Source organism: Flavobacterium sp. N502540 (genome assembly GCF_025947365.1).
Lineage (GTDB): Bacteria > Bacteroidota > Bacteroidia > Flavobacteriales > Flavobacteriaceae > Flavobacterium.
In genome coordinates, this window is record NZ_CP110012.1 from 3,171,527 (window position 1) to 3,229,197 (window position 57,671).

At 34.1% G+C, this 57,671-nt stretch carries 47 protein-coding genes and 2 pseudogenes (2 of these 49 running past the window's edge); 21 read left to right on the plus strand and 28 right to left on the minus strand.

The window, feature by feature from the left end; all coding sequences use genetic code 11:
• From OLM58_RS13375 to OLM58_RS13385, 3 genes are all read left to right on the plus strand, one after another.
• Positions 1–716: the 3' portion of an anthranilate synthase component I family protein gene (locus OLM58_RS13375; RefSeq protein WP_264529299.1), read on the plus strand. Its footprint begins 571 nt before the window's first position; 716 of the gene's 1,287 nt are visible here — the last part of the coding sequence; the start codon falls outside the window, past its left edge; it ends in the stop codon at positions 714–716.
• A 158-nt stretch (positions 717–874) separates the two neighbouring features.
• A complete protein-coding gene (gene tilS, locus OLM58_RS13380) occupies positions 875–2,185 on the plus strand; it encodes a tRNA lysidine(34) synthetase TilS (protein WP_264529300.1) in 1,311 nt (436 codons plus the stop codon).
• Positions 2,185–4,287: a protein-disulfide reductase DsbD family protein gene (locus tag OLM58_RS13385; RefSeq protein ID WP_264529301.1), complete on the plus strand. Its 2,103-nt coding sequence runs from the start codon at positions 2,185–2,187 to the stop codon at positions 4,285–4,287. Before tilS ends, OLM58_RS13385 begins: the two co-directional genes overlap by 1 nt.
• Positions 4,288–4,528: 241 nt before the next feature.
• Here OLM58_RS13385 and OLM58_RS13390 read toward each other — a convergent pair whose 3' ends face one another.
• The 4 genes from OLM58_RS13390 to OLM58_RS13405 form a co-directional block, all read right to left on the minus strand.
• The gene (locus tag OLM58_RS13390; RefSeq protein WP_264529302.1) at positions 4,529–5,845 is read right to left on the minus strand and encodes an ammonium transporter; all 1,317 of its coding nucleotides are present in this window, start codon (positions 5,843–5,845) and stop codon (positions 4,529–4,531) included.
• A 329-nt stretch (positions 5,846–6,174) separates the two neighbouring features.
• The gene (locus tag OLM58_RS13395) at positions 6,175–7,482 is read right to left on the minus strand and encodes an amidohydrolase family protein (protein ID WP_264529303.1); all 1,308 of its coding nucleotides are present in this window, start codon (positions 7,480–7,482) and stop codon (positions 6,175–6,177) included.
• Positions 7,483–7,522: 40 nt separating this feature from the next.
• Positions 7,523–10,519, minus strand: coding sequence for an amidohydrolase family protein (locus OLM58_RS13400; protein ID WP_264529304.1), 2,997 nt, complete (start codon positions 10,517–10,519; stop codon positions 7,523–7,525).
• A gap of 168 nt (positions 10,520–10,687) precedes the next feature.
• On the minus strand, positions 10,688–12,115 hold the full coding sequence (locus OLM58_RS13405; protein ID WP_264529305.1) for a S41 family peptidase: 1,428 nt from the start codon (positions 12,113–12,115) through the stop codon (positions 10,688–10,690).
• Between the two features lie 254 nt (positions 12,116–12,369).
• Between OLM58_RS13405 and OLM58_RS13410 the strand changes: the two are divergent.
• The 11 genes and pseudogenes from OLM58_RS13410 to OLM58_RS13460 all read left to right on the plus strand — a co-directional run.
• Positions 12,370–13,794, plus strand: a pseudogene (locus OLM58_RS13410) (YifB family Mg chelatase-like AAA ATPase); the annotation flags it as partial.
• Positions 13,795–13,969: 175 nt separating this feature from the next.
• The gene (locus OLM58_RS13415) at positions 13,970–15,100 is read left to right on the plus strand and encodes an IS3 family transposase (RefSeq protein WP_264529306.1); all 1,131 of its coding nucleotides are present in this window, start codon (positions 13,970–13,972) and stop codon (positions 15,098–15,100) included.
• Positions 15,101–15,110: 10 nt separating this feature from the next.
• Positions 15,111–16,271 (plus strand): IS3 family transposase, encoded by a 1,161-nt coding sequence (locus OLM58_RS13420; RefSeq protein ID WP_264529307.1) that lies wholly within the window; start codon positions 15,111–15,113, stop codon positions 16,269–16,271.
• A gap of 590 nt (positions 16,272–16,861) precedes the next feature.
• Complete coding sequence (locus OLM58_RS13425) at positions 16,862–18,190, plus strand: hypothetical protein (RefSeq protein WP_264529308.1); 1,329 nt, start codon at positions 16,862–16,864, stop codon at positions 18,188–18,190.
• 346 nt (positions 18,191–18,536) lie between these two features.
• Positions 18,537–22,736 carry a DUF6531 domain-containing protein gene (locus OLM58_RS13430; protein ID WP_264529309.1) on the plus strand — a complete coding sequence of 1,400 codons (4,200 nt, stop codon included), beginning with the start codon at positions 18,537–18,539 and terminating at the stop codon, positions 22,734–22,736.
• A gap of 13 nt (positions 22,737–22,749) precedes the next feature.
• Positions 22,750–23,130, plus strand: coding sequence for an immunity 22 family protein (locus OLM58_RS13435; RefSeq protein ID WP_264529310.1), 381 nt, complete (start codon positions 22,750–22,752; stop codon positions 23,128–23,130).
• A 572-nt stretch (positions 23,131–23,702) separates the two neighbouring features.
• Complete coding sequence (locus OLM58_RS13440; protein ID WP_264529311.1) at positions 23,703–24,293, plus strand: recombinase family protein; 591 nt, start codon at positions 23,703–23,705, stop codon at positions 24,291–24,293.
• 210 nt (positions 24,294–24,503) lie between these two features.
• Complete coding sequence (locus OLM58_RS13445; RefSeq protein ID WP_264532439.1) at positions 24,504–25,253, plus strand: AbiJ-NTD4 domain-containing protein; 750 nt, start codon at positions 24,504–24,506, stop codon at positions 25,251–25,253.
• 61 nt (positions 25,254–25,314) lie between these two features.
• A complete protein-coding gene (locus OLM58_RS13450; protein ID WP_264529312.1) occupies positions 25,315–25,833 on the plus strand; it encodes a hypothetical protein in 519 nt (172 codons plus the stop codon).
• Positions 25,826–26,182 (plus strand): hypothetical protein, encoded by a 357-nt coding sequence (locus OLM58_RS13455; protein ID WP_264529313.1) that lies wholly within the window; start codon positions 25,826–25,828, stop codon positions 26,180–26,182. The genes OLM58_RS13450 and OLM58_RS13455 overlap by 8 nt, the downstream gene beginning before the upstream one ends.
• A 42-nt stretch (positions 26,183–26,224) precedes the next feature.
• Entirely contained in the window at positions 26,225–26,575 is a 351-nt protein-coding gene (locus tag OLM58_RS13460; protein WP_264529314.1) for a hypothetical protein, read from the plus strand.
• 320 nt (positions 26,576–26,895) lie between these two features.
• Here OLM58_RS13460 and OLM58_RS13465 read toward each other — a convergent pair whose 3' ends face one another.
• Positions 26,896–27,354, minus strand: a complete 459-nt coding sequence (locus OLM58_RS13465) for a hypothetical protein (RefSeq protein ID WP_264529315.1) — start codon at positions 27,352–27,354, stop codon at positions 26,896–26,898.
• 128 nt (positions 27,355–27,482) lie between these two features.
• On the opposite strand from OLM58_RS13465, the gene OLM58_RS13470 reads away from it, so the two are divergent.
• Positions 27,483–27,743, plus strand: a complete 261-nt coding sequence (locus tag OLM58_RS13470; RefSeq protein ID WP_264529316.1) for a helix-turn-helix domain-containing protein — start codon at positions 27,483–27,485, stop codon at positions 27,741–27,743.
• Between the two features lie 106 nt (positions 27,744–27,849).
• On the opposite strand, the gene OLM58_RS13475 is transcribed toward OLM58_RS13470, so the two are convergent.
• On the minus strand, positions 27,850–29,358 hold the full coding sequence (locus OLM58_RS13475; protein WP_264529317.1) for a recombinase family protein: 1,509 nt from the start codon (positions 29,356–29,358) through the stop codon (positions 27,850–27,852).
• A gap of 56 nt (positions 29,359–29,414) precedes the next feature.
• On the opposite strand from OLM58_RS13475, the pseudogene OLM58_RS13480 reads away from it, so the two are divergent.
• Positions 29,415–29,531 (plus strand): annotated as a pseudogene (locus OLM58_RS13480) (ATP-binding protein); the annotation flags it as partial.
• 49 nt (positions 29,532–29,580) lie between these two features.
• Here the strand turns inward: OLM58_RS13480 and OLM58_RS13485 are convergent.
• The 19 genes from OLM58_RS13485 to lysA all read right to left on the minus strand — a co-directional run bounded on the left by OLM58_RS13485 (position 29,581) and on the right by lysA (position 43,925).
• Positions 29,581–29,949 carry a nuclear transport factor 2 family protein gene (locus tag OLM58_RS13485; RefSeq protein ID WP_264529318.1) on the minus strand — a complete coding sequence of 123 codons (369 nt, stop codon included), beginning with the start codon at positions 29,947–29,949 and terminating at the stop codon, positions 29,581–29,583.
• Positions 29,950–30,038: 89 nt separating this feature from the next.
• On the minus strand, positions 30,039–30,476 hold the full coding sequence (locus OLM58_RS13490; protein ID WP_264529319.1) for a hypothetical protein: 438 nt from the start codon (positions 30,474–30,476) through the stop codon (positions 30,039–30,041).
• 45 nt (positions 30,477–30,521) lie between these two features.
• Positions 30,522–31,208: a GNAT family N-acetyltransferase gene (locus OLM58_RS13495; RefSeq protein ID WP_264529320.1), complete on the minus strand. Its 687-nt coding sequence runs from the start codon at positions 31,206–31,208 to the stop codon at positions 30,522–30,524.
• 42 nt (positions 31,209–31,250) lie between these two features.
• Complete coding sequence (locus tag OLM58_RS13500; RefSeq protein ID WP_264529321.1) at positions 31,251–32,123, minus strand: alpha/beta hydrolase; 873 nt, start codon at positions 32,121–32,123, stop codon at positions 31,251–31,253.
• Positions 32,124–32,321: 198 nt separating this feature from the next.
• Entirely contained in the window at positions 32,322–33,551 is a 1,230-nt protein-coding gene (locus OLM58_RS13505; protein ID WP_264529322.1) for a PorT family protein, read from the minus strand.
• A 293-nt stretch (positions 33,552–33,844) separates the two neighbouring features.
• Positions 33,845–34,441: a rhodanese-like domain-containing protein gene (locus OLM58_RS13510; RefSeq protein ID WP_264529323.1), complete on the minus strand. Its 597-nt coding sequence runs from the start codon at positions 34,439–34,441 to the stop codon at positions 33,845–33,847.
• Positions 34,442–34,509: 68 nt separating this feature from the next.
• A complete protein-coding gene (locus OLM58_RS13515) occupies positions 34,510–35,697 on the minus strand; it encodes a hypothetical protein (protein ID WP_264529324.1) in 1,188 nt (395 codons plus the stop codon).
• Between the two features lie 111 nt (positions 35,698–35,808).
• On the minus strand, positions 35,809–36,366 hold the full coding sequence (locus tag OLM58_RS13520; protein ID WP_264529325.1) for a hypothetical protein: 558 nt from the start codon (positions 36,364–36,366) through the stop codon (positions 35,809–35,811).
• A 62-nt stretch (positions 36,367–36,428) separates the two neighbouring features.
• Entirely contained in the window at positions 36,429–36,914 is a 486-nt protein-coding gene (locus OLM58_RS13525; RefSeq protein WP_264529326.1) for a hypothetical protein, read from the minus strand.
• A 165-nt stretch (positions 36,915–37,079) separates the two neighbouring features.
• Positions 37,080–37,442 (minus strand): hypothetical protein, encoded by a 363-nt coding sequence (locus tag OLM58_RS13530; RefSeq protein WP_263363035.1) that lies wholly within the window; start codon positions 37,440–37,442, stop codon positions 37,080–37,082.
• A 65-nt stretch (positions 37,443–37,507) separates the two neighbouring features.
• Positions 37,508–37,891 (minus strand): VOC family protein, encoded by a 384-nt coding sequence (locus OLM58_RS13535; RefSeq protein WP_017495465.1) that lies wholly within the window; start codon positions 37,889–37,891, stop codon positions 37,508–37,510.
• Between the two features lie 45 nt (positions 37,892–37,936).
• Positions 37,937–38,413, minus strand: a complete 477-nt coding sequence (locus tag OLM58_RS13540; RefSeq protein ID WP_264529327.1) for a DinB family protein — start codon at positions 38,411–38,413, stop codon at positions 37,937–37,939.
• A 22-nt stretch (positions 38,414–38,435) separates the two neighbouring features.
• Complete coding sequence (locus tag OLM58_RS13545; protein WP_264529328.1) at positions 38,436–38,885, minus strand: hypothetical protein; 450 nt, start codon at positions 38,883–38,885, stop codon at positions 38,436–38,438.
• Between the two features lie 38 nt (positions 38,886–38,923).
• On the minus strand, positions 38,924–39,259 hold the full coding sequence (locus tag OLM58_RS13550; protein WP_264529329.1) for a hypothetical protein: 336 nt from the start codon (positions 39,257–39,259) through the stop codon (positions 38,924–38,926).
• A 71-nt stretch (positions 39,260–39,330) separates the two neighbouring features.
• A complete protein-coding gene (locus OLM58_RS13555) occupies positions 39,331–39,720 on the minus strand; it encodes a helix-turn-helix transcriptional regulator (protein ID WP_264529330.1) in 390 nt (129 codons plus the stop codon).
• 78 nt (positions 39,721–39,798) lie between these two features.
• Positions 39,799–40,923, minus strand: coding sequence for a T9SS type A sorting domain-containing protein (locus OLM58_RS13560; RefSeq protein ID WP_264529331.1), 1,125 nt, complete (start codon positions 40,921–40,923; stop codon positions 39,799–39,801).
• A 209-nt stretch (positions 40,924–41,132) separates the two neighbouring features.
• Positions 41,133–41,645 (minus strand): alpha-ketoglutarate-dependent dioxygenase AlkB, encoded by a 513-nt coding sequence (locus tag OLM58_RS13565; protein ID WP_264529332.1) that lies wholly within the window; start codon positions 41,643–41,645, stop codon positions 41,133–41,135.
• A gap of 283 nt (positions 41,646–41,928) precedes the next feature.
• Positions 41,929–42,243, minus strand: a complete 315-nt coding sequence (locus OLM58_RS13570; protein WP_264529333.1) for a GIY-YIG nuclease family protein — start codon at positions 42,241–42,243, stop codon at positions 41,929–41,931.
• Between the two features lie 458 nt (positions 42,244–42,701).
• Complete coding sequence (gene lysA, locus OLM58_RS13575) at positions 42,702–43,925, minus strand: diaminopimelate decarboxylase (protein ID WP_089077809.1); 1,224 nt, start codon at positions 43,923–43,925, stop codon at positions 42,702–42,704.
• A gap of 192 nt (positions 43,926–44,117) precedes the next feature.
• Between lysA and OLM58_RS13580 the strand changes: the two genes are divergently transcribed.
• A complete protein-coding gene (locus tag OLM58_RS13580; RefSeq protein ID WP_264529334.1) occupies positions 44,118–46,250 on the plus strand; it encodes a TonB-dependent receptor in 2,133 nt (710 codons plus the stop codon).
• Positions 46,251–46,359: 109 nt separating this feature from the next.
• On the opposite strand, the gene OLM58_RS13585 is transcribed toward OLM58_RS13580, so the two are convergent.
• Together OLM58_RS13585 and gltB are read right to left on the minus strand one after the other, a co-directional pair.
• Positions 46,360–47,814, minus strand: coding sequence for a glutamate synthase subunit beta (locus OLM58_RS13585; RefSeq protein WP_264529335.1), 1,455 nt, complete (start codon positions 47,812–47,814; stop codon positions 46,360–46,362).
• A 125-nt stretch (positions 47,815–47,939) separates the two neighbouring features.
• Positions 47,940–52,457 carry a glutamate synthase large subunit gene (gene gltB / locus OLM58_RS13590; RefSeq protein WP_264529336.1) on the minus strand — a complete coding sequence of 1,506 codons (4,518 nt, stop codon included), beginning with the start codon at positions 52,455–52,457 and terminating at the stop codon, positions 47,940–47,942.
• Positions 52,458–52,872: 415 nt separating this feature from the next.
• Between gltB and sucC the strand changes: the two genes are divergently transcribed.
• Positions 52,873–54,066, plus strand: a complete 1,194-nt coding sequence (gene sucC, locus OLM58_RS13595) for an ADP-forming succinate--CoA ligase subunit beta (RefSeq protein ID WP_017495457.1) — start codon at positions 52,873–52,875, stop codon at positions 54,064–54,066.
• A 245-nt stretch (positions 54,067–54,311) separates the two neighbouring features.
• Here the strand turns inward: sucC and OLM58_RS13600 are convergent, their stop codons facing one another.
• The gene (locus OLM58_RS13600) at positions 54,312–55,115 is read right to left on the minus strand and encodes a DUF5694 domain-containing protein (RefSeq protein ID WP_264529337.1); all 804 of its coding nucleotides are present in this window, start codon (positions 55,113–55,115) and stop codon (positions 54,312–54,314) included.
• Positions 55,116–55,336: 221 nt separating this feature from the next.
• Between OLM58_RS13600 and OLM58_RS13605 the strand changes: the two genes are divergently transcribed.
• The 3 genes from OLM58_RS13605 to OLM58_RS13615 form a co-directional block, all read left to right on the plus strand.
• Positions 55,337–56,377, plus strand: a complete 1,041-nt coding sequence (locus OLM58_RS13605; RefSeq protein ID WP_264529338.1) for a sensor histidine kinase — start codon at positions 55,337–55,339, stop codon at positions 56,375–56,377.
• 1 nt (position 56,378) lies between these two features.
• Positions 56,379–57,086: a LytR/AlgR family response regulator transcription factor gene (locus tag OLM58_RS13610; RefSeq protein WP_264529339.1), complete on the plus strand. Its 708-nt coding sequence runs from the start codon at positions 56,379–56,381 to the stop codon at positions 57,084–57,086.
• A gap of 332 nt (positions 57,087–57,418) precedes the next feature.
• Positions 57,419–57,671: the 5' portion of a UDP-3-O-(3-hydroxymyristoyl)glucosamine N-acyltransferase gene (locus OLM58_RS13615; RefSeq protein WP_264529340.1), read on the plus strand. 692 nt of this gene lie beyond the right edge of the window; 253 of the gene's 945 nt are visible here — the first part of the coding sequence; it begins with the start codon at positions 57,419–57,421; the stop codon falls past the right edge of the window.

The window sequence follows — 57,671 nt, forward strand, 5'->3', positions numbered from 1 at the left end:
TTTTTGCTGAGACTGCCGAAATTAACCCCTTAGAGAAATTTCAGAAGTTAAATGCGATATCACAGGCTCCGTTTTCGGTATTTTTTAAGAATCATAAACAATATTTGCTTTCGGCTTCTCCGGAGCGATATCTGAAAAAAGTTGGCGAAACTTTGATTTCTCAACCGATAAAAGGAACTTCAAAACGATCTTCAGATCCGGTTGAAGATGAAAAATCAAAGCAGTTTTTAGCATCAGATCCTAAAGAACGTGCTGAAAACATTATGATTACCGATTTGGTACGAAATGATTTGTCGCATACGGCACAGAAAGGTTCTGTTGAAGTAACGGAACTTTGTAAAATTTACTCATTTTTGCAGGTGCACCAAATGATTTCAACCATCACTTCAAAAATAGATCCGCAGTATTCACCAATAGATGTTTTAAGGACTACTTTTCCAATGGGAAGCATGACGGGAGCACCAAAAATTTCGGTCATGAAGATTATTGAAGATGTGGAAGAAACCAAACGAGGTCTGTACAGTGGTGCGGTTGGTTATTTCACGCCTGAAGGTGATTTCGATTTTAATGTGGTGATAAGAAGTATCCTGTACAATCAGGAAAATAAGTATATATCGTTTTCAGTTGGAAGTGCGATTACTTCTCAATCGATTCCTGAAAAAGAGTACGAAGAATGTTTGTTAAAGGCAAAAGCAATGCACGAAGTTTTGCAATAACAACTATATTTTCGATTGATGAATTGCATGTAGGAATGTTAAATTAAATAAAATTCGTACAATTTTATTTGCAGTTTCGAAATATAGTGTAAATTCGCACAATTCTGAGATTTAAAAAACTTTCTCAATTATATAGAATTAAATTTTTACATTTATAAATGCTTTCAAAATTTCAAAATCATCTCGCTTTAAGATTTCCATTTCTGGAGGATAAAAAGTTGTTTCTGGCAGTAAGCGGAGGATTGGATAGCATGGTCTTGCTGCATTTGTTTCAGCAATTACCGTTTGAGATCACCGTTTTGCACTGTAATTTTCAATTGCGTGGATTAGAAAGTTTTGGAGATCAGGATTTTATTCAAAAGTACTGTGACGAGAATGGTATTTCGATTTTTAGTACTCAATTTGATACTGAGGCTTTTGCCAAAGATTATAAATTATCCACTCAGGTGGCGGCCCGGGAACTGCGCTATAACTGGTTTTACGAACTTCTCGAAACCGAAAATTTCGACTATATTGTAACGGCACATCATGCCGACGATAATCTCGAAACGTTTATAATCAATCTAACCCGGGGGACAGGATTAGATGGGTTGACTGGGATTCCGGAGCAAAATGATAAAATTGTTCGTCCGCTTTTACCTTTTTCCAGAGCCGAAATTTTAGAGTATGCAAAGCAAAACAATATACTGTGGCGGGAAGACAGTAGTAATGCATCTAATAAATACCTTCGAAATAAAATTCGCCATGATCTTGTTCCGATCTTGAAAGAAATCAATCCAAATTTTTTAAATGCCTTTCAAAAAACGCAAGAATATTTACAGGAATCACAAGAAATGGTTGAAGATGCTTCGATCATGATTTACCAGCAAGTAGCGAAAGAGGAGGGAGAAGATATTCACTTTGATTTGAACCAGCTTAAAAAGCTTCCTAATTATAAATCGTATTTGTATCAGTGGTTAAATGAATTTGGTTTCGCGGCCTGGAATGATATTTATGATTTGGTAGAGGGGCAATCCGGTAAACAGGTTTTTTCGGCTGATTTTCGATTGTTGAAAAACAGAGATACTTTGATTTTGAGTCCAATTTCTGAATTAGAAGAAAATGAAGTATTCGAAATTGGAGCAGAGGAGAAAGACGTTAATTTTCCCTTAAAATTGAGGCTTTGTCAGGTAGACGACATTACAATAGATTCAAATAAAGCTATATTTGTGGACGCTGAAAAAATCCGTTTTCCACTTATTTTGCGTAAATGGAAGGAGGGAGATGTTTTTCATCCTTTTGGAATGAAAGGAAAATCTAAAAAGTTAAGCAAACTTTTTAAAGATGAAAAAATATCGCTGATTGAAAAAGAGAAAATTTGGATTTTATGCTCAGATAATCAGATTGTGTGGGTGATAGGAATCAGACAGGATGAACGTTTTAAAATCGAGAATACAACAAACAAAATAATTAAAATAGAATTATTATAATGAACCCTAACTACTACCAACAAACGATAATGTCGAAAAGTGTCTGGAATAAATCCATTGTTTTTTTATTGTTTTTTCTTTTTGCATTTGCAAAGGGGAATGCTCAAATTCTCGAACCGGTAAAATGGACTTCAAAAATCGAAAAGAGAGCCGGAAATAATGCTGTTTTGATTTTTGACGGAACAATTGAAAAAGAGTGGCACATGTATTCGCAGTTTACACCTGAAGGCGGGCCACTTGCTTTGGAAATTACCTTTAAAAATCAGAAAGGAAATTACAATTTGGTTGGAAAGGCTAAAGAAGGAAAAACCAAAACAGCTTTTAATGATGTTTTTGGTGTAAATGAAACTTTCTTTGAAGGCAAAGCGCATATCGAGCAGGAAATCACCATTATCAATCCGAACTTAAAAACGGTTGAGGTTGATTTTGACTTTCAGGTTTGTAAAGAAGTTTGTATCAATTCCAGTAAAAAGTTTTCTATTGCGATTCCATCAAATTTTAAAATGGATGCTGTTGCGGCAGTATCTGAATCTAAATTAGATGAAACAAAAGTGGAGGGGATAGCAGTTGATACAGTAAAAAAAGTAGCCGCTTCAGCCGTAGAGCAAGTTATAAAAACAGATAAGGCTTTGGCAGAAGCAAGTGAAGAAATTCCAGCGTCGACGCCATCAAGAAGTTTATGGTCGATCTTTTTTATCGCTTTTATTTCAGGATTTGCAGCTTTGTTGACTCCTTGTGTTTTCCCGATGATCCCAATGACGGTAAGTTTTTTTACCAAACAAAGTAAAAGCAGGGCAAAAGGAATTAGAAATGCAATCATTTATGGTTTTTCTATTATTGCTATTTACGTAATATTAGGATTAATTGTTACCAAAATTTTTGGGGCAGATGCCTTGAATGCACTGTCTACAGATGTTTGGTTTAACCTGATTTTCTTTGTGATCCTGATCATTTTTGCTACTTCATTTTTGGGAGCTTTCGAAATTATGCTACCTAATTCATGGGCGAATAAAGCAGATCAGCAAGCAGACAGAGGAGGTTTAATTGGTATATTGTTTATGGCTTTAGCTTTGGCTATTGTGTCGTTTTCTTGTACCGGACCTATTGTTGGAACCTTATTAGTGGAAGCTGCTTCGAATGGTGGAATTGCTCCAATTGTTGGAATGTTAGGATTTTCATTAGCGTTAGCACTGCCATTTATGTTCTTTGCTATGTTCCCGGGCTGGCTAAATTCGTTGCCAAAATCCGGTGGATGGCTGAACACTGTGAAAGTAGTTTTAGGATTCTTAGAATTGGCTTTAGCGTTTAAATTTTTATCCAATGCTGATTTGGTACTTCAGTTGCATTTTCTGGAAAGAGAAGTATTCATTGCAATCTGGATCGCTATTTTTGCAGCTTTGACGTTATATTTATTCGGAAAAATTACATTGCCTCACGATAGTCCTTTAAATCATATTTCGGTTGGAAGATTGTATTTAGGATTGCTTACTTTAGTGTTCACGGTTTATTTAATTCCGGGACTTTGGGGAGCGCCATTAAAATTAATCAGCGCATTCCCGCCGCCACCGCAATATAGCGAAAGCCCGTTTGGGGTAGGAGGGTCTGCAAATTCAAATAGCGGCAGTACTGAAACTGTTTCGGGTTTACCGGCAGGAGCTGAGCTAGGCCCTCATGGTATTATGGTTTTTCATGACTATGAAGATGGTTTAGCGTATGCAAAATCAATCAACAAACCAATCATGCTTGACTTTACAGGTTATGCCTGTGTCAATTGCAGAAAAATGGAAAACAATGTATGGTCGGAACCAATGATTTTACCAATCCTGAAAAATGATGTCGTTTTGATTTCACTTTATGTGGATGATAAACGTGACTTGCCAAAAGAAGAGCAGTATGTTACGGCAAAAGGAGATAAAATCGAAACGGTGGGTGATAAATGGACCGATTTTATGATTTCAAAATATAAAACCAATACACAGCCATTATATGTGATTACAGATTTGGAAGGGAAGAATTTAAACCCTTCAAAACCTACTATCAGTTATGTAAGTGCCGAAGAATATTTGCAATGGCTGAAAGAAGGAATTTCAAATTTTAAGTAGTTTTTTTTTCTAGAACATAGAGAATAGAGTGAAGAATATAGAGTAAAGAGTACAATTTAAAATCTGTAATCTACAATCAACAATCTGAAATCTGCAATCTACAATCTAAAGTCTACAATCTACAATCTACAATCTATAATCTATAATCTATAATAAACAAAGGTGAAGTTAATTCAAAACAAAAATCCCTCTAAGGTCAGACTTAGAGGGATTTTTTATAGGCAAAGGCGGAAATTTATTTTTATAAGAATTCTCCGTGTTGAGAAATATCTAATCCTAATTCTTCTTTCTCTTCAGTAACTCTTAGTGGGGTAATTTTGTTTACGACAAAGAATAAAGCATAAGAACCTACAAATGCAAATATAGAAACGATTACCAAAGCAGTTAATTGATTGATAAATAATGTTGGAGTTCCAAAAATTAAACCTTGATTGTCTCCAACAGCGGGGTTGATTGCTTTCGAGGCAAAAACACCAGTTAACAGCATTCCTACCATACCACCAACACCATGACAGGCGAAAACGTCTAACGCATCATCGATTTTTCCTTTAGGAAATTTGCTTACTACCAGATTACTAACGATGGCAGAGAATGCTCCAATGAAAATAGCGTGAGAGATGCTTACAAAACCTGCGGCAGGAGTAATGGCAACCAGTCCTACGACCGCTCCGATACAGGCACCCAGAGCTGATAATTTGTGACCTAAGATTTTATCCAGGAAAACCCATGCCATAGCAGCAGCTGCGGCAGCAACAGTTGTAGTTCCTAAAGCCTGAACAGCTAATCCGTTAGCTCCTAATGCAGAACCGGCATTGAATCCAAACCATCCAAACCATAACAAACCTGTTCCCAATAAAACATAAGTAATTCTGGCCGGATTTACTTTTTGAATTTTTCTTTTTCCTAAGAATATTGCTCCTGCTAAAGCGGCCCATCCGGCACTCATGTGCACTACTGTTCCTCCCGCGAAATCTAATACTCCCATTTTAAAGAATACTCCTTCAGGATGCCATGTCATATGTGCTAAAGGAGAATAGATGAATAGGATGAATAAAACCATGAATAACAAATAAGCCCAAAAACGCACACGTTCTGCAAATGCACCAGTGATTAATGCAGGTGTAATAATGGCGAATTTTGCCTGAAACAATGCGAATAACATAAATGGTATTGTTGGGGCAAGGCTCCAGGCAGTGCTGGTACCTACATTCTGAAAGAATAAATTGGAAGTTGGGTTTCCAATGATTCCGCCAATAGTAGGGCCAAATGCTAATCCGAAAGCGACAATAACCCATAAGATCGTAACAATTACCATTGCCATAAAACTTTGCAGCATGGTACTAATAACGTTTTTCTTACCTACCATTCCTCCGTAGAAAAATCCTAATCCGGGTGTCATAAGCAAAACAAAAGCAGTGGCTACGATCATCCAGGCTGTATCTCCTGTGTCAAACTTTACAGTTTCTGCCGGAATTGGATTATCGGTTAGTATAAAGTTGGATAAAAAGGTGAGTACTAAAATCGTGATAAGAATCACACTTAAAATAATTTTTCGCATAGTTATTTGGTTTTAAATTTTTTTATAAATGTATAAAATTGAGCAATAACCATGTAAAAAATAGGGGTATGTTCTTTATTTTTATTAATTTTTTATTTTGACCCCCTGTATTTTGTGTCAACTGAATAATATTAACTTTAAATTTATGATTTGGTAAAATGTGTTTGTGTTTTTGTTAGTATATTAACTGAAAAACAATGTTTTGTAGGGGTGTTTTTGGTGTTTTTTTGAATTAATATCTGTATATTTTGGTTTGTTGTTGTGAATTGTAAATAAAAAAGGCGTCAGATGAATTTTCAAATGACGCCTTTTATTGTAAAATTTATTGCTTATTTCTGATTGAACTTTGCTTTGAATTTGTCATTCAGTTTGGTTTGAAAAGTTTCTAAGTTAATCTTTCTTCCCTGAATGAAAGCAGATGTTAACTTATTCGTTCTCATGTCAAGTGCATCACCTTCAGAGATAAATAGAGTGGCATCTTTACCCGTTTCCAGAGTTCCGCAAGTAGCATCAATACCTAATAATTTTGCCGTATTTGAAGTGATAAGCTGTAATGCTTTTTCTCTGTCTAAGCCATATGCTGCACAGGTTCCTGCTAAAAACGGCAGGTTTCTTACGCTCATACGCTCGTGATCACCACTGTTTTCAAGTCCTACCACAATACCTTTATCGGTAAGTATTTTGGCCATTTTATAAGGCAGATTTACATCTTCGTCATCACTTGTTGGCATGTCATGTACACGTCTTAAGAATACACCAACATTATATTTTTGCAATACATCGGCAGCTTTATAAGCTTCAAAACCTCCTACAATAACTATTTTCTTGATCTGATTGCTTGCCGCTAACTGAATAGCATCAACGATTTGTTTTTCTTCATCAGCATGGATGTATAGCGTCTGAGTTCCATCAAAAAGCCCTTTTGTAGCTTCAAAAACGATGTTTCTTTCTTTTGAAACAGCCTGATTGTAAGCCTTTGCGTTAGCCCAGAACGCTGCGATTTCTTCCACTTGTTTTGGATAATCTTTGTTGGCTTCAATAACTCCCGGTTCAAACCATGTTCCTGATCTTCTGAAATTAGAAGGGAAGTCAAGATGAATTCCGTCATTTTCCTTTATAATCGCATCTTTCCAGCTCCAGGCATCCAATTGTACCACAGATGAAGTTCCGGAAATTCTACCCCCACGAGGAGTGATCTGAGCCATTAAAATCCCATTCGGACGAACAGTTTCTACCACTTTCGATTCAGAATTGTAGGCGATAATACTTCTTACGTTTGGATTAAAAGTTCCAATTTCTTCCTGATCGTCTGACGATTTCACGGCATCAATTTCTACCAAACCTAATGTTGCATTAGCTACGATAAATCCCGGGTAAATGTGTTTTCCGCTGGCGTCAATGGTTGTGTCATACGCATCGGCAGCAAGTCTCACGGTCGTTGCATCTGCTACCAGGGTTAATTTTCCGTCTTTAAATCCAACGGCACTGTTCTGAATAACACTTCCGTTACCTAAATGTGCAGTAGCATTTAAAATCAAAACCGATTTGGTTTGTTGTGGTGCCGGTATTTGCTGTGCTTTTATTTGCAATGATGCACAAAAGGCAAGCAGACCTATATATATGTTTTTATTAATCATGTTATCTGTTTTTATCTTTATGAATTTTATAAAGCCGTTATTATTGTTCTAAAGTATCACAGTGATATTCTTTCTTCTCTTTTTTGGTTGGTGGCTGTGTGCTCATTCCTTTGTTTTTTTCCTGCAACATCTGCCCAATCAATAAACTTCTTTCTTTCGAAATAGCCTGTTGTTTTTCAGCATCTTTTTCAAGATCAAAATACACTACACCTTCAATCATTGTTTTTTCGACTTTAGCATAAATAGACAACGGATTTTCGCTCCATAATACAACGTCAGCATCTTTACCTACTTTTACACTTCCTACCTTATCGTCAATGTGTAATAATTTGGCAGGGTTTAAGGTTACAAATTTCCAAGCCTCTTCTTCAGAGATGTTTCCGTATTTCACCGCTTTTGCAGCCTCCTGATTTAATCTTCTTGACATTTCGGCATCATCTGAATTGTAAGCAACCACTAATCCCTGATTGTGCATAATTGGTCCGTTAAACGGAATCGCGTCATTTACTTCAAATTTGTAAGCCCACCAGTCAGAGAATGTAGATGCTCCAACACCGTGTTCTTTCATCTTATCTGCCACTTTATATCCTTCCAGAATGTGCGTAAAAGTATTCACTTTGAAATTGAACTTCTCCGTAACATTCATCAACATTAAGATCTCAGATTCTACATAAGAGTGACACGTAATAAAACGCTCTTTGTTTAGAATTTCAGCGATCGTTTGCATTTCTAAATCAACTCTTGGCGCTTTTCCTTTTTTAGAACCTGCGTTGAATTTTTTCCAGTTTTCATCGTATTCTTTTGCACGTTGGAAATAATCCGTAAAAACTTGTTCAACTCCCATTCTGGTTTGTGGAAAACGGGTAGGATTGTCAATTCCCCAATTCGCTTGTTTTACATTTTCTCCCAAAGCAAATTTGATGAACTTTGGCTGGTTTTTGTATAACATTTCGTCTGGTGCAGCACCCCATTTCCATTTTACAATGGCAGAACGTCCTCCAATTGGGTTTGCAGATCCGTGTAATAATTGCGAAGTGGTTACACCTCCAGCTAAGTCTCTGTAGATATTAATGTCTTCAGAGTTTACAACATCCTGAATTGTAACTTCGGCAGTCGAGTTATGTCCCATTTCGTTCACCCCTTTTGAAATGGCGATGTGGGAGTGTTCGTCAATAATTCCGCTCGTGATATGTTTACCTTTAGCATCAATAACTGTAGCAGAAGCATCGGAAAGATTTTTACCTACAGCAGCAATTTTTCCGTTTTTAATTAAAACGTCAGTTTCAGTTAAAATACCTTCCTTTTCGTTGGTCCAAACCGTAGCATTTTTGAATAGTAAAGTTTGAGCAGTTAATCTTTTTGAGTCACCAAAAGCAATATTTGGATACGTTGTCGGGATAATCGGATTTAGTTTTTCAACTTTAGTTGAATCTTTTACCGCTACAAATGGGCTTGTTCTAGTAGCAGTCCAGAACAATTCTGTTCCGTTTGCCAATACCGCTTTTCCAGATAAGTTTTCCGGTTTTTCGATCAATCCGGTCAAACGTGAAAAATTAGATTTGATTGAATCGGTTGGTTTAATTAAAAGAGAGATCCAGTTTTTAGAAACAGCAAAAGTACTGCTCACTTTCTTTGCATCTGCAGTTGTAACTTCAGATTTTGGAGCATCAACTGTTCCTTCGATTTTCCATTTGTAGGTATCTTTTCCAACCGTTAAGTCGTAGTTACCACGAATGTCTTTTGCGTTAACATCGTTTACAACGTATTTAGTTCCTTGTACCCAGTTTTCATATAAAACCGTTTTTTCGTCAAAAATTTCACCTGAAGTAATGATGAAGTTGGCAAAAGCACCAGCTTTCAAACTTCCTACTTCATTACTTTTTCCTAAAATAGCTGCAGGAACTGTGGTTAGAGCTTCAAGAGCCTTTGTTTTATCAAAACCATATTTAATGGCTTTTAGTAAATTAGTTTTAAAATCTTCGGTCTTTTTTAATTTGTCTGTTGTTAAAGCAAAAACAACTCCATTGTCCGAAAGAACTTTTAAGTTGGTAGGCGCCTGGTTCCAGAAACGCATATCAGCCAATTCGATTTGATTGGACAAATAAGGGTTAGAAACATCATACGCCTCAGGGAAACTGATTGGGATGATATATTTGGCATTGGTACCTTTAATTTCTTCAATTCTTTCAAACTCATTTCCGCTTCCTTTCAGAACATAGTTTAATCCAAATTCTTTGGCAATTTTCGCTGCTCTTAAACTGTTTAACTTGTCTTCTGTAGCAAAAATCTGAACCAGTTTTTCGTTATCAGCTAAAGCCTCTAATGACAAATCTTTGGTTTCTGAATTTCCTTTTTTGTACCAGTCTAAGTCCAGATACATTTGGCGTAACAAAGCTGTCATACCCATTAATGAACTTGGATAAGCCTGATTCGTCAGAGCACTTCTTGTAAAAGCAAAATGGTTGGTTACTTTATTTGCAATAATTTGTTTGCTGTTTTCGGTATTGTTCAGTGCTACTAAAATTCCGGTTCCCTGAGCAACTCCGTCAGCAATATGGGTTCCTACTACTCCAAAACCGGCTTTTAGTAATTCTTCCGCTTTCGGCTGATCGTATTTAAAAGTTTCATAAGTATTTACTTCGGGACGAACACTTTCGTTCCAATAGTAACCTACTTTTTTAGTGTCGTATAAAGGGCTGCGATCACGTCCACGTCCGGCAGGGGCCTTAGGTTTTTCAACCCCAAAGCTGGTGTAGATATCAATAAACGAAGGATAAATAGTTTTTCCTGCAAGATCAATAGCAACGCTATTTTTAGGAATGGTGATGTTGTTTCCAACACCAACCACTTTGCCATCCTGAATGAGTAAAGTTCCTTTTTCGATTTTTTGTGTTGGGGTTACATAAATCGTGGCATTGGTAAAAACAGTGTAATTGTTGTTTTTGTTGTGGACACTTTCATTAACGGGAAAGTAATCTTGAGCATACGTTTTTGTTAAAAAAACACTCAAAAACAGTAGTAGTAGTTTTCTTTTCATGGATAATTAATAAAATTTTCATTAAAAATAGGAAATATTAATATTTGAGCAAGTTTTAATGAAAATTAATTTTTTATATTCCGCGTTAAGTACCAAAAACGATTTAGTAATTCTTCTGATTTTGATGATTTGCACTGTTTTTTGAGTGCTGCTTTTAAGAATGTCTTTTTATTTTAGGATCTTCTCATATCGGTTTTTTATCCCTTCCAGATAGGGAGCTTTGATTTCTGTGGCAAGCTCTACCGCTTTTTTTAAGACCGCCGTTGCAGTATCTTTTTTTCCGTTTTGCTCCAAAAGATCACCATATTTTAAAAAGGCTATCGGAGATTTTGGATGTAATTCTGCATTGCTTTTTAAAATTGATTCTGCAATAAATGATTTTGTAGGAGTATAATCGGATGAAAGGTTAGTAATGTCCTCTTCTGTAAACCAATCAGATTCAATTAGCTTTTTGACGACTGTTTGAATTTGCTGATCCATTTTTGCTAAATCAGCTTCGTTTAATGGTTTTGTTTGCTGGTCAACAGTAGATTGCAATTCCAGATAAAGTCTTTTTGATTCAGCTGCAATTTTACTTCGGTAGTCCTCTGCTGCTTTTTTTGCCAATTCTATGGTTTTGTCGTAAGCCAGTTCCTGGGTTGTTTTGTACTCAGGGATTACGCCAATTCCTTCCCAGTTTGTTTTAGTGATTGGATTTATCGGAGTTCCGGTAGGAATGAAAATTTCTAAAAGAGGGTTAATTTCAAGAATTTCACCGGGATTGGCTCCACCACCAGTCACTTCACCAACTAAGGTTGCTCTTTTTTGCGCTTGCATGTTATAACTGAATTCTTCTGCACCCGAAAAACTTCTGGCACCTGTGATAATAAATAGGGGAACATCGATTCTTTTTTTACCGTTAACTTCTGTAACTCTTAATTCTTCCGTATAATTGTCTTTTCTAAAATATAAGGTATTGAGCAATAGTGGTTCTTTTAAAAAATAACTGCACAGGTACTGCACGGTTTTAGGACTTCCACCTCCGTTAGTGCTTAAATCAATAACAATGGCGTCCGTTTTAGAAAGCAATTGCATATAAGAATCAATAGTGGGTTTAGTTTCGTGTATGAAATATTTAAAATTGAGGTAACCGATATTACCGTCAAGGATCTTAACCTCTCTGAAACCATCGGCGAGTTTGCGATTGTCGGTTAAATTATGAAGATAAATTTCGTAGGAATCTTTAGCTGCATTTGTGTTTTTATTATCCGGAACAAATTTAGGCTTGACTCTAAGATGTTTGTCGTTGTTGACCAAACGAATTTCTTTCGTTAGAGCTACAGCGAAAGAATCCAGTAGATCGTATTTTTTGAATTTATTTTCTTTATAACTCTTTTTTAAATGAGCCGCGATCAGTTTTGCCTGATCAGGAAATATGTACTCCTTTTGAATGAGGGAATCTATTTTTAGAATAGTCTCTTTTTTAAATTTCTCCGTTATTTTCTTTTGCTGACCATTTGCGTTAGGAAGAATCAGACAGGTGAGCGCGAATAAAAAAACGAATTTGTTGCTAAAAATAAAAATCTGTTGTAAAAATGGTTTGGTGAGATATTTCATAATGTTTTTGATTTTTATTCATAACGCTAATTTAGGGTTTTATGATAAATTCTGATGAAAATATTTATTAGGTGTGTTGTTTAGTTGTTTTTCGTTAATAGAAATTGCGATTACTTGCGACTTTTTAATAATGAATTTGGAAAGATAGAATTGAATTCAAAAGGAAGTAGGAAGGAACGTGTATTTAATTGTAATAAAAAAGCTACTTTTGTACATCTCGTTAGATTTGAATCCATTTATTAGGAATAGGAATTATGTTAGTAAAAGTTTACGGAAGTGCCGTTTTTGGAGTAGAAGCAACAACGATTACGATCGAAGTTCATATGGATAAAGGAATTGGTTATCATTTAGTGGGATTGCCGGATAATGCCATAAAGGAAAGCAGTTATCGAATTGCCGCCGCACTTAAGAACAATGGATTAATTTTTCCGGGTAAGAAAATAACAATTAATATGGCACCGGCTGACTTACGAAAGGAGGGTTCCGCATACGATTTAACTTTGGCGATGGGAATTTTGGTGGCTTCAGATCAGATAAAAGCACCGGAGATTGAAAAATATATTATCATGGGAGAGCTTTCTTTAGACGGCAGTTTACAACCGATTCGGGGAGCATTACCGATCGCAGTCAAAGCAAAGGAGGAAGGTTATAAAGGTTTCTTCCTGCCTATTCAGAATGTGAAAGAAGCTGCAATAGTGACTGGATTAGACACTTACGGAGTTCAGAATCTTCAGGATGTTATTGATTTTTTTAAGGGGAAAGGAACTCTTGAGCCTACAACTATTGATACGAAAGCTGAATTTTATAAAAGCTTAGATTTTCCGGAATTTGACTTTTCAGATGTCCGCGGACAGGAAAGTATAAAACGTTGTATGGAAATTGCGGCTGCGGGAGGTCATAACATCATTTTAATTGGTCCGCCCGGAGCGGGGAAAACGATGTTGGCTAAACGTGTTCCGAGTATTTTACCGCCAATGACTTTGCGTGAAGCTCTTGAAACGACTAAAATTCACAGTGTTGCCGGAAAGTTGAAAGAAGTTGGATTAATGAACCAGCGACCTTTTAGAAGCCCTCATCATACCATTTCTAATGTTGCCTTGGTTGGAGGAGGAAGTTATCCTCAGCCCGGAGAAATTTCGATGGCTCACAATGGTGTTTTGTTTTTAGACGAATTACCGGAGTTCAAGCGCGATGTTCTTGAAGTGATGCGCCAGCCGCTGGAAGATCGGGAAGTTACTATTTCAAGGGCTAAATTTACAGTAACTTACCCTTCCTCGTTTATGCTTGTGGCGAGTATGAATCCCAGCCCGAGTGGTTTTTTTAACGATCCTGCTATGCCTAATACATCTTCGCCACATGAGATGCAGCGCTATTTGAGCAAAATATCAGGACCTTTACTGGATCGGATTGACATTCATATCGAAGTCACACCAGTTCCTTTTGAAAAATTGGCCGATGATCGAAAAGCCGAGAGTAGTGTTGAAATCCGCAAACGGGTTACCGCTGCACGAGAAATTCAGACCAGACGTTTCGAAACAATTGAAAATGTACATTACAATGCACAAATGAGCAGTAAACTTATTCGGGAGTTTTGTATTCTTGACGATCCGTCAAAAGAATTGCTTAAAACGGCTATGGAACGATTGAATCTGTCTGCGAGAGCCTACGACAGAATCCTGAATGACAAACTTTTTTATATATAGTTCATTTTTTGGTTTTAAATTATTGTAAGTTAGTTTTTTATGTTCTAAATATTGTTGTTTGATTGTTACAATTATTTATGTTAATTAGTGATATTTTTTCTTTATGCGTGATTTTTCTTAAATTCACGTAATTGTACCTAAACTTTAGGAAATGGAGAAGCATAAAATTTACGACCGTGATTTTAAAGTGAACGCAGTCAAATTAGCACTTAAAACAAATCGTTTCCAAGCAGCAAAAGAACTTGGCGTAGGAACTACAAATATCTACAGATGGCAAGCCGAATTTCAAAAATATGGTGAAGCAGATAGCTTTTGCAAAGGCCATTTTAGAAACCCCGAGCAAAAAAGGTTTGTGATACTTAAAATTACACTTACAAAAAGGCTACAAAAAGTAGAACGTCAAGTTGAAATTTTTAAGAGCGCAAGCCACTATATCCTGCAAGGAAAACCAATGATTTTTTATTTTATCGAAAACAATTTAGATAAATATTCAATTTGTAGTATGTGTGAAGTTTTAGGTATAAGAGAAACGACTTATTATCGATGGAGAGATAAAATAGTTTCTCCAAGAAAGCGTGAAACAATCTTCTTAGAAGAAGAAATAACGTCTATATTTTACGAATATAAAGCGAGATATGGTAATATCAAAATTTCAGCAGAATTGAGAAGCCGAGGCATTATATTATCACCTCCTTCGGTAACTCGTTACATGAATAGACTAGGTCTTGTCAGTAAGCTTAGCAGTAGACATAAATTGAAATCTGGTTCGCATTTTGTTCCCCATAATCCTTGTATTTTTCCTAATATTCTTAATCGTCAGTTTAAAGCTGACAAACCTTCACAGATTTGGGTATCGGGTATAACAAACTTAGAAACAGAGAAAGGTCTTTTATCACTAACAATTATTATGGATTTATTTGACAATAAAATTATTGGATGGAATTTGAGTACAGGTGCGACAATAATGGAAACTTCAATGCCAGCTTGGGAAATGGCTATCCTAAATCGTAAACCTAAGAAAGGATTAATATTTCATTCTGATAGATCACCTCAATACGCTAATAAGATGTTTACTCGTAAATTGAACTCATATAAACATATTAAACGAAGTATGAGCAGGAATGGGAATCATTTAGATAATGTTGTGCCCAAAAGATTTTTTATCGCCCTTAAATCTGAACTAGCTTCTTTAAATGAACTTTCTATTAAAAAAGAAATTGAAGAAAAAATACCTGAATATCTTGAACAAACATCAAACGTTTTTAAGCACATATTAATATAAACTTACTGTTATGAAAAATTACGATCGTACGTTTAAAATGAATGCAGTCAAATTAAGCTATAAGAGAGGTAAAGGACAAATTGCGAGTATTGAAAGGGAGTTAGGAATAACTGCTAGTTGTTTATATCGATGGCGACAAGACTTCGAAAAATTTGGAGCAGGAAGTTTTTGCGGAACAGGCTACTTAAAATTAACTCTCGATCAAAGTACAATTACTAATCTTGAAAAGAAAGTAAAAGATTCAGAACTTACACTTGAAATTTTGAAAAGAGGAAGTAAACATGTTGCACTGGGAAAAATAATGACTAAAGATTTTATTGAGGATAACAAAAATAAATTTTCAATTTTAAAAATGTGCAGTGCATTAGGAGTTTCAAGAACCACATATTATAGAAGAAAAAAACAAGAACTTTCAAATACTGAAATTCGAATAAATATTTTGAAAGAGGAAATTACATCTATATTTTATGAATTTAAGCAAATATGTGGCTGTAGAAAAATTGCTAAAGAACTTGAAAAGAGAGGGTTTAAAATAACAGACTCACATGTCGCATCTTATATGAAAGTTCTGGGGCTTTATCGAAAAGCCAAAAGAAAATACAAAGCAACAACAGATTCACTTCATAATCACTATGTGTTTCCAAATGTTTTAAATAGAGAGTTTAAAGTTACTGACCCTTCCCAAGTTTGGGTTTCGGACATTACATACATACAGACTATGAGAGGCTTTCTATACCTCACTATAATTATGGATTTATTTGATAGAAAAATCATAGGATGGAGCTTAAGTGACACAATGAGTACCAAAGCAACAACTCTACCAGCTTGGGAAATGGCGGTTAACAATAGAAAAATTACCAAAGAGTTAATTTTCCATTCAGATAGAGGTACTCAATATGCTAATAAAATTTTCACTAAATCTTTAGACTCATACAAATATGTTAGAAGAAGTATGAGTCGTAAGCAAAATCACAATGATAATGCTGTTTCTGAAAGCTTTTTTAGCATATTTAAACGAGAATTAATTCACAGGGATAAACTTTTATCAAGAAAACAGTTGAGAATAGAAGTTTATGAATACATTGAAAACTGGTATAATAAGAAAAGAAGACATGGATTTTTAGGCTATAAGACAATTGAGGAATTTGATAGAATTAATAAACTAAGCTAAATTTAACTAGAGCTTATGATTGAGCTGTTTTTCATGTAATCTCTATTTGCTTAAGTCTTAATTGAAAATAATAAACTTTTAAATATATAGTTCATTTTTTTTGAAATTAGCCTTCTAAAAATAGATTAAGTTAATGACTTGTTTTTATGTATTTAAAAGTTTATTAATTCATCAGAAGTGGTCAATAGCTAAAGGCTTAAGCATCGAGAATCAATTAGAAAAGGTATGTAAGCAATCGATATATTAAAAAGGGGATTATATAAGTTGCTATTAATAGATACTAAAGATTAATTTTGACAATTCTTAGACTATTCATTGATTCAATCCGATTAAATAATTTTAATACATCCTTAATTTATAATAACTAATTAATTAAACTGAGTGTTTTAATGTTTTAAAAACTCGATTTTTGTTTAAAAAATAATCAGAATAGCTCTGAAAAAATAGGTTTTTAGGGTCTTGTTGATTAATGCTCAGATTGTACATCACAATTAAGATTTTTTAAGGACACATAATGAATAATATTATAGATATAAATATTATAGATATAAATATTATAGAAGTAATAAATAGTAATAAAAAAAAATCGCATGTTTGATATTAATGAAGAATTTGATTATTTTAATGAAAAAGATTGTAATTACAAAGAATTTTTGAATTCTCAAAAATTATTAACAGATGTTAATACTCTTACAGTACCAAAACGTTCAGTTAGATTGTTAAATGCAAAAAAAAATGAAAAAAGATTACTGGAAATTAGTCCTGATAAGCTTTTGGCTGTAGAATATTGTTTGGTTTTCTTGTCAAATCTCGTAAATGTACAATTCAATGGCAATAATGATAAGTGGAAGTCTTTGTCTAGTAGGGTTTTAAGAGAGCAGATTCCAGGATCTGACGGAACATATAAAAGGGTTATAGAATTTTTACTTGAGCCAATATTTTCATTTAATTCTTTAATAGAAGTTAAACTAAATGACAGGGAGACCGAAACTTACGAAGTAAGGACAAGGTCAAAACAGTATAGACTCTCAAGCTTGCTTTTAAATAATAAAGTTGAAATATATAAAATATCAAATTCCTATCATAAGAAAAGGAGATTAGATATCTATCGCATAAAAATTATAGAATCGAAGAATAATTTGATTGTAACAAATCTATTGGCTATATATCCCAAATTAGCCCTTCCTGTAGAAAATGAAATATTAGCAGAAGCTAGAAGATTAGTAAAAATCAAATATAGGAATGGTAAAGGCAAAAAACTGACTATTTTAAATGGCAGAAAAAAAACCGATCTTGTGGATCAGAAGCGATTTTATTTAGAAGATAGTTTAAAATTATTTAAATATTTAACAGAGAATGGATTTAAATATCCCTCAATATCTGGAGAAAGATCTGGAGGTAGGGTGTATGATTCAATAAATATGATGCCTAAATTCATTCGAAACCTAATTAAAATAGACAATGAGAAAACTATTGATATTGATTTCAGATGTTTACATCCAAATTTAGCTGTAAAATTATACGGAGGTACTACAAAATATATTACTCATGAGTTGATAAAGGATAAGTTAGAAATGGAGCTTCATATTGTAAAAGAAGAACATTTAAGTTTTTTTAATAAGAAGGCTCAACAGATGAGAATGAGTCTATTGTACCCTTATTATGAAACAAATGAACCCACGATGTTAAAAAAAATTATATCTGACAAGAATAAAAATAATTACAAAATTACCAGTCAAAAAATGTTTGATTTAGAAGTCAAAATAATGACGGAGTGTATTAGGAGGTTAAATAACATCGGAATTAATGTTTTATATGTCTTTGATGCTCTTTTGGTTAAATGTAGTAATCAAAGAGCTGTCGAAAATATAATGAATCAAGTCGTTTCCGAAATGGGAATTTATACTAATGTTGGTTAAAAAAATAGTCTTTGTTTTATAAGTGATTGGTATTAAGTGTTTTGGGTTTATTTTGCTTTTTACAGAAATAGTGGTTAGTAAAGGTTTGCCAAGCAATGACCTATTTATTGTTTGATCTAGAGTGTGTTGTAAGATTTTAGATTTTACCTTTTTTTCGGCTCTATTTTGTATTTCTTAAGAAAAAAGCTGGAACGACTTTTTTTGTTTCGCTTTTTATTGGTAAAAATAGTACAAAAATATTTTTTTTGTAAGTATTATTTGTAATATATTTGAAGGAATCAGTTTGTTTGTTACCCGATTAACAAGTGACAATAGGAATACCACTTAAGCAACATCTAATTTAATTATGTTATTAACCGATAACCATTTAACCATAGTCGTGGGTATTGACATCCACTTTACTACTTTACCACCATTCAATCCTTTTCATCCTTATATTGGTATTGTTATTGATCCTGCGGATTACATTCCTTTTTTAGGTACTTCGGTACATGTAAATGGTTTTAAACGTGGGAATTCTGATACAGGAGGTATTATTATTCCATTACAGCATATTCCACTTTTTACGCCACCTTGGCTAATGATGCCCATTATTGGGCACGAGAGTATGAACTTTTTTGCTTCACAAACTGTATTTTCAGATGGTACGCGAATGAGTCCCAAAGGGCATATGCTAATGACTTGTAATGATATTGGAATTCCGCTCTCGATGTCTCTAGGGAAAACCAAAGTGGGTAAAAAAATGTTACCGTTTGCTCCAACGCTTTTTGCTCCAACCTCATTTTCATTGCCTATTCCTACCGGGAAACCCGTAATGGTAGGTGGACCTTATCCGCCCGATTGGGGAGGAATGATTACCGGACTGGTTGCTAGTATTGGCTTTAGCACGCTATTGAAGAAAACGAGAGGTCTTATTAAAAAATTTAATACAAGTGGAAAAAGTCCAAAAGGTCTTAAAAGAATCTTGTGCCGGTTTGGCTTTGAACCTATAAACTTAATTAATGGTGCTGTAATTTATGAAGGGAGCGATTTTGATATTGCTAGTCCAATTTCTTTAAACTGGCAACGTAGTTGGTACTCCGATTCTGATTATGTAGGCTGGTTGGGTCATGGTGTACATTGTGTATATGACAGAGCGGTAGAATTATACCCTGAAGACGATGCAGTAGGACTTCGTATGGAGGATGGAAGATTGGTTGCTTTTCCTGCTTTAATACCGGAAGAAGAATTTTATCTCCGTGAAGAAAAAACAACCCTGAAAAAAACTCAGGACGGTTATCAGGCTTACGATCATACAAAGAAACTGTTTTATGATTTCACCCTTTTTAACGGCAAGAAATACCAGCTCACTCAAATTACCAATTCTGCTGGGCTTTCTGTTATTTTTGAATTTAAAGGATATATCCTGAACAGGATCATCGATTCGGCAGGCAGAGCCATCAAAGTAAGCACTAAAGACGGATTCATTCAAAAGCTAGAACTTGTTGGACCTGAACAAGAGGAACTTTTAGTTGCGTACGAGTACGATCAGGAAGGCAATATAAGCTCCATTATTGATGCACTTCAAAAACCAACAACCATTGAATATGAAAATCATTTGATGGTCAAAAAAACAGATCGTAACGGTCAGACTTTTTATTGGGAGTATGATACTCAAAACAAATGTATTCACACGTGGGGTGATGGTGGTTGGCAGGAAGGCTGGATGGATTACCATACGGAAGAAGGTTATAACTTAGTTACTGACGCCAACGGAGCTGTAACCACTTATTATTACGAGCCAAGTCAGTTGGTCACGCAGGTAAAAGACCCAATGGGCAACAGCACCTTTTATGATTATACCGAGTTTATGGAACTCTACCGGGAGATTGATCCCGAAGGACGTATACTAGGCTATAATTATGATGAAAGAGGAAACAAAACCAGTACAGTTTACCCCGATGGTACAGAAGAAATCATGATTTATGATGAGGAAAATCGTCCATCAATTGCCATAGATCCCGAAGGCAATAAAACCGTTTACCTGTACAAAGAAGATAAAGAGAATCAGCTAAAAACAATTATAGCTCCTGATAAAACCACTACCCATTTTAGTTATCACAATAATGGATTATTGGCAACAGTGGCCAAAAACAACAACAAACTCGAACTGATTTATGACGACCAATTCAACCTTATAGAGTGGCGTGAGAATAATGAAAAGTTAAAGTCATGGGAGTATGACCATCGTGGGCGCGTACAGGCGATCTATACCCCAATGCAAATGGCGGATTACTTTAGTTACGATGCACTGGACAGAGTAAGACAGATTGTAGAAAAAGACAGCAATGTTATACAGTTTACCTACAACAATTATGATGAAGTAATAGGTTTAAAAGACAATAAGAACAGTATTAAGTTCAGTTATACCCCGATGGGAAGTCTTGCTACACGAGAGCAAAACGGAGTAAAAGTGCGTTTTGATTACGACAAGATGGAGCAGTTGCAAGGCATCAAAAACGAAGACAATGAAGTCTACTATTTTGACAGAAATAAAGCAGGACATATAATAAAAGAAGTTGCTTTTGACGGTATGGTGAAAAAGTACCAGCGTAATTTGGCAGGTGAAGTGACCAGAATAGATCATGGCAACGGAAAATTTACAGAATACGAACAAGATGCACTGGGACGCATTACCAGAGCGGATTATCACGACGGTACTTGGGAAACGTACGGTTACAACAAAAATGGACAGCTCATTGAAGCTACTAACCAAAACGTTAGCATTTATTTTGAACGTGATGCAGTAGGACGTATCATACAAGAAACTCAAAAACAACAGCTCGATGCCACCCAAAACGGCATAACACTCTTATCAACTTATAATGCTTTAGGACAACGTACCAACATTACTTCCAGCCTTGGAGCCGATATCAATACTCATTACAACCAAAAGGGACAGCTGGAGCGAATAGAAGCCCAAAGTAAGGAACTTAAAGAACAGCATCAAAAGTGGGAAACCACCCTGAAACGAGATGAATTAGGACGTGAAATAGAGCGCTTTACCACAGGAGGACTACATGTTAAAACCGGTTACAACAACAGCGGGAAACAAAAAGAGCAGGAAGTATTTGCCAATGGCAAACGTACAGGTTCGCGTTTTTACAACTGGGACACCAACCAGCAATTGCGCAGTGCGGTGAACCAAATGACTTCAAGTATTACTTACTTTGATTATGATGACTTTGGCAATCTGGCCAAGAGTTATAATGGCAATGAAGAACTATATAAAACTCCCGATGCAGTAGGTAACTTGTACAAAACTCCCGATCGCAGCGATCGTAAATACGGTAAAGGCGGTAAACTGCTACAGGATGAAAAGTATTATTACAGATACGATGAGTTGGGTAATCTGATACACAAAAGTATAAGAAACATCAATGAAGAACTAAAGTTTGAAGAGCCAACCAATTGGATCGACAAACTGGCAGGCAACAAAAGCGAAGAAAAGAGATTACAGCAGGAACATCGGCAATGGCAAGATGGAGACACTACCTATAAATGGCTGGCTAATGGCATGCTCGAGAGTATCACCAACCCCGATGGAAAAACTGTACAGTTTGAATACGATGCCTTAGGAAGACGCACCGCAAAAATTGCAAACCAAAGAATAAATCGTTATGTTTGGGATGCAAATGTTCTTATTCATGAATGGTATTATGATTTAAAAGATCGACCTAAATTAATAGCTACTGAGGATGATTTAGTCTACGACAAACCAGAGCCTATCGAGAATCTTATAACTTGGATCTACGAAGAAGGTTCTTTTGTTCCAAGTGCTAAGATCGTTGGAGAAGAAATGGTCTCTATTATTAATGATTATATTGGTAGGCCCATACAGGCTTACAATGAAATTGGCGAGTTAGTTTGGGAAACCGATTATGATATTTATGGTGATTTACGTAATCTAAAAGGTGATAGAAGTTTTATCCCTTTTAGACAGTTAGGGCAGTATGAGGATATAGAGACGGCTTTATTCTATAATAGGTTTAGGTATTATAATCCAGAGACGGGAGGATATATTTCACAGGACCCGATTGGATTACATGGAAATAACCCAAATTTTTACGCTTATACTTGTAATAGTAATAGATTTGTAGATGTGTTCGGATTAGCTCCGTGGGAAACGGGGAAATTTAGTGAATGGTTTAATAATGCTTCTGTTCAGGATATTGTAGATAATAAGGATATAGTTTCAGATGCTTTAAGAGCGCCTGGTGGGAAACATGAAATGTTTCCTGTTTCAATTGCTTCAAAGGCTAAAGAGCTTGGATTTACAGCTGAAGATATAAAAAGTATGAGTATTGATACAGACAAAATTACTTTCTCAGGAGTTACGGATAGTGATGGTAATTTACTTCCTGACGGCCCACATCATAATAGTAGAGCAGGAAGGCATTTTCACAATAAGTTAATAAAAGAATTGAAAGATGCAACTTCAAAACAAGATGCTTTAGATATCATTAAGAGACATCATGATGCACATATGAGAATAAAATGTAACTAAAATATTGGAAATTATGGATTATTTAGATAAGATTTTTTTATGGTTAGGTGTGACAAGTAAAAGTCAAGAGCAATTTGATGAATATTTTGAATTAGATTATTCAGAAGATATTGACAATAGAAAGATATGCGGTTTTTGTAAAGACATAGGTAAAAAATGGTATGATGAAGATTTCATAGGCTACCTAAGATTTAATGAAGAATTAACGGTTTTGGCAATTTTGAAAGAAGTGCCAATAAGTGAAAATGATAAAAATAAAGTACTGGATAATTGTAAAGATTTAGGTATTGAATTTGTTAATTCAGTTTACTGGTATTCTGGAGAGATAGAAGTTCCTTCAAAGGATAAAAAATACAATGAACTATTTTATATTGGAGAATATAGTTTAGATTAACTTATTGTAAGAAAATTTCTTTTTGTCATACTTAAGATTAGGAAAAGAATGTTTTTCTAGATGAACAGATAGAAGTTTTCCGGTTAGCGTTGTTATCTTGCTTATGAATGTAATGAAACTTGACAAAGAATAGAGAAGCTACCTCCATGTTGAGGTAGTTTTTTGTTTGTAGATGTTATGACTTTTTACATGAAATATTTTAAAAAAAAATATTGTGAAGATGCAAAGTTAAAAGGTTTTAATTTTATAGCGCAAGGGTATTCTATGTTATGCAGATTTGTAAATTAAATTGCAAAGAGTATTTCTTGTTTCTTCGTCTAAATTTTGAATGTCTTTCATGTATTCAATTATTTTTCTCAAAAGTTACATTGTGCCCTTCCCCATTGAGCGTGTCTTTTAATAATAAATAAAGAAAGAGATGTGTCCTTTTTAGAGTATACCTTAGCTTTAATACTATTTCAATTAAAATCTAAACAGTTTTATTGGTTTTGCAGTGTATTAAAAATAACCACTCTAAAATTAATACATTAAAATGAAAAGTATTATCTTTGTTTCAACAAAAGCAAAGAGCTATGAAAACTGCAAAATACATTAGAGTTAGTACGACAGAACAAAACATTGATAGACAATCGACAACTAATCATAAAATGTACATTGACAAATGCAGTGGTTCAATTCCATTCAACGAACGCCCAAACGCGATAAAATTATTGAACGATATAGCAAGCAAAAAAATTGATACGTTAATTGTGCATTCAATTGATAGATTAGGAAGAAATGCTTTTGATATCCAAACAACATTAAATACATTAAGCAATCTTAACATTAATGTATACGTAGAGAATATTGGTTTATATTCTATGATTGACAACAAACCCAATTCTATCTTCAAAATGATAACTGATGTTTTAAGTAATGTTGCAGAAATGGAAAGAGCATCATTGTTGGAAAGACAAAAAGAAGGTATCATGATTGCGAAAGCAAAAGGAACATACAAAGGAAGACAGTTAAATACAACTGAAACACCTCAGCAATTTTTGTCAAAGTATAACCAATCTCACGTAGAATTGATTAAAGACAAAAACTATTCAATAAGAAAACTGGCAACAATTACCAATTTATCAAATAATACTATTGTCAAGATTAGAAAAATATTGACATAGCATATTATAGAGTAAAAAAGAACTAACTAATTCACAAAATTATTAACATGAATATCTTTATATTTGTTTCCTAGTAAACTAAATATAAAAGAAATAGAAATGAAATTTTCTCAACGAATTGGCAAAGTGGCAGTTTCAAAACAAATGCAGATTGATTCTTTAGATGATGAGCTAAAAAATGGTCTATAGAATGGTATAAAATTATTTTTAATTGACACATTATCCAAAAACAATAGTTATGGAGTATCAAAATTTGACAATTTCTGTTCGCTACTTTGGCACAATCATTTTAAATTAGCAATTGACAAAATCCCTAGTTCCGATTACCAATCTGAGCAATATATCAGAGATAGTTTTTACAAAGGAGAGTGGTATGAATCATATGATTTATTAGAGTTCTTAGCAAATTTAAAATCAAACTCATTTTATATTGAAAATGAAGAATTCATGTTCTTTTGTAATGAAATTTTAGAAAGGGAATTTTCTGGTTATCGATTCATTGATAACCAAATTTCACCAATAACTAATAGAAACGAAATTGAAGAAATCGAAAATGCAATAAGTCAATCAGGCGAATTTACAGCTTTAAGAGGTGTAAATATTCATTTAAAATCTGCTTTAGAAAAACTTTCTGACAAAAAATCTCCAGATTATCGAAATTCTATAAAAGAATCTATTTCTGCAATTGAATCAGTAGCAAAAGCAATTTCTGAAAATCCTAAAGATAGCTTAGGAGGAGCACTTGATAAAATTAAAGGAAAAATTAAACTTCATGCTTCACTAGAAAGAGGTTTTAAACAATTATATGGATATACCAGTGATAGCGATGGAATACGTCATGCCTTAATGGACGACCATAACTGTGATTTTGAGGATGCAAAGTATATGCTTGTTTCAAGTAGCTCATTCATAAATTATCTAATCGTTAAAGCTAACAAAGCAGGAGTTTCTTTAGAATAAAACAGAATAATCTTAGAAAAATATTAAGTCATCGTAAACGTAAAAGTTTTTATTTAGAGAAATGATAGAGAAAAAACTAAAAGAAATCTTATCCTTAAACGGTATATCAATTTTAATTGGAATAGTTGGAGGTATTTTAGGCATTATATCGATTTTCATTGATTGGAACACTCAACTAAGTATAAAATGGGTTGCAGGTTTATGTATCATATTTTCATTTTTTTTGATTATATCTTTAAAACTAACTTTTGACATTTACATGTTACATAAATTAAGAACTACTAGAAATAATAAAGTCATACAATTTTCAAGTACTGATTCGTTATTACTAGTAGAGAACAATAACAACCTTGAATATTCCCAGAGTGTTTCCATTTTTTTCATAAAAAACAATTTTCAATTATTGTTAGCGAGTGGATATGTACAAAATATACAAGATAAATTTGTTCAAGTAAAAATTATAAATTTTGATGATGGCTTTATCAATTCCTATAGAGATGATTATGAAAGAATTCTTAATAATGACAATAATGCCTTGATATCAATATTAATTAAAAATTACATAAGTTATAATGGATAAAGAAATAACAGATATAGTAGTAGCTAGTAAAATAGATGATTATACAATTGTCATTAATAAAGGTCTTAAGGATTTTATTAATAGCAATATGAGATTTTTAGTTTATCAAGAGGGAAATGAAATTATTGACCCATCAACAAATAATAGCTTGGGCAAGCTTGAAATTCCTAAAGGTTTTTTTAAAGTTCTGCATATTCAAGACAGCATGACAATACTAGTTTCAGAATTAAAAAAGGAAAAAAGCATGTTTCAAGTATTGAATAATGTATACAAAGAGATAGATATAGAACAAGATTTACTAAGCAAAATAACACTTGGAGATAAAGTGAAAATAGTCAACAAATTGTAATTTCGCTTTGATTTTTAAAGAATGCTTCTAAAAACGAATTTCATGGAAATACAAGAAATATATTTAACTATAGTAACAACCTTTGTCGCTATTTTTGGATTATTATTTACATGGCTCCAGTTTATTCTTGCCAAGAAAAAGCGCAAAGATGACCTTTTTAATTTAAGATATGAATTTTACAAAGATATATCTAATATATGGACTTCAACATGTAATCCAGAAATGCCTCCATTGGATATTGTAGACTTAATACCATTAGCTGAAAAAGGAAATTTCTTATTTGGAAAAGATATTTCCTCATACATAATTTCTTTAGAGAATAAGACTGCAAACCGTCCTTTCTTTCCAGATGAAGATTTCACTAAACCTTTCGTTAAATATTTAAAACTATAATTAATTTGGTACAATTTAAGAGCATTTATATGTCTTTACCGTCCGAAAATATTAATGTTCTAATACAACTTAGCTAAGGTAATTTTACCACTTTAATAGTAGAAAAGAGTGACGAAAAGAAGTGACTAAAACGGGTAAGATCGCATCAAAACGGAATTATGCTTTTAAAAGTTTTAGTACTAAACATAGTATAAACAATTGGCTTGTCTAGTATTAGGATTCATAATCCTAAGGTTATGAGTTCAATACCCTGACTACAAATGAAAAGCCACTCTATAAAGAGTGGCTTTATTTGCGATTGAGGTATCTTCTTAATATTACTACTTCGATTGGTCATTAAAGAGTTTTTTAGTCTGTTTTTGAGTTAAATACATTCCTAATGAAACTACATTGTTTTTTGATATTGCAATATATAGAGACTTAGTTCCCATAGATTTTTTAAAGTTTGCATGAACTGCTGTTCCTTCTTTAGTTTGAAAAATAAATCCTTCATTATCTTTATATTCATCTTTATTAAAGCGATTTTTAACCTCGCTGTAAAAAGAATCTATCTCTTCTGGGGTCATTATAAATTTAGCTTGAACATTTAAAATTTGATATTTAGAATCTTGAAATATAAATGAAGTATAATTATCATACCAGTTAGCTTCTATCAGTGTAGCTCCCATTATTGATGCTTTTGTAATCAATTTTGGTTCTAATGTTTTATTGTCAATAATTTGGGCGTCAACTAAAGATGTGCATAATAAGGTAACTAATAGTAATGATAATTTTTTCATTTTTTTTGATTTGGTTAATATTTAGTGATTTAAATTTAAGTATTTAAATGTCTTACATCATAGTTTATATTTTGAGTTGACATATGTGTTTACTTTTGAAACAAATATATGAAGTATTATTGACAATCATGTCAACAGAGTCAATAAAAAAAATCAATTTTTTCGTTAAGCAATTCGGAATCAATTTGAAGGAAATCAGACAATCAAAAAATATGACCCAGCTCGATCTAGCAACTGCGATGAATGATATGAGTTCTGAGTCGTTTATTGATAAGACAACAATTTCTAGAATTGAAAATGGGCGAACAAATATAACCTTAACTACTTCTATAAAGCTTTCTTTAGCACTTGAAGTAGATTTAAAGGTGCTTTTTGATTTTAAATTATAATATTAAAAGTAGATGTTAAATATTTAAATAGTTCTAATTAAAAACATTTTCAATAGGTTCTTTAATATTGATTAATTCTGAAGCACTGTAAGAAAAGCTTACAGTGTTAATTGGGGGAATTATTAGACAGATAGTCATCAACCATCATTTCTAAATCTTCATCGCTAATAGGATGTCGTGACGGAAGTTCTTCATTAAGATATCTCTCATTTAATGGTTTTCTTGCTTCCCAGCCGAGTTTGGTAGGATTGGGTTTGTTGAGGTCGTATTCTTGCCATCCAAATATGTTTATTAGAACTCGCTTTTTATCTATAATGACGTAATTAATAATTTCTTTAATTTCATTTTTAAATAATTCAAGATCTTCACTGAAATATTGAATATCTATTTTTAGTGCATTTTCAGCTGTTTTAATAACATCTTTGAGTTTGTTGTTAGTTCTGTTGTATTCTTCTATTTTGGTGGCTATTTCGGCTTTAATTTCATTGTATTCTTCATTTGTGAATTCCGAATCAAGATATAGATCTCTTACTTTTTTTTGTCTGTTTTTAAGTTTTTCAACTTCCTTACTATTTAAATCAATTTTAGCTTTAAAAGATAATATTTGTAGTTTGAAGTTTTCACGAATTTGTTCCTCTTTTGTTTTCTGCGCATGCTTTATTACTGCTTTACGTATCATTCTAAATAACCAAGGTCTATTAATTGAATTTTTACATTTTTCATCTTTACAGATAAAACAATCAATTCCTCCTTGTACGATTACTTTTTGATGCATTACATTTCCACAGACACAAGTGATTTTTCCATGAATGATATTAGTATGTACATATGTTCTGCTTCCAAATTTGCTTCTAGTATCGATAGAATCATTTGCTTTTTGCCATAATTCTCCTGAAACAATTGCCGGAACATTGAGATCCAGATTATTATATTTTCTTTCTCCTTTATGGAAGGTATTTCTTATTATGCCACTGAGTGTTCCAATAGCTATTTTTCGCCCAAATTCAGATTCAATCAATGCGGATATATTTCGCATACCAAGGTCTTTTGACGCAAGTTCGAATATCTTTCTAATCATTGGCGCTTCTGTCTCATCAATTGCAGGGGTACCATCTTCTCCTTTTTTATATCCAATAATTTTCCCACCAAAAGCTAAATTTTTTTTTGCTCTTGACATTTTTCCCGAACTTATTCTTGAACCAAGTAATCGTCCTTCATTAGATGACATTACACCCAACATTGAAATAATCATTTCCGAAGCAAAAGATCTTTTACCGTAGTCGTCAAGAGTTGATACATTTAAGTCTTTAATGTGAATGCTAATCCCTTTTTCTATATACTCCTCAACTATATTTTGGATATCATTATTTTTTCGCCCAAGCCTAGAAATTTCTAAAACTAAAATATTTCTAACATCTTCGTTTAGCTCGAGGTATTTTTTCATTTGATTAAATCCAATTCTCTCGTCAGATTTTGTTTTTGTACCACTTATTTTGTCTTCAAATATTTTTACCAGAGTTAAGCTTTTTTTAGAAGCAAAACTTTCAATATCATCATACTGTCTTTCTAGGGATTGTTCTTGAGTACTCACTCTGAGATATGCAACTGCTTTCATTTACACGAGTTTTTCTGTAAAAGTATAAAAGAATATTGAACTATATGTTGTAATTAATTATTAAAGTTGCCCGAACAATCAGTGATTTGGATCATTCAGAAAATATTATTTCGTCTCATATTGCCGAAGCCATTCAGTACAGAAGTTTGGATCGCGATGGCTGGTTGGGGTAGTTATCTGAGATTCGGAATGACAAAAAATGAGAGAGAATGAGTAGTAAATTTATTCGAATTTTAAACTTGAGCTTTTTGACATTAGGTAGGAGGTGAGTTTTTTAATTTTGCCTTTTTCCATTTCAAAAACATCACAGAAAACAGCATCCAGTTTATTGCCATTTTTCATATTTCCCTGTACGGCACCTTCGGCAATAACGATGTCATTTTCTTCAATCATCTTGATGATCTGAATCGTGGGACTGCCTGTAAAATTGTCGTTTTCAATTTCTTTATCAAAAGCTTTTTTACCAACATGCTGATAAATTCCGGGCATTTCCCAAATTACATCATCAGTAAGGCAATCTAAAATTCGTTTATGATCGCTTACTCTAAAAGCTTCCATATATTCGGTTACGGTTTGTTTATTTGCTGTCATAATGATTGCGGAATTTTTATACTTTATAAATTTAAGAATTTAAAGTGATTATTGTAATCTGTTAATGCTTAATTGGTATGTATTAAAAATTAGAGGCTTATTTTAAGCCGCCATTTCATTGTATTTATTTTGTCAAGTTCTAACTCTGACAAACTCTGATTTTCAATTTTAGACAAGGAATTTTTCACAGCTTCAATACCATAATTATCTTTTAGCCAAAAGGGGAATTCTTCGACACTTTTATTCCAATTTTTTAAAATTCTTTTAAGAATTATTTCAGTGTCTATCACTGTTTTTGGTTGAAGCGCTTTTAGAACTAAGCCCGCGTATTTTTGGTCTGTATAAATGGTTTGATCCCTGTCTTCATTTTCAAGAATTAAGATGACACCTTCAATAATTATTTCATCATTAACTTTTGGTAAAAGCTGGATAAATTGGCGGACTCGTAAATCTCCAATTTGGTTGATAAGATCGATCGATTTTAGTAATTCGTTTTTAAAGCCTTCTGCTGTTGTTGGAATTTTCATTTTTTAAATTGTGGTCTAATGAAAAAATCAAAGATGAATATATACTTATTGTTTTTTAGAAACATTCCAAAAGCTGATTTTTCGTCTCGTTACAAAACCTAGTTTTTCATATAAGCTAATGGCACCAATATTATTTTCGGCAACATGTAAAAAAGGAGTTTTACTTTCGTCTAAAATGCTATTGACAACATGCGAAATCAATTGTTTGGCGTAACCTTTTCTGGTGTGATCGGGATGTGTGATAATAGCACTCACTTCTGTAAAGTCAGTCATTTTCATGCGTTCGCCTGCGACAGCTATCAATTGGGCGTCTTTAAATATTCCGTAATAATTTCCTAATAAAGGGGTTTTGGTTTTAAAATATCCCGGCTGTACCAAATTAACCAGTTGTAATAATTCGGCATTATGACTTTCAGTAAGTTTGACAATTTCAGTATCAATCGCAAGTTGAATTTTGTCCTGAACAACCATTTGCAGACAAACCAATTCTTTGGTGATTGTCAAAGAATCTTCTATTTCGGGTTTTTCACCCACTATAAAAAAAGAATCTGTTAACAACGCATATTGCTTTGTGGCCGTTAAATTGCTTTCCGGGAGTATAAAACTTCCAAAAGGACAATACTCCGGATTGTAAAATTTAGTACCATCATAATCAAGGACAAATGCGGAATGGTTTTCGGATAATGCATACCAAACCGGATTATCTAGTTTATGTTCTTCTTTAATTGTCATTATTTTAAAAATAATTTTTTGGGATCGTACTATATTCGGTTTTTATTCTTTCTCTTTTACAGGATAGAAAAAACGAAATGAATTCGAAGCCGCGGGATGTAGAATCGTACCGTGATTTTCAAGCGGAAAATAATCGAAATAAACTTTTATGTTTTTGCTTTTTGAGGCTTTAATTTTTTCAGCAAGTAAATTGGCATCTACTTCCATTACCCTTGGAATTTCGGTTGGCGTAAGTCCTTCTTTACCAACGGCAATGTAAATGTCTGTTTGCTGACTGAAATTTTCCTGAAAAATGGAGCTGTCTAGATTTAGTATAGAACCATTATTCCACCAAATGCTTGGGCTTACAATAACATATTTATTAAAAAGGGTTGGTTTTGTCAGTAGAATTTCGGTCCCTAGTAATCCTCCTAATGATTGTCCCATAAGGGTTTTAGAGTCATTGGTTTTGTATTTTTTTTCGATAAAAGGCTGCAATTCTTTTTCGATAAAAGCAATGAATTTATCAGAATGACCGGAAGTTGAAAACCTTTTTTGATCTTTTTCGATAGTTGTCGGGAATGTAAAATCTCTTCTTCTGTCGACAGTAGCAATTCCCACAACAATTGATTTAGGAACCTGATTGATCCATTCAAAACTATTAAATTGTACCAGACCGGCGATATGAATAAAATCTTCATCAGCCGAACCGTCTAATAAATAAATGACCGGATATTTTGTTGCCTCTTCTGCTTTGTAACCTTCGGGAAGATAAATATTCAGAATCCTTTTTTCTCCTAATTCTTTCGATTGAATTTCATCGATAACTCCTAATACAAATGGTTTTGCAGTTTCTGTTGGTTTGGATTTATTGGTTTGACAAAAGACAAAAGAGGTAGAAAGGAATAGGAGGGCAATGATAAAAAATTTGTTCATTATTATGGTATTAAGTAGTAATAAAGGTTAAATGTTATAGAATGAAACAGGAAAATTATGCAGAACGAAAATACAAAATTTCGGCATTCTAAAATCTTAATTAGGAAGGAAAACATTCGTAAATAGCGACTATAAAGTAAATCCCTTTCATCAAACAATGAAAGGGATTTATTGAGAGTTTAAAACTATTGGGATTTTTTAAAAAAAGGAGTATCCTACTATTAAAGAAACTGTTGCGAATTTGGAATCATAGGCGAGATAATCTTTTAGAATTGTTCTGCCAAACAGATATCTAAATTCGATACTGTATTTGTCACGAAATTTCCCTCCAACTCCCAACGCCATGGTACTGCGGGAACCAACGTCAAGATTATTTAATTCAGAACCGTCCTTTCTAACAAGTTCTATTTTTGACTTTGAATTAATGTCAAATAGTAGTGATGCATTGACAAAAATCTTGGATTGATTTTTAAGAAAAAAGTAATGTCTAATTCCTATTGGTAGTTCAATAGATTTGTAATCTACTTTTGCAGTCACTTCTCCGCCTAATACATTATTCGTTTTATTTGTTTTTTCGGAATTGTAATATTGATAAGTTGGTTCTACAATAAGCGCCCATTTATTTTTATTAAAAGGGAAAATAAACTCTGCCTCAAGGCCTATGCTTAAATTTAGTTTAGAATCAAATTTGGTATCATAAGTACTAAAATTGGAATTGTTCATAGATAAAGAACTAGAGTTTAGTCTTGGTCTAATGGTTAAATTAAACAAGTCCTTCTTTTCTTTAGTTTCAAAGGTGGCAAAATTAGTATCACTGCATTTGTTGTACTTGATGAAAAATTTTAGCAGTTTATTGTAGTTGTAGTCTAAAATTTCATACTCTCTTTGAAGAATATTATCACATTTAAGGTCAATAAATAACTGCTCTCTAAAGTAGTTGTTTTTAGCAATTGAATAATTTTCGTTTACCAGATAGGTTTTATAAATCAACTGTTTTATCTCGGTATTATCCATTTTATAGAAGAAACGTCTTAAGTTTCCATCGTCATACAAATAAAGAGATGCTTTTCCTTCAATAAGTACTTTCAGGAAGAGAGTTTCTTCTTTAAGATCAGGATTTTTATCCGTACTCATATTTTCTATGTTCTTGGAGGAGCGGTCTATTTTTACTAAAGATCTGATGTACTTACTTTGTCCAGTGATGGCAAATTCTTTTACAGTTTTTATATCCGCAGTAATGATATTCGTATTGTCAGGGAGTTGGTATCTGAAGCTGGTAGGAGTGTTTTTCCAGTCTTGATTTTCGATTTGACACTCTATTTTTTGATCATTTTGGTTAATAATGTAACCGTGTTCGAAAACTATTTGAGAATAACTGTTAATGCTTATTATAAGAGTTAATACAAGAAATAAGGCTTGTTTTTTCATTAAAATTAGGTTGTTGGTTAGTATTGGTTTTAGTTATTTAATGTTAGTTAGATAAATCCTTGAATAAAAAAATAGCAGCATTATTTTTTGCGTGTAAATGTAATGTACGAAATCGGTATTACATTACGTAAAACCGTAAAGCTTTCGATTTGTTATTAGGAAAATTTAGTAGTGGTATTTGTCTTGTCGTTTGTAAATGTATACGTTAGGACAAGTGAAGCAGATTTTTAGCAGATTTTTGTTTTTATCAATTAAATTAATTGCCCTCAAAAGTTTAAAATAGATAACGGAAATTATTTCACTTCCGTTCCTTCAAACTTTATTCTGCTGTCATTTACGTGAACTAATTCATCAAGTTCGTAGATATTTTTATAGCCATACCCATAAAGGTTAATATGTGTAGGAATGTTCAGAGCCAGCATAACAGGTTTTCTGTTGGCTAAAATCTGAGACTCGGGCGCATTTTTAGGAAGTGCCATTTTTGAAGCGAAATCTATCGGATCGCCATTAAAATTGTTATTACAGTAAATCAGTATTCTGGTGTTAGGATCTGGAATTAATTGATGAAGATTTTCCTGTGTAAAATCGGTAAAATCAAGATGAATAGCCCCTTTTAAGTGTTTTCGGTTGTAACGAAAATCAGAGCGTGTGTCCAGAATAACAGTATTCTCTTCATGACTCATTTTAAGAAAAAGATCGAGATTCACTAAATGAGTTGCTCTTGCTTTTTCGACTTCGGTAACGAGGTTTTTAAAATCATCGTAATCGACTAGTGCTTTTGGATATTGTTGCTGGTTTGTCATTGCGGTATAGGTTTTGGCCGTTTGAGACTGTGTAACACAGCCTGTGAAACAAAATGATACTAAAAATAGAAGGGTTATCTTTTTCATTTGAAATGAGGTTTATAGTTCAATATGTTTATCAGCCGGACTCTACCGCTTTTAATAAAGTGTTAGATTTATCTCCTGAATTTGTTTCTGACAATAATATCTTTTAGTCTCTCTTTTAAGTCTTCTCCTGTATCAAACACCATTTGTTCATTGTTCGGGAACGGAACTGCACGTTTGTTGAAGTAGTTGATATAACTGTCTTCACAGGCACTTCTGTCTCCTTTGTAGGTAGAGTAAATATTCTCAAAAATAAATTCACTGCTTACCGGAAAAGATTGTAGTAACTGATTGGTTTTTAAATCAACATAATCCACTTTTGCTGTGATCTGGCAGGATTTAAATTGTCTGAATTCGTATACGTTTGCACGGAGCATTCTGTAATTGTCTACTTTTATTTCTCTACCCAGACTGTCTTTAACCGGTCTTCCTCTGCTGTCGAGAAGCGTTTTGACACCGTCTTTTATCTGTCTTTCTTTAATGAATTCCTTCTCTTTGATTTGCTCTGGTGAAATATTGATCTGCACGAAGTTTACAATCAGGCTATAATCGTAAACGATGCCTTTTTGTCTAAGACTGTGATAAACCGTCCATTTATCGTTTAGTCCATAGGTTTTAAAATCGAGTAAGTCATCCTGAAGTGGTTTCGGAATGACCATATTGGTTTCGTTTTTAGCATAAACATCTACAAAATCGGTTCCTTTAAACTGTGCATCGTCCATCAATTTTTTGGTGTTTTTGTAGTTTGGACTAATGCTTTCCAAATAGAAAAAATCATCGTAGGCTTTTCTAAAATCCAGTTTGTTATTTGATTTTAAAAGTGCAGAAGCATTTTCATACAAATATCTAGACAGTGCAATTTTACTGCTTATGATCTGATTGGTATAATTATCAAACTGGAATGTAGCGGTTCTTCCTTGTTTCAATAGTTGCAGAGGCAATAAAGGTCTGATTTTTTCCTGACGATTGTTCAACTGCATGTAGGTATTGTAAGTGCGTTCTGCATTTACCGGATTTGCTTCTTTTATCATTAATTCCAGACTACGCAAATCTCTGTCTTTGGCTTTTGCGAAAGCCTCTTCCAGCAAATACACGTAATCTTGTTTTCCTTTAGAATCTTTTTTCGTTCTTAAAGCTTCAACGGCGCGGTCTATCGCTCCATCGTAATTTCCATCGCTTAGCATGGATTGGGTAGTTTTTACACCACAAGACGACAGTGCTAAAAATAATATTGAAAACAGGATTGTAATTTTTTTCATTCTAAAGACCAATTGATTTTAAAGGAGCAAAGATATCTGTTTTTAGATAAACTAGAAGTTGTGATTTTAATTTAAGAAGGTGAAATTTTTGTAAAGTGTTTTATTTCAGATCTATTCCTGCTGAATCCATTCATATTTTCCACCTTTAAGGTAAATAATCCCGCCTCCGCAGCTTTCTTCGGCATGAATAAAGATTCCGTCATTTGGTAGTTTTATTTTGTCTTCTTCTTTTATTTCTGCGTCGCCCAAGATTTCTCCCTGATCGTTTACATTGTTCCAGACAACCTCCCCCTTTGGAGCTTTTTCGAATATTCCGGCCCAGTCGATTTCTTCAAAACCCTGATTGAGAATAGTATTTCCCATTCCGAAATAATCCGTTCGGTTTCCATCTCCGAAAACGATTCGCAAACCGCTTTTATTGCTTTTTGTACTTCTTACAATTTCAACCGTTTCATTTTTTCCGTCCCCATCCAGATCACATACGATTTTATTTGTTTTGTGTTGGGCCGAAATCACAATAGTATCGGAGCTATTTTGAGTTTCTTTTTTGTCAGTTACTACCAAAGAGTCTTTTGGAGTAATTCTAGGAGTTTCTGTTTTTGTTTCTTTTTTGCAAGAAATAGCAAGTACCGATAAAAGGAGTAGAGTTGTAATTCTCATATTTGGCATAGATGAAATTTTAAAGTGCTAATGTAAAAAAAAATATGTACGAAAATTTTTGGTTTTACTGATTACTGAAGATTTTGTTTATTCTCGATATCGTTCTTATTATGTTCAATTTTGAGAACCCAGAAAGCAAATTTTGAATATTCGATTTCTATAGTGTCGTTAACATTTATAAGACCATAATTTCTTTTGGTAACCTCATATTTAGGAATATCTTTCGAATCAAATATAATAATGTAGCTGCTGTTTCTTCTTTGAGTATAGTATTTATCAATCACTTTAAAAGTGTCTACAATTTTAATTTTTGCTTTAAGGTCCTTTTTGGTTACTCTTAATCTTTTTAAGGCATAGGCAAAGACGATTAGGACTATGGTATCAAAAACGAGAATGAAGATATTCAATATCGTGAAATAAGAGTCTGAATCGCATAAACCCCAAGACCAAAGGATAATAAAGAAAAGAAATACAAATAAGAAGATTTTCGTTTTCTCTACTTTTCTTTTTATGGTTTTGATGTCTTGATCTGTTATTGGGGCTTCGATTTGATTCATTTTGGAGAGGCTGGGTTTGTTTTTAGAGATCTAACAAATTGCATCCAGCTTTAGTTGGAGATACAGTATTGATATAAAAAAGGTTTTAAAAGAAAAAGCGATTAGGCTAAAGCTCTTTTGAGACTTTTTATTTACCTCCAGGTAAAGCCGGAGGCGGTATAAGAATTACTGTTTTCTTATCTTAATTTGATATACAATTTCCCAAAAGAGGATTGATAGAATAGCATTGGTGAATATGGCGGTTTTAACTAAATAAGGATCATATTTGGTCAGCAAATGTAAGTTGGCGAACTGTACGGCTAAAAATAGAGACAAAGCTGCAATTGCAACAGAGCAGATCACATTCAGTACAGGTTTCCACTTTAAACCTAAGAAAGAATAAATAATGTTCAAAATAGCAAAACCACAACCCAAAGTAATATAGGGATCTGTTCCTAATTTCTCCCCCAATTGCAGTAAAAGAGAAGTTGAGGTAAGATATAAAAAGAAAAGGATTGCATAAAAGAGGATTCGTGTTTGAATTTTCATTTTGATATTTTTTAAATAAAACGGAAAAGAGGTTTTATAGGTTTAGATTTGTTCTCAATTTTAAATTATTCCTTTTGGCTCATGTGTAATGCGATTCTGTTTCCTTCACAGTCTTTAAATTCAGCTACCCAGCCAAATTCGCCGTTTGAGGTTATGGGAAATAAAATCTCGGCACCATTTTTTACGGCCAGATTTATAGTTTCTTCAATATCTTCGGTATTCAAATAAACAAGAGTTCCATCTATCGTAGGCTTGTAAATTTCTCCTTGGGCTAAGGCTCCCGAAATACCATTGTTGCCTTCGATAAGCGGAAAGAATGCCATTTCATTATCATGAATGCGATCACGTTCAAATTCAAAACCAAAAACCGCCGAATAGAATTGTATGGCTCTTTCTATGTTGGTTACCGGAATTTCAAAATAAACAACAGGATTTGATTTTGTTTTCATTTTGTTTGAGGCTATTTTTTATTGTAAGCGAAGTTAGAGAAAATTCTAGTTCAATTGACTGTATTTTATTTTTTCAATTTGTCGTTTGTGCCGAAGAATATGTACAATGGCATGTTCTGTAAGTTGTTCGATGTCGTACAATTGTCCCCAGCCTGTTTTTATTTTTAGTGAATCGTCAAATTGTTCTAATTCATCGTCTTTAATTTCTCTGAAAACACTTTCAGTAAAAAGAAAAACATTCGTTAAATCTTTCAGATATTCGACAATGGTGACATGAAAAATTTTGTCAGGTCGCTGTATATTGTGCCCTTTAAGATTATGAATACTGATCGCATAACTATAACCTGAACTTACAACGTGCGAAAGAATAGCTTGTATGGATTTGCAATCTTCGTTTGTTGTTTTTTCGTCTGTGATGTTGGTCAAAACATTATCCGGAATACTTTTGATAACGTTTTTAAGATCTAAAATTGCCTGTTCGTAAATGTCAAGCAATGCTCCAACGGCTCCTGGTCTGTTCATTTTTGAATTTGTTGGTTATTTTTTATTGTAAAAGCGCCTCGATCTTAGTCTCTGATTTTTCTTTAATTGCACTGTTAGGATGAAAATTCCAGATAATCAGAAATTTTCCTTTTGCAAGATATTCTTCAGGACGTTCGTCAGTTGGCTGACCGTCTTTTCCCCAAAGTAATCCTTGCAGAAATCGATCGCCCTTAAAAGTGTGTTCAAATTCAAAATACATTACGGATCCACGATCCGTTTTACTTTTAAAATTTTGAATTGATTTACTTTTTAAGGTTCCCACAATACTAGCGTAGGTTTCAATATCATTATAAAAAGTACAGGCTTGCGGAGTAATACAAATATTTCCATCGTTTAAAGTGTAGCCTTTGGGAATTTCTTTGGGTTTTAGTTTTAAATCGGCAATTGTCTGACCGAATAAAGTAGTAGTAAGTAATAAAAATAATACCGACAGGGGAATCGTAATTTTCATGGATTTTGGGGTTTGATTTGCTACGCTAAAGTAGTTTTTTATTTTTTTCTTACTTTGACTGTTTTGTCTTTTTCGTCAAAATATAAAAAATCTTTGTTTTTCTCAAACCAAGACCTCCACTTTTTTATAGTTTTATCAGGTGGGAATACAGGCATATCAAATGGTTTTTCCATTTTATAAGTAATGCCGGTGATGTCTATCAAAAACTTTCGAGCTTCGTAAACTTTGTTTAGGCTTATAGACTCATTTTCATTTTTAGATAATCTTTCAAATGATTCGAGGTTGTCTAGAAAAATTGCCTGAGCATTTTGTGCATTTACTTTGTTTGTAAAGGAAAGTAAAATCAGAAATAAAAGAATGGTTAGTTTTTTCATAGGTTAGTTTATAAAAAAAGCACAAAATAAAAAGATATTTGTGCTTTTGTAAAATTAATATTTGTGAGGAATTATTTTCCTTTGTATAATTTTTCTAAATATTCGTTTTTGTCTTTTTCAGCCTGTACCAAACGTTCGTAAAGCTCCACCACTTTATCAAGGGGGTTAAAATTACAGGAATTATTGGTTATAAAACTGCCAGTAACAGATTCGTGAAAAGTATTGAAGTAATTGATAACGTTCTCTTCTGAAAAATTCTCAATAGCTTCAACGGTAACGCCAAGCACTTTTGCAATTTCTGCAAGTTTTGCGGCTTCAATCGTTTCACTTGCTTCTAAATTAGAAACAGATTGCTGACTTACGCCAATCGCAATCGCCAGTGCTTCTTGTTTCATACCTTTAAGCTCTCTGATTCGGCTGATGTTTCTGCCAATGTGTTTTGATTTTGTTGCTGTGCTCATAATTCAAAGGTATTTAAAATTCTTTTATAAAGATTACTGTTGGTAAAAAACATGTTTTTTTGGATAGAAAACGGTTTTTTAGTTTTTAATAAACTTTTTCACCTGAACTTTTTCACCATTCTCTAACTTTATAAAATATACGTTTTTATTTAAATTCATTACGTTTACTGAAAAGTCATTTCCAACAAAATTCTCTTTATGAATAACCTTTCCCAGAGCATCTATTATTGAAACTTTAGTATCGTTAGCCCCTTCAAGATGAACATTTATAAAATCAGTTGTTGGATTAGGAAAGATTTTGAGTTGAGATTTAATTAAATCGGCGATTCCTAAATTTTTGTCATATTCAAAGGTTGAACGAAATGAATTCCCCCATGATTTGGATGAATTATCCCATATTTCTGTAAGATTTTGTTTAACTGTTCCGTTTGGATTATTAGTGTAAGTCGTTTGCTCCTCATTTACCAAAGCAGCCGTAGTTCTATCCCGATCCTGACGTAAATGATTTGTTAAAAAACCATTTGTGTCGTATGAATTTGTATAGACGCCTCTTTCGATCCACTTATTGTTTTCCCAAAGATTCATTGTTTCTATTGAAACCTTTTTTGAGCTATTGTAAGTATAAGTTGATTGCGAAAAATTTTCCCATTTAGAACTGGAATTATTCCATTTTTGTCGAGTTATTTGAGTAACTAATCCATCAGAATTATTTGAATAATCATCGAATTGGCTGTCTTTCCAAGTATTTTGACTCCACATTTGTATAAAATTAGATATTATATTTCCTTTTGAATCATAGGTTGAATTAACTTTAACGGAGTTTTCCCAAGTGTTATTTATCCACCTTTCATGAATTGCTACGTCTATTCTTTTTTCATTGTTATAGTTGAAAGAACTTCTTTGAAAGAACACGAATAAATTTGAAGCATTATTCCATGATTTGGTAATCATTTTATCTACTACATTATTCGTATTATATTCATAATTTGCTGAATTAAAATTTTTCCAGGTATTAGAATTCAAATCCCATAGTTGAACTAAATCATCTATGATGTTGTTGTTTTTGTTGTAATTTTTTATAACATAAGTAGAATTTACCCAATTGTTGTTTCTCCAACTTTCGGTTTTGACACTTTTAAGATTCTGACTGTAAACGGAGGAAGTTAAGATAATAGTAAATAGTAGGTAAAGTGTTCTTTTCATTTTTTAGAATATAATTGAATAGCTTTTTAGTGGGTTTTATAAGGTAAAAATAGTATTAAAAAATGGAAAAGAGTTATTGGTTTTTATCAAATGTTATACAATTTGCTTTCTTTTCGGTTTAGGGGCTGGCCACTAACCTTCTAATGGCTTTTTTATACATTGCTATTTTAATAATCGTAAATAGTTCAATTCATCGGTTGATTTTTTTTTTAGCTAATTTTTCGAAGCGTTATACTAATTCTTCCTTCTTCAGTATTTGATTGCGGAATTGAATGTTGCCAAATTTTTTGAACTTCCTGCGTCATATAAATTAAACTTCCTGCTGTTAATTCGAAACTTTGAAATAACTCAGGATTTAATATATTTCTAAATTTGAGAGTTCGAACTGCTCCAATCGAAATAATCGCAACTCCGGTTAGCGGTTCTAAAATATCAATTTGGTCGGAATGATAACCCATTTTTGATTTCCCGTCTAAGTAATAATTTATAAGACAATTGTTGGGTTCAAAACCAATTATTGCAGAAACTTTTTGATTAATTTCTTTTAGCTCTGGCAAGAATTCCTGAAATGGATATTCGATTTGAGAGTAGTTGTATGCTTTTCCGAAACTTGCCGTTTTTCTGGCAGTCATTCTTCCGTCCCAAATTACATTTGTTTTTAAATTTTCAAATAGTTCGTTTGGATTTTCGATAAAATTTTCGATACATGTAATTCCTTCCATTTTTTTTCTTTATATCAAATGTATTTGTTTTTTCTTATAAATTGTCTCATGAAAATGTTTTTGCGTCAGGGATTGAGGCGGTATCCTTTTGTGAAGTGAAACGGAGCAAAAGATATAGCCGAAAGCCCGGCCCGCTTTTTTCGGCGGGAGACGCCCAAGGGATTAAATTCTAATTTCATTTTCAAGTTCCAATTATCCACAATCTTGTCTTTTCGAGGAACGAGAAATCTTCGCAAGAAACTCCGCAAAGAGAAAGAAATTAACGCAGAAATGAGATTGCAAATCAGGAGAATAAATCATCTAAAAAATCCAAATCTGGGTTAATTGTTTTTATTAATTCTATTTTCTTTTCCCTACGCCAGTCTTTAACTTCTTTTTCGCGAGCAATTGCTTGCTGAATCCAGGTAAACCTTTCATAATACAACAAGTATATTACATTATATTTTGACGCAAATGTTTTCTTCCCGCTTGCATTGTTTTCTTTATGTTGGCTTAAACGAACGGTTAAATTATTTGTAACTCCGGTATAAAAAACAGTTTTTGATTTGTTTGTTATGATGTACACGTAGTAAGTATGATAACCCTCTTGAAGTTGCATTTTACTTTTTTTGTAAAAATAAGTTTTTTTAAAGAATTTTCTTTCTTTTTCTTTAAATAATTCATATTCTAATCTTTGTAGAGTTTCTTGTGAAGATTTCTCATTCTTCGAAATGACAAGATTGGCGATAAACTATATGCATAGATAAACTTTGTGTGGGCCTCGGCTTCGCTCAGCCAGGCAAACGCTTGAAATCTGCAATAAAAAAACCGTCATAATCCGTGTTTTCGCAAAGCGAATCCGCGTCATCCGTGTGCTATATTGACGACTATTTTTGTCGATCAAGTAGTATGATTTACTTCGTCAGTCGCTATCGCTCGAGTCTTCTCTGTCGAAATGACAAGATTGGGGTGAGGCTTCGACTTCGCTCAGCCTGACGAATGGTTGCATCCTGAAACAAAAAAATCCCGCCTCAATGAAGAAACGGGATGCAATAGATATTCTCTTTTTTTTTATTTTTAAACTGTTGCAGCAACTTCCTGTGGCAACGGAATTTGATTTTTAAGTAAATCTTCGAATGTTTCGTGAGCACGAATCAGGATTCCTTGACCGTTCATCCATAAAACTTCAGCTGGTTTGTATCTTGAATTGTAGTTCGAAGACATCGAGAAGCAATAAGCTCCTGCATTTCTGAACGCTAAGATATCACCTTCTGTAATCTCTGAAATTCTGCGGTTGTTGGCAAAAGTATCCGTTTCGCAGATGTAACCAACTACCGAGTAAAAACGCTCTTTTCCTTTTGGGTTGGAGATGTTTTCAATATGGTGCTGTGAACCGTAAAACATCGGACGGATTAAGTGATTGAAACCACTGTCAACCCCTGCGAAAACTGTCGAAGTAGTTTGTTTTACTACGTTTACTTTGGCTAAGAAGAAACCAGCTTCGCTCACCAGGAATTTTCCGGGCTCGAAAATCAACGTTAAATCTCTACCGTATTCTGTACAGAAAGAATTGAATCTTTTAGATAATTTTTTACCTAATTCTTCAATATCCGTTTCGATATCGTCTTTTTTGTAAGGTACTTTGAATCCGCTTCCGAAATCTAAGAATTGTAATTCTTTGAAATGTTTAGCCGTATCAAATAAGATTTCAGCGGCATACAAGAATACTTCGATATCTAAAATATCTGATCCTGTGTGCATGTGAATCCCCACAATATGCATTTTCGTATTTTCAACAATTCGTAAAATATGTGGTATCTGGTGAACAGAGATTCCGAATTTACTATCGATATGTCCAACGGAAATATTAGCATTTCCACCCGCCATTACGTGTGGATTGATACGAATACATACCGGTATATTAGGATGTTTGGTTCCGAATTGCTCTAAAATAGATAAATTGTCAATGTTGATCTGTACACCCATTGCGGCCACTTCTTCGATTTCTTCTAAAGAAACTCCGTTTGGTGTAAAGAAAATTTTGTCAGGATCATAGCCGGCATGAAGTCCTAATTGAACTTCCTGAATAGATACAGTATCCAGGCCAGACCCCATGTTCTTTAATAGCTGAAGAATGGCAACGTTAGACAATGCCTTCATGGCATAATTAACTCTTAAGTTTTCTACCTTAGAGAAAGCTTTAGTTAACCTGTTGTACTGAGATTGGATTTTTTCGGCATCATATACATATAATGGACTTCCAAATTGGTCTGCTAACTGCAGTAAATCTTTTGCTTGCATCTGTAAACTATTTTCAGCAAACTTATTACTCTTTTACCGATTGACAAATTTTAAATTGAAAAATAACAAATTGTAACAAATTGTTATAAAATAAACATTTAAAGTTTTTTTTAACTTTTAATGGTTTCTAATTCTTATTTAGAGTGAATAAAAATTATATTTGCCCCAAAATTACATTATTAGAGATTATTTATGAAAAAGATTATTACATTTTGCTTGATTATCCTTACGGTTTTGATAGGATTTGCTCAGGAAAAATCAAAAGACAGTTTGCAGACCAATAATTTAGATGATATTATTGTAACTGCAAGCCGAAAAAAAGAGAGTATAAAAGAAGTTGTTTCTTCTATTACGATTGTTGGAGCTAAAAAAATCCAAAGTCAGACTATGGTGAATTCAAATATCGGTAATATTTTGCAATATACGGTTCCGGGTTTAGCGACCGCGAGTAACCAAACTTCAAATTTCGGTCAGACTTTAAGAGGAAGACCATTTTTGGTTATGATTGATGGAATACCGCAGTCTACGCCTTTGCGAAATGGAGGTAGAGACCTTCAGGTAATTGAACCTTCGTCTATCGAAAGAGTGGAAGTTATTAAAGGTGCAACTTCAATTTATGGGAATGGTGCCGATGGAGGGATCATCAATTATATTACAAAGAAAAACCATTCTGAAGAAAAAATTAGCGGTTCGGTACAACTGGGTTTGATCACACAACCCAAAACTTTTGCAGAATCATTTGGTTACAGAGCTTCACTTTCATTGGCTGGAAAGCTGAAGAAACTGGATTATGTAGTTGGATTTACACAAGAAAGATCAGGAGTTTCTAAAGATGCCAACGGAGTAAACCTTTCGCCATTTTATAGTTTGTCGAATTTAAATACGTACAACGGATTGTTTAAAATAGGATACGCACTAACTGATACCCAAAGGTTGGAGTTCTCTTACATGGGGTATGCTTCAAAATCATTTTTAGATCAGGATGTTAAGATTGGTAAATGGGGAGAAATCCCAACGATTGGAGTGGAAGCCGGTGGACGTTTGGGAACGCCTGAAGGAACTCCTAGAAATCATAATTTTAGAGTAGCGTATTCGAATTCGGAGATTTGGAACAATACTTCTTTGGATGTTAATGTTTATGCACAGGATTTCAGAACGGTTTATTCGTATGACAGAGATCAGTTTTTAAACGGAGGTCAATCGAATGTGGCTTCGCAAAAGAAAGGGCTTCGTGTTAATTTTGATTCTCGTCTTTTTGCCAATGATAGGTATAAAGTGGAGATCATTTACGGTCTGGATTTGCTTCAGGATAAAACAGTTCAAAAGTTAGAGGACGGTCGTTTTTGGACTCCTCAAATGAAAATGCTGAATACTGCGCCTTTTGCATTGATTAAATTTGATGCCTGGGGTAAATTTACCTTAAAAGCAGGTGCCAGATATGAAAATATTAAGGTTAAAGCGGATGATTTTAATACATTGCCGGTATTGAATGCTAAAAACAATACGTACACCAAAAGTATTTTTGTTCAGGGAGGCGAGTTAGATTACAATGCTCTTGTTGGAAACATCGGATTAAGATATAACATTATGCCGGAAGTAAATGTTTTTACAAGTTATTCTCAGTCCTTTTCGATCAATGAGGTAGGGCGTATTTTAAGAACGTCTACTGAAAGTGTGATCTCAAAATTACCAACTGATCCTATTATTGTAAACAATTACGAAATGGGTGTGGCCGGAGCGATAAAAAAATGGTTCAATTATGAGGTAACCAGTTTTTGGAGTACCTCAGAATTGGGGGCTACATCAATTCAGTCAGCTGATGGTTCTTTTGCCATGCAGCGTGCTCCCGAGAATATCTGGGGGTATGAGGCCGTTGTGGGCTTTAATCCAATAGAGTTTTTAAGTTTTGGTGGTGCTTTTGCCTGGATAGAAGGAAAGGTCGATAATGACAATAACGGATCGTACGAAAAATATATTAACGGATCCCGAATAATGGCTCCAAAGCTTACTACTTATGTTCAGATTCGTCCGTTGAAAAATTTAGATATTGAACTAAGTTCTTTGCATAACTTCAAAAGAGACCGATTTGACCCAAATCCAACAACAAACTTGTATAGTTTTAATGAAGGTCCGGTAAAAAAATATACGGTCTTTAATTTAAGCAGTTCTTATCTCATCAATAAATCATTCCGATTAGGATTGGGAGTTGAGAATTTGTTTAATAAAGATTACGCTCCAAATATTGCCTGGTGGCAGGCCAGAGATAAAGATTTTGTAAATGCTCCGGGAAGACGTGCTACTTTACAAATTCAGTATAATTTTTAATACTTTCTTTATTCAGAATAACAATTCTCATTTCAGAACTAAAGAATTAAAGCCCCTTTTTTAAATATAAAAAAAGGGGCTTTTGTTTTGTAAAAGGGATATTTAAAATCTATAAACTTGGCAAATCTCCATTTCCTTTGGTTGGTAAATTGGTATAACCCATCAGGAACAAATCGACTTCTCTTGCCGCTTCACGGCCTTCTGAAATGGCCCATACAATTAAGGACTGCCCTCTTCGCATATCACCGGCAGTGAAAATGTGCGGAACATTCGTCTGATAATTTTTGGCTTTATAGTTGTTTCTCATATCGATTTCCAGACCTAATTGCTCGCTTAAAGTTTTCTCAGGACCTGTAAATCCTAAAGCCAATAAAGCTAAATCACAGGGCCATATTTTCTCTGAACCTTCTTTTTCGATTAGTTCAGGACGTTGCCCCGGAGTCATTTTCCATTGTACTTCAACGGTTTTTAATCCTACCAGTTCTCCTTTGTCGTTAGATAAGAATTCTTTGGTATTGATTAGCCAGTTCCTGTCGCAGCCTTCTTCGTGAGACGATGAGGTTTTTAACTGGAGCGGCCAGAAAGGCCAAGGAGTTGTTTCGCTTCTTCCAACGGGAGGTTTTGGTAAAATCTCAAAATTGGTTACCGATTTTGCACCATGCCTGTTCGAGGTTCCGATACAATCAGAACCGGTGTCTCCACCGCCAATTACGATTACATCTTTACCGGTAGCCATAACCTGATCTTGAATTGATTCTCCAAACAAAACTTTAGTCTGCTGTGTTAAGAAATCCATTGCCTGAACAACGCCTTTGCTTTCGATACCTTTGGTTGGTAAACTTCTTCTTTCGGTTGCTCCGCCGCACAATACGATAGAATCGAAAGAATTTAATTCGGCTACGCTATAGTTTACGCCAACATTTACATTGGTTTTAAAAGTGATTCCTTCTGCTTCAAGAATCGCAACACGTCTGTCGATGATTGCTTTTTCCAGTTTAAAATTTGGAATTCCGTAGCGTAGTAGACCGCCAATAGCATTGTCTCTTTCGAAAACGGTGACGGTGTGACCGGCTCTGTTTAATTGTTGAGCGGCAGCCAACCCTGCAGGACCTGAACCAATAACAGCAACCGTTTTTCCGGTTCTGGTTTTTGGCGCCTGTGGCTTGATCCAGCCTTCGGCAAAACCTCTTTCGATGATGTTTTTTTCGATGTTTTCGATGGCAACAGGCTCTTTGATGATCCCTAATACACATGATTTCTCACATGGAGCAGGGCATAAGCGGCCTGTGAATTCCGGAAAGTTATTGGTAGACTGTAAAATCTCTAAAGCACTTTGCCATTCTTCCTGATGTACCATATCGTTGAAATCAGGAATTAAATTCCCTAACGGACAGGAACTGTGGCAAAAAGGAATTCCACAATCCATACATCTCGAACCTTGTTCTTTTATTTTATCTTTTGCTAACGGAATTGTAAATTCGTTGTAGTTCGTAACACGTTCTGCAACCGCTATATTACTTTCGTCGGCTCTGTTATATTCTTTAAATCCGCCTATTTTACCCATGACATTTTTATTAAAATTACAATTTCCTAAAAATCCAAATTTCAATTCTTCGACTTCGCTTCCTTCGACTTCGCTCAGGAAGACATTGTCATTGAAATTGATTTTTGATTTTTGAAATTGATGTTTTATCCCGCTATTAATTCTTCTATTTTTTTCTCTTCTGCAATTCGTTGTAGTGCTTTTTTGTAATCTGTTGGCATTACTTTTACGAAATTTTGCTGTTCATTTTCCCAGTCTGCTAAAATTCTTTTGGCTAATGGACTGTTGGTGTACAGAGAGTGGTTTTTGATCAGTTTTCTTAGTTTTCTCACGTCTTCGTCTTCGATAGGATCAAAAGCAACCATTTCCATGTTGCATACCCTTGCATCGAATTGTTGATTCGGATCGTACACATAAGCAACACCACCACTCATACCTGCGGCGAAGTTTCGTCCTGTTTTTCCTAAAACAACTACTGTACCTCCCGTCATGTACTCGCATCCGTGATCTCCAATTCCTTCGACAACCGCAGTTGCTCCGGAATTTCTAACACAGAAACGCTCTCCGGCAATTCCATTAATATAAGCCTCTCCGGTAATAGCTCCGTAAAGGGCAACGTTCCCGATAATGATATTTTCTTCAGGCTTGAAAGTGGCAGTAGGAGGGACTTTTACAATTAATTTTCCTCCCGAAAGTCCTTTTCCTAAGTAATCATTACAGTTTCCGTGAATTTTAAACGACAATCCGTTGGTGGCAAAAGCACCAAAACTTTGTCCGGCAGAGCCTTCAAAATCAACTAAAATAGTATCATCAGGTAATCCTTGTGCGCCATAAATTTTTGAGATTTCATTACTCAAAATAGCACCTACAGAACGGTCTGTATTTTTAATTTTAAAGGTAACTCTGGTTTTTTCTTTTCTGTAAATAGACGGAATTGCTTCTTTAATGATATCAAAATCCAATACATTTTCAAGCTGGTGATCTTGTTGTGTTGTGTTGTGATTTGGAACCGTTTTGGCTTTTTCCGGTTTGTATAGAATTGATGACAAGTCTAAACCATTGGCTTTGTAATGTTGGATCGCTTTGTTTACATTTAATTTTTGCGACTGCCCCACCATTTCTTTTAAAGTTCTGAAACCTAATTGAGCCATAATTTCTCTTAGCTCTTCGGCAATAAAATACATGAAGTTGATGACGTGCTCCGGAGTTCCTTTGAAGTTTTTTCTCAATTCAGGATCCTGAGTAGCAATACCAACCGGACAGGTATTCAAATGACAAGCTCTCATCATAATACATCCGGAAGCTACAAGCGGAGCCGTTGCAAAACCAAATTCCTCAGCTCCTAACAATGCAGCGATGGCAACGTCACGACCCGTTTTTAGCTGTCCGTCACATTCCAGAACCACACGGCTTCTTAAATCGTTTAAGATTAGAGTTTGCTGGGCTTCGGCTAAACCAAGTTCCCACGGAATACCTGTATGTTGTAAAGAGGTTAAGGGTGCAGCACCGGTTCCTCCGTCGTAACCTGAAATTAAGATCACGTCAGCTTTTGCTTTGGCAACACCGGCAGCGATCGTTCCAACTCCAACTTCGGAAACTAATTTTACGTTTACACGTGCTTCACGATTGGCATTTTTTAAATCGTAAATCAACTGAGATAAATCTTCAATAGAGTAAATGTCATGGTGTGGCGGAGGCGAAATCAAACCTACATAAGGGGTTGAATTTCTGGTTTCGGCAATCCATGGCACTACTTTTTCTCCGGGTAATTGTCCACCTTCACCAGGTTTCGCTCCCTGAGCCATTTTAATCTGGATTTCTTTGGCGTTGGTCAAATAGTTGATCGAAACACCAAAACGTCCCGATGCCACTTGTTTGATCGCACTGTTTCTCGAATCTCCGTTAATTTCTTTTTGGAAACGTTTTGGATCTTCTCCTCCTTCTCCGGAATTACTTTTTCCGCCAATTCGGTTCATGGCAATCGCTAAATTCTCATGCGCTTCTCTACTGATGGATCCGTAAGACATGGCTCCGGTTTTGAATTTCTTCACAATTTCAGTCCAAGATTCTACTTCATCAATAGAAATTGGATCTAAATTGTTGAATTCAAATAAACCTCTGATGGTCATTAGGTTTGAGCTTTGCTCATTGACCATATTCGAGTATTCTTTATAGCTTTCAGGGCTGTTTAAACGAACGGCCTGTTGTAATTTAGAAATAGTGGTCGGGTTGAACATGTGTTTCTCTCCACCGCGTCTCCATCTGTAAATACCTCCAATTTCAAGAGAAAGTAAGTTGGCAATTTTTGAATTTGGGAATGCTTTCTGGAAACGTTTCTTCACTTCTTTTTCGACTTCCATCAAACCAATTCCTTCAATTCGTGATGGGGTGTAAGGGAAATACTTTGAAGTAAAAGTTTTGTTCAGTCCTAAAATCTCGAAAATTTGTGCAGCTCTGTACGAATGTAAAGTAGAGATACCAATTTTGTTCATGATTTTAACGATTCCTTTTGCAATGGCTTTGTTGTAATTTACAATGGCATAATCTGCTTTTACCCCTTTTATAAAGCCCTGATTCACCTGATCGTGAATGATTTCATTGACCATGTAAGGATTGATTGCACTAGCACCGTATCCGAACAATAAAGCAAAATGATGAGGTTCGCGAGGCTCGGCAGATTCGATTATGATTCCGAATTTTGAACGAACCTGCAAAATGTTCAAAGAGTGATGAATGTATGAACAAGCCAGTAACATTGGTATTGGAGCCAGTTCTTCACTTACGCCTCGGTCTGATAAAATAATGACGTTGCATCCGTCAGAAACGGCTTTAAAAGTTGCCTCAACACATTTTTCAAGTGCGCGCTCTAAGCCATTTACTCCTTTTTCTATTTTATATAAGGTAGAAATAGTAGCCGATTTGAAATCGACATGATCGATGTTTCTTATTTTATCTAAATCCTCATTGGAAATAACTGGATTTTGGATTTTTAGTTTTTTACATTGTTTGGATTCAATTTCAAAAATATTGAAATCACCGCCAATGGCTAAACTGATATCAGTAATAATTTCTTCACGAATACCGTCTAAAGGCGGGTTAGTCACCTGAGCAAACAATTGTTTGAAATAGTTGTACAACAATTGAGGCTGGTCTGATAAAACGGCCAGAGGTGTATCGTTACCCATAGAACTGATGGCTTCAGCTCCCTGACCTCCCATTGGGTTAATGATGGTTTTTAAATCTTCAATCGTATAGCCAAATAATTTTTGTCTGGTTAAGAAATCCAGTTTCTCAACCGGAGTTGGGTTATTCGTATACGGTATTTTAGATAAAGGTAATAAGTTAGCGTCGATCCATTCTTTGTAAGGACGTTTGGTAACGATGGATTTTTTTACCTCGTCGTCTTCAATAATACGGCCTTCGTTCATGTCTACCAGGAACATTTTTCCAGGCTCTAAACGACCGTGTTGAATCACATCTTCAGGATCGATATCCAAAACACCAATTTCTGATGACATGATTACAAAACCGCTTTTGGTTAAGGTATAACGAGAAGGGCGTAATCCGTTACGATCTAATAGTGCACCAATTACGTTACCGTCAGTAAACGGAATAGAGGCAGGGCCATCCCAAGGCTCCATAATACAAGCGTTAAACTCGTAGAAGGCTTTTTTCTCAGGAGACATGGTCTGGTGTTTTTCCCAGGCTTCCGGAACCACCATCATCATGGCTTCCGGTAAGGAACGTCCTGTCATTAATAGAAGTTCTACTACCATATCCATAGAAGCAGAATCTGATTTTCCTTCTAAGATAATTGGGAATAATTTTTTGATATCATCACCAAAGATTTTGCTTTGCATCAATTCTTCACGGGCACGCATACGACTTACGTTTCCGCGAAGCGTATTGATTTCACCGTTGTGACACATGTATCTAAACGGCTGTGCTAAATCCCAGGATGGGAATGTATTGGTAGAGAAACGCTGGTGTACTAACGCCAAACGAGTCACTAAATCGGGATCTTTTAAGTCAACATAATAACGGCTGATGTCTTCCGGCATCAAGAGACCTTTATATATTATGGTAGTTGTCGATAAACTAGAGAAATAAAACATATGGCTTTCAGAGGTTTTAGATCCTCTAATGGCATGTTCAGCAATTTTTCTAGCTGCAAAAAGTTTTGCATTAAATTCATTTTCAGTTAAATCCTGACCGTTTTTGCTAACAAAAACCTGTTTAACTGTTGGTTCTTTTTCTGCGGCGATTTGCCCTAAATTTTCTACTTCAACCGGTACATCTCTCCAACCCAGAATCTTTAAATTTTGATCCTTAATAGTCGATTCGAAAGCGTTCATACAAAAAGAAACCTGGTTTTTGCTTTTTGGTAAAAAAACCATTCCTACTGCATACTCACGTGTTTCAGGGATTTCAAAATCACATACTTTTTTAAAAAAATCATGTGGGATGTCGAATAAAATTCCAGCTCCGTCTCCAGTTCTTCCATCAGAACTAACTGCACCACGATGTTCCAATTTTATTAAGATATCCAATGCTTTGTGAATAATATCATTTGATTTAATACCATTCAAATTACAAATAAATCCTGCACCACAATTGTCGTGTTCAAATTCAGGCAAATAAAGCCCTTGTTCTTTAACTTTCATTCTTGATATTTTTTTTACAAAAATAGAGATTTCGTTAAATATAATGTATTGAAATAGCTGTTTTGCTTTTATTTTTGTTGTAATATTAGAAAAAGACTTCTTAATTGATAATAATGTTTTTTTAGCCATTGCGAATTATTAAAATGACAATACAGACTAAAATATAGTATGAAAAATCGCTGTAAGGCTAACAAATACGGTGGTCTTTTTGTTAAATATCAAACGTTTTAGTGGTTTCTAGTTAATATTAACAAATTATTTATTTAACCATTTCTTTGCTTTCAAAAAGAATAAACGTTTCGTGCATATCACTCTCGTTTTTTAATTGAAAAAGATTTTACTATTAAGTTGATTTTTGCTACTTTTGTCGCACTTTTATTCTGAAATAAATTCAGAACCAGACAAATTCTATATTATGAACATACACGAATATCAAGGAAAAGAAATTTTAGCAAGTTACGGAGTACGCATTCAACGCGGAATTGTGGCTAACAATGCGGTTGAAGCTGTGGCTGCTGCAAAACAATTAACTGCCGAAACTGGTACAGGATGGCATGTGATAAAAGCACAAATTCACGCAGGTGGACGTGGAAAAGGTGGTGGAGTGAAGTTGGCTAAAAACTTGCAACAAGTTGAAGAAATTGCTGAACAAATCATCGGAATGCAATTGATTACTCCTCAAACTTCTGCTGAGGGTAAAAAAGTAAACAAAGTTTTAGTTGCTGAAGATGTTTACTATCCTGGTGAAAGCGAAACTTCTGAGTTTTATGTTTCTGTTTTATTGAATAGAGGTACAGGACGTAACATGATTATGTATTCTACTGAAGGTGGAATGGATATCGAAGAAGTTGCTGAGCATACACCACACTTAATCTTTACAGAAGAAATTGATCCAACTGTTGGATTACAAGGTTTTCAGGCAAGAAGAATTGCTTTTAACTTAGGTGTTACTGGAAATGCTTTTAAAGAAATGGTGAAATTCATCGATGCTTTATACAACGCTTACGTTGGTTCTGATGCATCTATGTTCGAAATCAACCCGGTTTTGAAAACTTCAGATAACAAAATTCTTGCTGTTGACGCTAAAGTAAATATCGACGATAATGCTTTATACAGACAACCAAAATATGCTGAGATGAGAGATATCCGTGAGGAGAATCCAATCGAGGTTGAAGCTAAAGAAGTAGGATTGAACTATGTAGATCTTGACGGTACTGTAGGTTGTATGGTAAACGGAGCTGGTCTTGCAATGGCAACTATGGATTTAATTAAATATGCTGGTTTTGAGCCTGCTAACTTCTTAGATGTTGGTGGAACTGCTGATGCTAAACGTGTTGAAACAGCTTTCCGTATTATCTTAAAAGATCCAAACGTAAAAGCTATTTTGATCAATATCTTCGGAGGAATCGTTCGTTGTGACCGTGTTGCTCAAGGTGTTGTTGATGCTTACAAAAACATGGGTGATGCTATCAATGTGCCAATTATCGTTCGTTTGCAAGGAACAAATGCTGAAATTGCAAAAGAATTAATTGACAACTCAGGTATGCCAATTTTATCAGCTGTTCAATTTCAGGAAGCTGCTGACCAAGTTAAAGCTGCTCTTTCTTAATTCAATAAGAAATCAATTTATATAGAAAATCCATTCCGAAAGGAGTGGATTTTTTTTTGTTTTTATAACCGCAAAGCACGCAAAGTTTTTTAGCCCCGAATTCACGAATTATTTTTTATAATCTTAGAGAATAAAAATTCGTGAATTCGTGGCTTTTTTAAACGAATAGCTTTGTGAACTTTGCGTTTCTATTGGCAATACTAAGTTAAATTCTTAACGCCCTTTGCGGTTAAATGATCTCTGACCTATTTTAAAACTGTTGCCAATTCTACAATTTCAAATTCAGGATTGTGTTCTACAAATTCCCTGATCATAGCGGTATGTCCGGCACCTAATAAAACCATTATTTTGTTGTCTTTACTTTCGGTTAGTTTTTGAATTAAAGCATACATATAAAGGTTTCTTCTGTACCATTCCGAAACTAAGTAAGCCCCAACAAAATCGTCCGTTTTGCCTCCTTTAGTAGCTGTTTCAACATACCAGCCAATATTGTCTTCATTCGATTTTTTGGTATTGATGTCTAACAGCAGTTCAGTCAGTGAATATTTGGCAATTTTTTCATTTTGACTCTTTTCATAATATTTCATAGTTTCTTCATTCTTTTTGATTAGATCAAACTGACCGGCGGCTGTCATTCCTTTTACCAGACTGTCATATGGAAAATCGGTGTTGTTGTAATCAATACCATATAACTTTTTATGACCTAGTTTTTTAGCTGATCTTAATGCTACCTGTACAATTTCATCTGATTGTTTATGAAGTAAACTGTCCGTATTTCTATTATAGAATTTGTCCAGTTTGTCCTGTTTTTGGTAATTCCATTCGACAAAGATTTTATCCGGACCAAATTTTTTAATTTTATTGGCGATGTTCTCCAGTTCCTTTTGGCTTCTGTCTGACATCACATTAAAGCTGTTGATTTTAGCAACGTCGAGTCCCGGGTTTTCAAAATGGAAGGTTCCAAGTAAAAGTATTTGTTTTTTCTTTGACTGTCCGGAAACGGTATTAAATGTGATAACAGCAAGTAATAGTAAGATGATTTTTTTCATGATGATTGGTTTTTAAATTCAGGACAAATGTAGCATAGCTTTTCAGGTGAAATTTTAGTTTTTGATGAACGTCAAATTTCAATTTGTAAACTCGTGGAATTTAAGGTTTAAAAATTTGGTGTATCGTTTTTGATGGTTCGTCACCCAAAAGAGAGGTTTTGTATAAATATAGTATCCATATGAAGTCATAGTTGTATTTTTGAAAGGACAACAACATTATTATGAAGCTGAAAATACCATTGTCTTATCATATCTTTCTTTTTCTGGGATTGTATATCACCTCTAATCTTTGGGAAATTGGGATAAACAATCGGGATTTGGATCTTGTATTCAACAGGATTTCCTTTATGTTTAACATTAGTTTTATAGTGGTAATCTTTATTGTCTACTTTTTGAATTTTCACACTTTTTGTAAATGGTTTTTAAACAAAAAGAAAATTCTTTTGTTTGTGATTAGCATTCCTGTCTCCTTGTTGATTTTTGCTGCGATACGTTATTTTGTTCAGGAAGTGATACTATATGAGCTCACAGGAATTCATAATTATGCAAAAGAAACCAGAGAGATCAGCTATTATATTAAGGACAATTTTTTCTTTGGCCTGCCTGCTGTTGTTTTAAGCAGTCTGGCTTATCTGTTTTTTCATTTTCAGGAAACGCAAAAACAAAATCAGGAATTAGTATTAGAAAATAAAAAGGCAGAACTTCAAATGTTGAAATCGCAGGTGAGTCCGCATTTTTTGTTTAACACCTTAAATTCCTTTTACAGTCAGCTGGTTTTGAAAGAGGATGAAATGGCTTCGGATATTTTGGTACTTTCGGATTTGCTGCGTTATGTGATTACAGAAACGGAGAAAGATGAGGTATTGCTTTCTAAAGAAATTCAATTTGTAGAAAACTACATTCATTTGCAGAAAAAAAGATTTGAAGATCAGCTTTACCTGGATTTTGTAATTGAAGGAAATTATTCAACAGAAAAGATTCTTCCGTCGGTGCTGGTACATTTTATGGAGAACGTTTTCAAACATGGAAAATTGAATAAAGAAGAGGAGAAAGCGGTTATTGCTATCGTAATAAAAGAAAATTTTTTAGAGCTGTCAACCTTTAACTATAATGGTGCAGGTGAAAATTATTCTTCAACCGGAATCGGTTTTGATAATCTTTGCAAACGCTTGGAGCATGCTTATAAAGGTGAGTTTACACTCGAGAAAATAGCAGAAAAGAATACCTTTAAAACTTATTTAAAAATACCATTAAAAAAGTAATATGAAATTGAAGTGTATCATTGTTGATGATGAACCGCCCGCAACGCGTATTCTGGAAAATTATATCGGGAAAGTATCTTTTTTGGAAAAAACAGCTGTTTTCAATGATGCGTTGAAAGCATTGGAATTTCTAAATACACATAGTGTTGATGTTATTTTTCTGGATATTCAGATGCCGCAGCTAACGGGTTTGCAGCTTTCGAGAATCATTTCTAAAGAGATAAAAGTAATTTTTACAACGGCTTATCCCGATTTTGCTTTAGAGGGATTTGAATTGAATGCTGTAGATTATTTACTAAAACCAATCGCTTTCGAAAGGTTTTATCAGGCGGTTTCCAAACTAAATGGGAATTCAAAAACAGAAGTGGTATCGAATAACAATTCGGCTGAATTTATTTTTATTAAAACTGATGGAAAAAATAAATTTGTAAAGTTGTTTTTAGAGGAGATTTTATATGTAGAAAGTCTTCAGAATTATGTTTGCATTCATACTGGCAACCAACAAATTATTACGCATTCGTCCCTGAAGAATGTTGTTGAATCACTGCCCGAAAAAGGTTTTGTCCAAATTCATAAATCGTATGTGGTAGCTTTAAAACATATTGAGTCAACAGATAGTTTCTCTGTTTTTATAAATGGCAAAGAACTCCCGATTGGGGCTACTTTTAAAGATGCTTTCTTCGAACTAATTGACCAAAATAAGATATAAAAAAACATTCACGATAAGAATAGATTTTTTTAACTACTGATTTTAGATCCGGGTTTAGAGCCGTTCATTTATTGGCGTATTTTAACTAATACTTAGAAATATAAGACAATAGCTTTTAGATTGGTTTTTATTTCTAGGTTGTCATTGGTTTAAAATAAAAGCATTTTTAGTTTCTGGTCAGACAAGCTTCTTCATACTCATTGGGGAGCTTCGATTAAATTAAAAAACAGCCATTTATTACGTCAATTCTTACATTTATTACATTTCTGCTATAATAGTTAATGAAACTTTATATTATTGCTAATATATTTTTTTTTGATTTTAAATAGCTTATGAAATTCCCAAGAGCTTATTCCTTAGGTGAGATTGCAGATTTGCTTGATTGTAAATTTATTGGTGACCAAAATTTTCAGGTTTTAGGAATGAATGAAATTCATGTTATTACGCCAGGAGATATTGTTTTTGTTGACCACCCAAAATATTATAAAAAAGCACTAGACTCGGCTGCAACAATTATTCTGATTAATAAGGCTGTCGATTGTCCCGAAGGAAAAGCACTGCTAATTTCTGATAATCCATTTAAAG

What these genes read in the sequence shown, in the direction of transcription:
- tilS (WP_264529300.1), top strand. Translation starts at nt 875, where the DNA reads ATGCTTTCAAAATTTCAAAATCATCTCGCTTTAAGATTTCCATTTCTG.
- OLM58_RS13385 (WP_264529301.1), top strand. Translation starts at nt 2,185, where the DNA reads ATGAACCCTAACTACTACCAACAAACGATAATGTCGAAAAGTGTCTGG.
- OLM58_RS13390 (WP_264529302.1), bottom strand. Translation starts at nt 5,845, where the DNA reads ATGCGAAAAATTATTTTAAGTGTGATTCTTATCACGATTTTAGTACTC.
- OLM58_RS13395 (WP_264529303.1), bottom strand. Translation starts at nt 7,482, where the DNA reads ATGATTAATAAAAACATATATATAGGTCTGCTTGCCTTTTGTGCATCA.
- OLM58_RS13400 (WP_264529304.1), bottom strand. Translation starts at nt 10,519, where the DNA reads ATGAAAAGAAAACTACTACTACTGTTTTTGAGTGTTTTTTTAACAAAA.
- OLM58_RS13405 (WP_264529305.1), bottom strand. Translation starts at nt 12,115, where the DNA reads ATGAAATATCTCACCAAACCATTTTTACAACAGATTTTTATTTTTAGC.
- OLM58_RS13415 (WP_264529306.1), top strand. Translation starts at nt 13,970, where the DNA reads ATGGAGAAGCATAAAATTTACGACCGTGATTTTAAAGTGAACGCAGTC.
- OLM58_RS13420 (WP_264529307.1), top strand. Translation starts at nt 15,111, where the DNA reads ATGAAAAATTACGATCGTACGTTTAAAATGAATGCAGTCAAATTAAGC.
- OLM58_RS13425 (WP_264529308.1), top strand. Translation starts at nt 16,862, where the DNA reads ATGTTTGATATTAATGAAGAATTTGATTATTTTAATGAAAAAGATTGT.
- OLM58_RS13430 (WP_264529309.1), top strand. Translation starts at nt 18,537, where the DNA reads ATGTTATTAACCGATAACCATTTAACCATAGTCGTGGGTATTGACATC.
- OLM58_RS13435 (WP_264529310.1), top strand. Translation starts at nt 22,750, where the DNA reads ATGGATTATTTAGATAAGATTTTTTTATGGTTAGGTGTGACAAGTAAA.
- OLM58_RS13440 (WP_264529311.1), top strand. Translation starts at nt 23,703, where the DNA reads ATGAAAACTGCAAAATACATTAGAGTTAGTACGACAGAACAAAACATT.
- OLM58_RS13450 (WP_264529312.1), top strand. Translation starts at nt 25,315, where the DNA reads ATGATAGAGAAAAAACTAAAAGAAATCTTATCCTTAAACGGTATATCA.
- OLM58_RS13455 (WP_264529313.1), top strand. Translation starts at nt 25,826, where the DNA reads ATGGATAAAGAAATAACAGATATAGTAGTAGCTAGTAAAATAGATGAT.
- OLM58_RS13460 (WP_264529314.1), top strand. Translation starts at nt 26,225, where the DNA reads ATGGAAATACAAGAAATATATTTAACTATAGTAACAACCTTTGTCGCT.
- OLM58_RS13465 (WP_264529315.1), bottom strand. Translation starts at nt 27,354, where the DNA reads ATGAAAAAATTATCATTACTATTAGTTACCTTATTATGCACATCTTTA.
- OLM58_RS13470 (WP_264529316.1), top strand. Translation starts at nt 27,483, where the DNA reads ATGTCAACAGAGTCAATAAAAAAAATCAATTTTTTCGTTAAGCAATTC.
- OLM58_RS13475 (WP_264529317.1), bottom strand. Translation starts at nt 29,358, where the DNA reads ATGAAAGCAGTTGCATATCTCAGAGTGAGTACTCAAGAACAATCCCTA.
- OLM58_RS13485 (WP_264529318.1), bottom strand. Translation starts at nt 29,949, where the DNA reads ATGACAGCAAATAAACAAACCGTAACCGAATATATGGAAGCTTTTAGA.
- OLM58_RS13490 (WP_264529319.1), bottom strand. Translation starts at nt 30,476, where the DNA reads ATGAAAATTCCAACAACAGCAGAAGGCTTTAAAAACGAATTACTAAAA.
- OLM58_RS13495 (WP_264529320.1), bottom strand. Translation starts at nt 31,208, where the DNA reads ATGACAATTAAAGAAGAACATAAACTAGATAATCCGGTTTGGTATGCA.
- OLM58_RS13500 (WP_264529321.1), bottom strand. Translation starts at nt 32,123, where the DNA reads ATGAACAAATTTTTTATCATTGCCCTCCTATTCCTTTCTACCTCTTTT.
- OLM58_RS13505 (WP_264529322.1), bottom strand. Translation starts at nt 33,551, where the DNA reads ATGAAAAAACAAGCCTTATTTCTTGTATTAACTCTTATAATAAGCATT.
- OLM58_RS13510 (WP_264529323.1), bottom strand. Translation starts at nt 34,441, where the DNA reads ATGAAAAAGATAACCCTTCTATTTTTAGTATCATTTTGTTTCACAGGC.
- OLM58_RS13515 (WP_264529324.1), bottom strand. Translation starts at nt 35,697, where the DNA reads ATGAAAAAAATTACAATCCTGTTTTCAATATTATTTTTAGCACTGTCG.
- OLM58_RS13520 (WP_264529325.1), bottom strand. Translation starts at nt 36,366, where the DNA reads ATGCCAAATATGAGAATTACAACTCTACTCCTTTTATCGGTACTTGCT.
- OLM58_RS13525 (WP_264529326.1), bottom strand. Translation starts at nt 36,914, where the DNA reads ATGAATCAAATCGAAGCCCCAATAACAGATCAAGACATCAAAACCATA.
- OLM58_RS13530 (WP_263363035.1), bottom strand. Translation starts at nt 37,442, where the DNA reads ATGAAAATTCAAACACGAATCCTCTTTTATGCAATCCTTTTCTTTTTA.
- OLM58_RS13535 (WP_017495465.1), bottom strand. Translation starts at nt 37,891, where the DNA reads ATGAAAACAAAATCAAATCCTGTTGTTTATTTTGAAATTCCGGTAACC.
- OLM58_RS13540 (WP_264529327.1), bottom strand. Translation starts at nt 38,413, where the DNA reads ATGAACAGACCAGGAGCCGTTGGAGCATTGCTTGACATTTACGAACAG.
- OLM58_RS13545 (WP_264529328.1), bottom strand. Translation starts at nt 38,885, where the DNA reads ATGAAAATTACGATTCCCCTGTCGGTATTATTTTTATTACTTACTACT.
- OLM58_RS13550 (WP_264529329.1), bottom strand. Translation starts at nt 39,259, where the DNA reads ATGAAAAAACTAACCATTCTTTTATTTCTGATTTTACTTTCCTTTACA.
- OLM58_RS13555 (WP_264529330.1), bottom strand. Translation starts at nt 39,720, where the DNA reads ATGAGCACAGCAACAAAATCAAAACACATTGGCAGAAACATCAGCCGA.
- OLM58_RS13560 (WP_264529331.1), bottom strand. Translation starts at nt 40,923, where the DNA reads ATGAAAAGAACACTTTACCTACTATTTACTATTATCTTAACTTCCTCC.
- OLM58_RS13565 (WP_264529332.1), bottom strand. Translation starts at nt 41,645, where the DNA reads ATGGAAGGAATTACATGTATCGAAAATTTTATCGAAAATCCAAACGAA.
- OLM58_RS13570 (WP_264529333.1), bottom strand. Translation starts at nt 42,243, where the DNA reads ATGCAACTTCAAGAGGGTTATCATACTTACTACGTGTACATCATAACA.
- lysA (WP_089077809.1), bottom strand. Translation starts at nt 43,925, where the DNA reads ATGCAAGCAAAAGATTTACTGCAGTTAGCAGACCAATTTGGAAGTCCA.
- OLM58_RS13580 (WP_264529334.1), top strand. Translation starts at nt 44,118, where the DNA reads ATGAAAAAGATTATTACATTTTGCTTGATTATCCTTACGGTTTTGATA.
- OLM58_RS13585 (WP_264529335.1), bottom strand. Translation starts at nt 47,814, where the DNA reads ATGGGTAAAATAGGCGGATTTAAAGAATATAACAGAGCCGACGAAAGT.
- gltB (WP_264529336.1), bottom strand. Translation starts at nt 52,457, where the DNA reads ATGAAAGTTAAAGAACAAGGGCTTTATTTGCCTGAATTTGAACACGAC.
- sucC (WP_017495457.1), top strand. Translation starts at nt 52,873, where the DNA reads ATGAACATACACGAATATCAAGGAAAAGAAATTTTAGCAAGTTACGGA.
- OLM58_RS13600 (WP_264529337.1), bottom strand. Translation starts at nt 55,115, where the DNA reads ATGAAAAAAATCATCTTACTATTACTTGCTGTTATCACATTTAATACC.
- OLM58_RS13605 (WP_264529338.1), top strand. Translation starts at nt 55,337, where the DNA reads ATGAAGCTGAAAATACCATTGTCTTATCATATCTTTCTTTTTCTGGGA.
- OLM58_RS13610 (WP_264529339.1), top strand. Translation starts at nt 56,379, where the DNA reads ATGAAATTGAAGTGTATCATTGTTGATGATGAACCGCCCGCAACGCGT.